Origin of the sequence: Pseudomonas sp. HY13-MNA-CIBAN-0226, assembly GCF_040310305.1 — a bacterium.
GTDB classification, from domain to species: Bacteria; Pseudomonadota; Gammaproteobacteria; order Pseudomonadales; family Pseudomonadaceae; genus Aquipseudomonas; species Aquipseudomonas gregormendelii.
This window is the reverse complement of the sequence record NZ_JBEOPS010000006.1, coordinates 169,504-226,385: the sequence shown is the minus strand read 5'-3', so window position 1 is coordinate 226,385 and position 56,882 is coordinate 169,504. Positions and strand designations below refer to the sequence as shown.

49 protein-coding genes, 3 tRNA genes, 1 other RNA gene and 2 pseudogenes (2 of these 55 only partly in view) are annotated in these 56,882 nt (G+C 59.5%); 40 read left to right on the top strand and 15 right to left on the bottom strand.

The window, feature by feature from the left end; all coding sequences use genetic code 11:
- The 4 genes from AAEZ05_RS09015 to AAEZ05_RS09000 form a co-directional block, all read left to right on the top strand.
- Positions 1-885 carry the 3' portion of an OprD family porin gene (locus AAEZ05_RS09015; protein WP_350646934.1) on the top strand. Its footprint begins 339 nt before the window's first position, so 885 of the gene's 1,224 nt are visible here — the last part of the coding sequence; the start codon falls outside the window, past its left edge; it ends in the stop codon at positions 883-885.
- A 408-nt stretch (positions 886-1,293) separates the two neighbouring features.
- Complete coding sequence (locus AAEZ05_RS09010; protein WP_350646933.1) at positions 1,294-2,136, top strand: hypothetical protein; 843 nt, start codon at positions 1,294-1,296, stop codon at positions 2,134-2,136.
- Complete coding sequence (locus AAEZ05_RS09005) at positions 2,133-3,782, top strand: hypothetical protein (RefSeq protein ID WP_350646932.1); 1,650 nt, start codon at positions 2,133-2,135, stop codon at positions 3,780-3,782. Before AAEZ05_RS09010 ends, AAEZ05_RS09005 begins: the two co-directional genes overlap by 4 nt.
- 32 nt (positions 3,783-3,814) lie before the next feature.
- Positions 3,815-4,456 (top strand): YMGG-like glycine zipper-containing protein, encoded by a 642-nt coding sequence (locus tag AAEZ05_RS09000; RefSeq protein ID WP_350646931.1) that lies wholly within the window; start codon positions 3,815-3,817, stop codon positions 4,454-4,456.
- Positions 4,457-4,873: 417 nt separating this feature from the next.
- Here AAEZ05_RS09000 and AAEZ05_RS08995 read toward each other — a convergent pair.
- Positions 4,874-5,008, bottom strand: a pseudogene (locus tag AAEZ05_RS08995) (integrase); the annotation flags it as partial.
- A 664-nt stretch (positions 5,009-5,672) separates the two neighbouring features.
- On the opposite strand from AAEZ05_RS08995, the gene AAEZ05_RS08990 reads away from it, so the two are divergent.
- A complete protein-coding gene (locus AAEZ05_RS08990) occupies positions 5,673-5,954 on the top strand; it encodes a DUF3077 domain-containing protein (RefSeq protein WP_045060068.1) in 282 nt (93 codons plus the stop codon).
- A 328-nt stretch (positions 5,955-6,282) separates the two neighbouring features.
- On the opposite strand, the gene ssrA is transcribed toward AAEZ05_RS08990, so the two are convergent.
- The 7 genes from ssrA to AAEZ05_RS08955 all read right to left on the bottom strand — a co-directional run bounded on the left by ssrA (position 6,283) and on the right by AAEZ05_RS08955 (position 14,784).
- Positions 6,283-6,679, bottom strand: a transfer-messenger RNA (tmRNA) gene (ssrA, locus tag AAEZ05_RS08985).
- Between the two features lie 98 nt (positions 6,680-6,777).
- Complete coding sequence (locus AAEZ05_RS08980; RefSeq protein WP_045060067.1) at positions 6,778-7,059, bottom strand: PA2433 domain-containing protein; 282 nt, start codon at positions 7,057-7,059, stop codon at positions 6,778-6,780.
- A 125-nt stretch (positions 7,060-7,184) separates the two neighbouring features.
- The gene (locus AAEZ05_RS08975) at positions 7,185-9,995 is read right to left on the bottom strand and encodes an FAD-binding and (Fe-S)-binding domain-containing protein (RefSeq protein WP_045060066.1); all 2,811 of its coding nucleotides are present in this window, start codon (positions 9,993-9,995) and stop codon (positions 7,185-7,187) included.
- A complete protein-coding gene (locus AAEZ05_RS08970; protein ID WP_045060065.1) occupies positions 9,992-10,663 on the bottom strand; it encodes a LutC/YkgG family protein in 672 nt (223 codons plus the stop codon). The genes AAEZ05_RS08975 and AAEZ05_RS08970 overlap by 4 nt, the downstream gene beginning before the upstream one ends.
- Positions 10,663-12,117: a LutB/LldF family L-lactate oxidation iron-sulfur protein gene (locus AAEZ05_RS08965; protein ID WP_045060064.1), complete on the bottom strand. Its 1,455-nt coding sequence runs from the start codon at positions 12,115-12,117 to the stop codon at positions 10,663-10,665. The genes AAEZ05_RS08970 and AAEZ05_RS08965 overlap by 1 nt, the downstream gene beginning before the upstream one ends.
- Positions 12,114-12,938 carry a (Fe-S)-binding protein gene (locus AAEZ05_RS08960; protein WP_350646930.1) on the bottom strand — a complete coding sequence of 275 codons (825 nt, stop codon included), beginning with the start codon at positions 12,936-12,938 and terminating at the stop codon, positions 12,114-12,116. Before AAEZ05_RS08960 ends, AAEZ05_RS08965 begins: the two co-directional genes overlap by 4 nt.
- Positions 12,939-13,089: 151 nt before the next feature.
- On the bottom strand, positions 13,090-14,784 hold the full coding sequence (locus AAEZ05_RS08955) for a lactate permease LctP family transporter (protein WP_350599121.1): 1,695 nt from the start codon (positions 14,782-14,784) through the stop codon (positions 13,090-13,092).
- 260 nt (positions 14,785-15,044) lie between these two features.
- Between AAEZ05_RS08955 and AAEZ05_RS08950 the strand changes: the two genes are divergently transcribed.
- Positions 15,045-15,812 carry a GntR family transcriptional regulator gene (locus tag AAEZ05_RS08950; protein WP_045060061.1) on the top strand — a complete coding sequence of 256 codons (768 nt, stop codon included), beginning with the start codon at positions 15,045-15,047 and terminating at the stop codon, positions 15,810-15,812.
- A 143-nt stretch (positions 15,813-15,955) separates the two neighbouring features.
- Here AAEZ05_RS08950 and smpB read toward each other — a convergent pair whose 3' ends face one another.
- Positions 15,956-16,438, bottom strand: a complete 483-nt coding sequence (smpB, locus tag AAEZ05_RS08945) for an SsrA-binding protein SmpB (RefSeq protein WP_028623113.1) — start codon at positions 16,436-16,438, stop codon at positions 15,956-15,958.
- A gap of 118 nt (positions 16,439-16,556) precedes the next feature.
- Between smpB and AAEZ05_RS08940 the strand changes: the two genes are divergently transcribed.
- From AAEZ05_RS08940 to AAEZ05_RS08930, 3 genes are read left to right on the top strand one after another with little or no spacing between them, the layout of a single operon-like run.
- Entirely contained in the window at positions 16,557-17,960 is a 1,404-nt protein-coding gene (locus tag AAEZ05_RS08940; protein ID WP_045060060.1) for a sodium-dependent transporter, read from the top strand.
- A 7-nt stretch (positions 17,961-17,967) separates the two neighbouring features.
- A complete protein-coding gene (locus tag AAEZ05_RS08935; protein ID WP_045060059.1) occupies positions 17,968-18,402 on the top strand; it encodes a type II toxin-antitoxin system RatA family toxin in 435 nt (144 codons plus the stop codon).
- A complete protein-coding gene (locus AAEZ05_RS08930) occupies positions 18,395-18,709 on the top strand; it encodes an RnfH family protein (RefSeq protein WP_045060058.1) in 315 nt (104 codons plus the stop codon). The genes AAEZ05_RS08935 and AAEZ05_RS08930 overlap by 8 nt, the downstream gene beginning before the upstream one ends.
- Before the next feature lie 58 nt (positions 18,710-18,767).
- On the opposite strand, the gene AAEZ05_RS08925 is transcribed toward AAEZ05_RS08930, so the two are convergent.
- Complete coding sequence (locus tag AAEZ05_RS08925) at positions 18,768-19,295, bottom strand: outer membrane protein assembly factor BamE (RefSeq protein ID WP_045060057.1); 528 nt, start codon at positions 19,293-19,295, stop codon at positions 18,768-18,770.
- A 97-nt stretch (positions 19,296-19,392) separates the two neighbouring features.
- Here AAEZ05_RS08925 and fur point away from each other — a divergent pair, with 97 nt between their 5' ends.
- The gene (gene fur / locus AAEZ05_RS08920) at positions 19,393-19,797 is read left to right on the top strand and encodes a ferric iron uptake transcriptional regulator (RefSeq protein ID WP_045060056.1); all 405 of its coding nucleotides are present in this window, start codon (positions 19,393-19,395) and stop codon (positions 19,795-19,797) included.
- Positions 19,798-20,004: 207 nt separating this feature from the next.
- Here fur and recN read toward each other — a convergent pair whose 3' ends face one another.
- Complete coding sequence (gene recN / locus AAEZ05_RS08915; RefSeq protein WP_045060055.1) at positions 20,005-21,678, bottom strand: DNA repair protein RecN; 1,674 nt, start codon at positions 21,676-21,678, stop codon at positions 20,005-20,007.
- 240 nt (positions 21,679-21,918) lie between these two features.
- On the opposite strand from recN, the gene grpE reads away from it, so the two are divergent.
- The 8 genes from grpE (at position 21,919) to AAEZ05_RS08875 (ending at position 32,383) form a co-directional block, all read left to right on the top strand.
- The gene (gene grpE, locus AAEZ05_RS08910; protein ID WP_122837458.1) at positions 21,919-22,485 is read left to right on the top strand and encodes a nucleotide exchange factor GrpE; all 567 of its coding nucleotides are present in this window, start codon (positions 21,919-21,921) and stop codon (positions 22,483-22,485) included.
- Positions 22,486-22,587: 102 nt separating this feature from the next.
- Positions 22,588-24,504 (top strand): molecular chaperone DnaK, encoded by a 1,917-nt coding sequence (gene dnaK, locus AAEZ05_RS08905; protein WP_045060053.1) that lies wholly within the window; start codon positions 22,588-22,590, stop codon positions 24,502-24,504.
- Between the two features lie 298 nt (positions 24,505-24,802).
- Positions 24,803-25,927, top strand: coding sequence for a molecular chaperone DnaJ (dnaJ, locus tag AAEZ05_RS08900; protein WP_045060052.1), 1,125 nt, complete (start codon positions 24,803-24,805; stop codon positions 25,925-25,927).
- A 10-nt stretch (positions 25,928-25,937) separates the two neighbouring features.
- The gene (dapB, locus tag AAEZ05_RS08895; protein ID WP_045060051.1) at positions 25,938-26,741 is read left to right on the top strand and encodes a 4-hydroxy-tetrahydrodipicolinate reductase; all 804 of its coding nucleotides are present in this window, start codon (positions 25,938-25,940) and stop codon (positions 26,739-26,741) included.
- 258 nt (positions 26,742-26,999) lie between these two features.
- Positions 27,000-28,136 carry a glutamine-hydrolyzing carbamoyl-phosphate synthase small subunit gene (gene carA, locus AAEZ05_RS08890; protein ID WP_045060050.1) on the top strand — a complete coding sequence of 379 codons (1,137 nt, stop codon included), beginning with the start codon at positions 27,000-27,002 and terminating at the stop codon, positions 28,134-28,136.
- Between the two features lie 116 nt (positions 28,137-28,252).
- Positions 28,253-31,474: a carbamoyl-phosphate synthase large subunit gene (gene carB, locus AAEZ05_RS08885; RefSeq protein WP_045060049.1), complete on the top strand. Its 3,222-nt coding sequence runs from the start codon at positions 28,253-28,255 to the stop codon at positions 31,472-31,474.
- Positions 31,471-31,947, top strand: a complete 477-nt coding sequence (gene greA / locus AAEZ05_RS08880) for a transcription elongation factor GreA (protein WP_008029775.1) — start codon at positions 31,471-31,473, stop codon at positions 31,945-31,947. The genes carB and greA overlap by 4 nt, the downstream gene beginning before the upstream one ends.
- A 31-nt stretch (positions 31,948-31,978) precedes the next feature.
- Complete coding sequence (locus AAEZ05_RS08875) at positions 31,979-32,383, top strand: hypothetical protein (protein WP_045060048.1); 405 nt, start codon at positions 31,979-31,981, stop codon at positions 32,381-32,383.
- A gap of 9 nt (positions 32,384-32,392) precedes the next feature.
- Here AAEZ05_RS08875 and AAEZ05_RS08870 read toward each other — a convergent pair whose 3' ends face one another.
- On the bottom strand, positions 32,393-32,701 hold the full coding sequence (locus tag AAEZ05_RS08870) for a YhbY family RNA-binding protein (protein ID WP_045060047.1): 309 nt from the start codon (positions 32,699-32,701) through the stop codon (positions 32,393-32,395).
- A 101-nt stretch (positions 32,702-32,802) separates the two neighbouring features.
- Here AAEZ05_RS08870 and rlmE point away from each other — a divergent pair, with 101 nt between their 5' ends.
- The 17 genes from rlmE to AAEZ05_RS08785 all read left to right on the top strand — a co-directional run bounded on the left by rlmE (position 32,803) and on the right by AAEZ05_RS08785 (position 48,827).
- Positions 32,803-33,432, top strand: coding sequence for a 23S rRNA (uridine(2552)-2'-O)-methyltransferase RlmE (gene rlmE / locus AAEZ05_RS08865; protein WP_045060046.1), 630 nt, complete (start codon positions 32,803-32,805; stop codon positions 33,430-33,432).
- A 197-nt stretch (positions 33,433-33,629) separates the two neighbouring features.
- Complete coding sequence (gene ftsH / locus AAEZ05_RS08860; protein WP_045060045.1) at positions 33,630-35,540, top strand: ATP-dependent zinc metalloprotease FtsH; 1,911 nt, start codon at positions 33,630-33,632, stop codon at positions 35,538-35,540.
- Positions 35,541-35,548: 8 nt separating this feature from the next.
- Complete coding sequence (gene folP, locus AAEZ05_RS08855) at positions 35,549-36,400, top strand: dihydropteroate synthase (RefSeq protein WP_045060044.1); 852 nt, start codon at positions 35,549-35,551, stop codon at positions 36,398-36,400.
- A gap of 17 nt (positions 36,401-36,417) precedes the next feature.
- Complete coding sequence (gene glmM / locus AAEZ05_RS08850) at positions 36,418-37,755, top strand: phosphoglucosamine mutase (protein ID WP_045060043.1); 1,338 nt, start codon at positions 36,418-36,420, stop codon at positions 37,753-37,755.
- Positions 37,756-37,821: 66 nt separating this feature from the next.
- The gene (gene tpiA, locus AAEZ05_RS08845; protein WP_045060042.1) at positions 37,822-38,577 is read left to right on the top strand and encodes a triose-phosphate isomerase; all 756 of its coding nucleotides are present in this window, start codon (positions 37,822-37,824) and stop codon (positions 38,575-38,577) included.
- Between the two features lie 4 nt (positions 38,578-38,581).
- Positions 38,582-38,965, top strand: a complete 384-nt coding sequence (gene secG, locus AAEZ05_RS08840) for a preprotein translocase subunit SecG (protein ID WP_017336473.1) — start codon at positions 38,582-38,584, stop codon at positions 38,963-38,965.
- 22 nt (positions 38,966-38,987) lie between these two features.
- Positions 38,988-39,073: transfer RNA gene (locus AAEZ05_RS08835), tRNA-Leu, on the top strand.
- Between the two features lie 96 nt (positions 39,074-39,169).
- Positions 39,170-39,246, top strand: a tRNA-Met gene (locus AAEZ05_RS08830).
- Between the two features lie 138 nt (positions 39,247-39,384).
- Positions 39,385-39,843 carry a ribosome maturation factor RimP gene (gene rimP, locus AAEZ05_RS08825; protein WP_010463487.1) on the top strand — a complete coding sequence of 153 codons (459 nt, stop codon included), beginning with the start codon at positions 39,385-39,387 and terminating at the stop codon, positions 39,841-39,843.
- A 47-nt stretch (positions 39,844-39,890) separates the two neighbouring features.
- Positions 39,891-41,372 carry a transcription termination factor NusA gene (gene nusA, locus AAEZ05_RS08820; protein WP_045060041.1) on the top strand — a complete coding sequence of 494 codons (1,482 nt, stop codon included), beginning with the start codon at positions 39,891-39,893 and terminating at the stop codon, positions 41,370-41,372.
- Between the two features lie 27 nt (positions 41,373-41,399).
- Positions 41,400-43,925: a translation initiation factor IF-2 gene (infB, locus tag AAEZ05_RS08815; RefSeq protein WP_205893409.1), complete on the top strand. Its 2,526-nt coding sequence runs from the start codon at positions 41,400-41,402 to the stop codon at positions 43,923-43,925.
- A gap of 159 nt (positions 43,926-44,084) precedes the next feature.
- Positions 44,085-44,486: a 30S ribosome-binding factor RbfA gene (rbfA, locus tag AAEZ05_RS08810; protein ID WP_045060039.1), complete on the top strand. Its 402-nt coding sequence runs from the start codon at positions 44,085-44,087 to the stop codon at positions 44,484-44,486.
- Between the two features lie 3 nt (positions 44,487-44,489).
- Entirely contained in the window at positions 44,490-45,407 is a 918-nt protein-coding gene (gene truB / locus AAEZ05_RS08805; RefSeq protein WP_045060038.1) for a tRNA pseudouridine(55) synthase TruB, read from the top strand.
- Positions 45,408-45,524: 117 nt separating this feature from the next.
- Positions 45,525-45,794 (top strand): 30S ribosomal protein S15, encoded by a 270-nt coding sequence (rpsO, locus tag AAEZ05_RS08800; protein WP_028623136.1) that lies wholly within the window; start codon positions 45,525-45,527, stop codon positions 45,792-45,794.
- Between the two features lie 195 nt (positions 45,795-45,989).
- On the top strand, positions 45,990-48,095 hold the full coding sequence (pnp, locus tag AAEZ05_RS08795) for a polyribonucleotide nucleotidyltransferase (protein ID WP_045060037.1): 2,106 nt from the start codon (positions 45,990-45,992) through the stop codon (positions 48,093-48,095).
- A 215-nt stretch (positions 48,096-48,310) separates the two neighbouring features.
- Positions 48,311-48,386: transfer RNA gene (locus AAEZ05_RS08790), tRNA-Thr, on the top strand.
- A gap of 135 nt (positions 48,387-48,521) precedes the next feature.
- Positions 48,522-48,827 (top strand): DUF6388 family protein, encoded by a 306-nt coding sequence (locus tag AAEZ05_RS08785; protein ID WP_045060036.1) that lies wholly within the window; start codon positions 48,522-48,524, stop codon positions 48,825-48,827.
- A gap of 113 nt (positions 48,828-48,940) precedes the next feature.
- Here AAEZ05_RS08785 and nadC read toward each other — a convergent pair whose 3' ends face one another.
- On the bottom strand, positions 48,941-49,789 hold the full coding sequence (gene nadC / locus AAEZ05_RS08780) for a carboxylating nicotinate-nucleotide diphosphorylase (protein ID WP_350599101.1): 849 nt from the start codon (positions 49,787-49,789) through the stop codon (positions 48,941-48,943).
- A gap of 195 nt (positions 49,790-49,984) precedes the next feature.
- On the opposite strand from nadC, the gene ampD reads away from it, so the two are divergent.
- The 4 genes and pseudogenes from ampD (at position 49,985) to AAEZ05_RS30675 (ending at position 53,576) form a co-directional block, all read left to right on the top strand.
- Positions 49,985-50,545: a 1,6-anhydro-N-acetylmuramyl-L-alanine amidase AmpD gene (ampD, locus tag AAEZ05_RS08775; protein WP_045060034.1), complete on the top strand. Its 561-nt coding sequence runs from the start codon at positions 49,985-49,987 to the stop codon at positions 50,543-50,545.
- The gene (ampE, locus tag AAEZ05_RS08770; RefSeq protein WP_045060033.1) at positions 50,542-51,378 is read left to right on the top strand and encodes a regulatory signaling modulator protein AmpE; all 837 of its coding nucleotides are present in this window, start codon (positions 50,542-50,544) and stop codon (positions 51,376-51,378) included. The genes ampD and ampE overlap by 4 nt, the downstream gene beginning before the upstream one ends.
- 200 nt (positions 51,379-51,578) lie before the next feature.
- Positions 51,579-52,670: pseudogene (locus AAEZ05_RS30680) on the top strand (methyl-accepting chemotaxis protein); the annotation flags it as partial.
- The gene (locus AAEZ05_RS30675) at positions 52,647-53,576 is read left to right on the top strand and encodes a methyl-accepting chemotaxis protein (protein ID WP_442963628.1); all 930 of its coding nucleotides are present in this window, start codon (positions 52,647-52,649) and stop codon (positions 53,574-53,576) included. The pseudogene AAEZ05_RS30680 and the gene AAEZ05_RS30675, both read left to right, overlap by 24 nt.
- Positions 53,577-53,741: 165 nt before the next feature.
- Here the strand turns inward: AAEZ05_RS30675 and AAEZ05_RS08760 are convergent, their stop codons facing one another.
- Together AAEZ05_RS08760 and cra are read right to left on the bottom strand one after the other, a co-directional pair.
- Entirely contained in the window at positions 53,742-54,542 is an 801-nt protein-coding gene (locus AAEZ05_RS08760) for a TatD family hydrolase (protein ID WP_350646928.1), read from the bottom strand.
- A gap of 3 nt (positions 54,543-54,545) precedes the next feature.
- On the bottom strand, positions 54,546-55,541 hold the full coding sequence (gene cra, locus AAEZ05_RS08755; protein ID WP_045060030.1) for a catabolite repressor/activator: 996 nt from the start codon (positions 55,539-55,541) through the stop codon (positions 54,546-54,548).
- 289 nt (positions 55,542-55,830) lie between these two features.
- Here cra and ptsP point away from each other — a divergent pair, with 289 nt between their 5' ends.
- A protein-coding gene (gene ptsP / locus AAEZ05_RS08750) for a phosphoenolpyruvate--protein phosphotransferase (RefSeq protein ID WP_045060029.1) crosses the window boundary here: on the top strand, positions 55,831-56,882 show its 5' end (the start). It continues 1,810 nt past the right edge of the window; 1,052 of the gene's 2,862 nt are visible here — the first part of the coding sequence; the start codon lies at positions 55,831-55,833; its stop codon lies beyond the right edge, outside the window.

Below are 56,882 nucleotides of genomic sequence, written 5' to 3'. Positions count from 1 at the left end.
AGCCTGGGAGTGACGGCGAAAATGCGCATTGGCGATGCCGTGGTAAAAACAGGCAACCTGCTGCCCAAGATTCCGGTGCTGGTCTACAACGACGGCCGTCTGCTGCCGCAAACCTTTCGTGGCACCCAGGTCGAATACACGGGCATCCGCGATCTGTATCTGCATACCGGGCACCTGGATAAATTCAAGCAGCGCAATTCGTCGGACAGCGTCGATATTTATCCTCAGGGCTACGCGGGTGATAAAGGCACTGATTTCGATTTTGCCGGCGCAAGTTACAAATTCACGCCAAACCTTAGCGGCACCTGGTACTACGGTGAAATGCGCGAGTTCTACCGCCAGCAATTCCTCGGCCTGGTGCACAAGCTGCCAGTGGGCAGCGGCAGCCTGACCAGCGACCTGCGGTACTTCATCAGCAACGACGCGGGCGAGGCACGCAACGGCGCGGTCGACGCCGACATGTTCAGCGGTCTGTTTACCTACAAGTTGGGAGCGCAGGCCATCGGGATGGGTTACCAGAAAGTGACCGGCGACACGGCGCTGCCTTACACCAGCGTTTCGACGGTCTACTCATTCACCAATGCCGGTGTAGGAAAGTTCATCCAGGGCGGTGAGCAAACCTGGATGCTGCGCTACGACTATGACTTCGCCGCTGTGCTTCCGGGCTTGAGCTTCATGACCCGCTACTACAAGGGCGAGAACGGGGACTATAAAGGCCGCGGAGCCCGCGAATGGGAGTCGGACACCAACCTGCGATATGTCATCCAGGACAGCGCCTTCAAGGGTGTGGGCATGGAGGTCCGCAAGGCGACTTACCGCTCCACTTACGCCAGCGATCGCGATAATTGGCGCCTGTACCTGACCTACGACATCGCGTTGTGGTGATGCAATCACGCGATTGCCGACAATCTCCCCGTAGAAGCTGCCAAGTGAAACGAGGCTGCGATCTTTTTTCCCGCAGACAAAAAAAAGCCCGCGGGAGGGCGGGCAAACCGTAGTTTCTTGAATGAGCGGGGCCAATGTACCGGTTGCCGCCGTGCAGTGGGGTGAAGAAAAATTCATCCGCACTGCACACTGCTCATCAAGTTTAGAAGTCGTCCTCAGGGCCTGGGCTGGATCAATTAGCAGTGACTCCACGCTTTCGCAGGCGTAGCGCCCATCGCAGATGCGCTCACGCAAGGGGCTCTGGGTCGTCCACCGGTAAGCCGGGTTATCGCGAATTTGTGGCTTTATGCTAGCATCCTGGCGCGTAGCGGAATGTCGGCGCGCCCAGGTACCCGGTTAAGGAAGACCATGTTGAGACCCATCAGAGCCCTGCGAACGCTGGGCCGCCTAATTACTCGCGGTGTGTTGCTTGTACTGCTGTGCAGCGCGTTCGGGGTGCAGGCCGACCAGGTGATCGGTCGCTTCAATTCGGTGGCCGGGCCTTTCAGTCACATGGAAACCCCCGCTGGCCAAGCGTACTTGAGCCTGCATGAGCGCAAGATGCAGGTGCAACTGCCGGACGACTGGCGTGAAAGCACCGTCGAAACCACGATGGAGCTGGACGGCGACACGGCGGTGGTCATGAGCTATCGCACCGCGCAGTGCGACTCCCAAACCGCCTTGATAGTGATCTCCGGGAAGACAGTCTGGGGCCCTTATCGACTGGGGAGCTGTGGCGACATGCTGGCTTTCCAGCGCAGTGAGGACGGCAAGAGTTTCGTCGCCATGCGGATGGATGACCGACGCTCCGAGGCCTGGACCTATTCCTCGAAGGACAAGAATTTCCGCGGGCCGATGAAGGTCGACCTGCCGGGGCTGCTGCAAGGCCTGTCCAAGGCCCGGCCGGCGGTTGCCGCTGCACCCGCACCCAGGCCACCAGTGGCCGCCAAGCCTGCGCCGGTGCCCACTACCGCAGCGACCCCCGTGGCCACTGCGCGCACCAAGCCTTCCGCGCCGCCTGCGCCCAACCCCAAGGTGACCGTGCCTGCCCCAGTACCCAAGCCTGCGCCCAAACCGCCGGCCAAAGTGCCGATTCCTTCCCAGCTACCGCAACCGGTGGCTGATGCGGTCGTCAAACATGCCCAGGCGACTACGCCACCGAGGCGCCGGGTAGAGATCAACCTGATCTCCAGGATGGAGACCGAATCGTGACCAGCCTGACACTGCTCCAGCGATTGGGTCACCGTGCGCGGCGCCGCTCGCTGGCCAGTGCGTTGATGCACTGGCTACGCAAAGACAAGAACCCCCTGCCACGGCGCCAGGAACGTGTGCTGGTCCTGGTGATGCTAACCCTGACGCTGCTGTACCTGATGGTCGAAATGGGCTTCAACGCTCGTTTGCTGGACGTAGTCGGCGGCCTGGCCAGTCAACATCAAGTGGAGTCCATCGAGGTCTACGGACGCTTGATCGCCGGCACAGCGGTGGCCCTGCTGGGGTTGGGCTCGGTGCTGAAGAAGAGTTTGCGCCTGGGCTGGAGCCGTCTTCGCACGACGATCTGGGCGGCCCTGGTGATCGTCGGCTGCGTGGGTACTACGTACTTTGCGCAGTTGGCGCTGGTCAATCACCTGGTGGATCGCTCGACGCCCGATGAGCGCGCGCGCGCGGCCTTGGGCGTGCCGATGACGTACTTGATGGTGCATCGCGATTTCGGCCTGACGGGTCTGGATCTCACGACCGAGGATTTGCAGCGCCCCGAGGGCAAGACCCTGCTGGCGACGCTCCCCATCATGCTGCTGTCGAAGGATCACCTGACGGAGCGCATCAAGCCGCAGGCGCAGCTGTTCTTCGAGTTGTTCGCCGAAACCGTGCGCGGCGATGCCGAGGTTAATTATCGCCGCTACCAGGAATCTCTCGCCGAGCTGGATAACAGCTTTCGCGAGTACCAGCAGGGCAGCCGGCGCTACCTGGAGGCGATCAGCGCGGCGTCCATCGCCCGGCACCAGCAGCAGGCCTGGAACGATTACGTGCAGAGCCTCAAGCAACGCAACCGCCGCCTGACCCCCAACAATGTGCCGAACCGCCATGCCAACACGGTCCGTCAGTCGCTGCGCGAGAAGGGCATCGCGGTGGCCGACGATTGGCGCCCCAACGACCGTGCGAGCTTCAACCGCGCCGTGGCCCGGCGCGTGCAACTGGACGCCCGTAGCGCCTATGCCGCCGGGTTGGAGTCGGTCGGCCGCTGGATCGAGCCGGGCTTGCCGCGCGGGCAGTTTTTTGCGCAGCTGCCGATCCAGAACAAGTGGCGCGACGCGTTGCACTTGCCGTACTTGATCACCTTGCAACCCGACCTGTCGCCCAGCGACTTCGAGCAAACCGTGTACCGGCCGACCATCAGCTTCGATGCCAGGCAGCTGATCGAAGATCGCTTGGTCGACCCGCAAAACTACCGCGACAGAGGCGAAAAGGCGCAGATCGGCCGTGACAGCTACCGAGCGCTGATTGTGCCGATGATCGCCCTGTTGTTTTCCTTGCTCGGCGCCTTCACCCACATCTTCAAGTGCCTGGGCTTTTTCACCCGGGCGCTGTGTTATGTCCCGCCAAGGCTCTACGCGGCCGCCTTTGTCGGTTATGCGCTGGTGGTGCTGACGGTGCCCATGCTCTGGACCAACAAGGTGACCGAGCAGCGGCTGTTTCTCGACCTCAAGCAGCAGAATGGCTCCACACTTGGGCCCATGGGCTGGATCATTGCCCACAGTGTGCAGTGGACGGCCCAGGTCCAGCCGGTGTTTTACCCGCTCAACGAACGGGTGCGCCTGCACCTGCTCGGGGGCTTGACCTACGGTTATCAGCCTCAATGAATGCTCATATTCAGTCTCGAAAGGAGTCGCCCTTGTCGCGCGCACTTGCTGTATCAACCCTGTTGCTCGCCTGTACCGGTTTGTTGTTGAGTGGTTGCCAGAACTCGCCCATGGGCAGCACGGCGGTCGGCGGCGTGCTCGGTTGCATTGGCGGTGCCGCGATTGCCGCCGGGACGGGTGGCAACCCTGGCGCCGGTTGCGCCATCGGCGCGGCCCTGGGCGCGCCGACAGGTTATTACGTGGGTCGTCAGAAGGACCTGGAAAACGCCCGGCAGGCCAAGGCGGCCATCGAGCGCCAGTCGGGTGATGTCGCGGTTGTGCAACTGACAACCCGCCAGGAAGCGGTACCGGCGGACAAGCGCAACGACGTCGGGGCCGCCAGTGTGGAAAGCATGGACTCGATGCAGGTCAACGTGCCGCAGACCCTGGTGAAAAAGCGCGACAAACGCATCAAGCAGCCGCTGTCGCAAGTGGGTAACTACGTGTCCAGCGCCAGCAGCAAGGCCAACATTGTGGTCACCACCCGCAGCAAGAGCGACTTCAACTACATCGTCGCCAACATCAAGAAGGGTTACACCGGAAAGGTCGCGCCAGACAAGGTGACCTACGAGTACCGCGAGCTGACACGTGGCACCCAATCGGCGATCCAGGTGATGCCGAGCGCCCAGGTGTAAATCTGATTCAAGGCTGTGTAGTGCGGGAATGACCTCATGCGTCAACCACTGCCGAAGATTTCGGTTTTCAGGGATGTGGTGATAGATCGTGAGCGCATACACGCCGGATTCGCTCACCATCAACGTATCCTGAATTTCACCGTGGTAGTTCAGCCGAATAAAACGATACTGGTCAGTGTCGAGCTTGCGAATGAGGCGCTCAACCTCCGGACGCCAATCAGGGTGGGCGGAACCGTATGGGTTGGCGTACCGGCTAGTTGGACCCCGGCGCATCCGAGGATGCCCACATACGGCCCGCCCATGACAGGCAGGTGAGACACAGACGCTGTTGCGGGTTGCCAGTCAGCACACGGAAGCGGTGCGAGACCTCCAGGTCCTCTGACGCCCAGTTGCATCACCACCAGGGACAGTTAACGATCAGTGTGTCGGTACGACTATCGCGCTTCTGTCTGCGAGGATAGTCGTCACCGACAAATTGCCTGTCGGCGCTTTTTGGATGTACTCGCTCCACCAAACCACCATCGGACGCCGGCGTTCGATGTTGTCCGCTCGAAGTACGCGCTTTTCTCTGAATTTCAGGAATGCATTTCTACCAGAAAAAAGACGGTCTGAACGTAATCCCTAACTAAGCCAGACCCAGGGGGGCGGTAGCGATTGGGATTAATGCCTGCGTGGTTTAACTGCTAAATCAATGTCTGCCCTTCCTGAGCGCGCCAGGGACTGATGCATACTTGCAAAGATCTGTTACGAAACAAACCGACTGTTAGCCCGCACGCCGCGAAGCGCTTCAGGCGTCATCTCGTGGGTTGCGGGATTCAGTCCAAGGCTGTCAGTGGTTGCAGGGGAGGAACGCTCGCGATACCCTTTCGCCGTCGCTGCAAACTCAGCGACCGGGTGTGGAAACCCGAGTAATTCAAGGCGCAACAGCGCTCCCATCATGTCTGCAGGTCTTTTTATGCCTGCGGCGTGAGTTATGGCGGCTGTGCGTGGGACGTCTTCGGGCGTGCCGGTTTCCTTGATTACCGGTTTTCCACCCTGCGCACAGCTGTCACCCATTCGTGTGGAAACGAACGTGGCAGCTCCTCATATCAATGAGTTGGATAATGCGCAGAATTAAACCGTACGAAGTTTGGCTTCCCCCTCTTCGCAGTTCCCAGTGGCGTAACGCCCCACCTTCCACCCTCGGCCACTGCATCTCCCTCTCTGGAGGTGGCAAATGACCGACAATCCCGAACTCAAAACCATCGGCTTCACCCCCGCGATCTACCTCGGTAATCAAGCAATGTTTCACGTCATTGGTGGCGTGCCCATTGGTGATGCGTTGTCGATGGCTTCCGATTTTCTTTGCCTTGCCAAATCGCTGACTGAGGATGCGGCTTATGCGAAGGACAATGGGCGCCATGCTTGGGCTGCGCATTATCTGGCGGCTATGGGTAAGGCGCTGGTTGATGATTCGTTGAAGGTTTTGATGCGGGAGCGGGAGGATTCTGGAGATTAGTCTGAAGGTGGGCTTGCGATGGTGCTGGGTCATTTGGATTTGTTTTGGATGATCTGGCGCTTTCGCGGGCAAGCCCGCTCCCACAGGAGGTGGTGTTTGGGGGTGGGCTTTTGTTCGCTGATAGCAATTGATGTGGGGTGAGGCTGGGGGCCTTGAAGGTCTTGGGGATTGGTGTGGCTGCTCGAATCTTCAGGCTCGGGATACCAACGGGACACCAAAGCGCCTGGAATTCAAAAAGCATCTGCGGAAGCCAATCGCCTGAAACCCATACTTGCACTGAATTCCACGCACAAAAAAAGACGTCCTAAGACGTCTTTTTTCGTTGATTTGGTGGAGCCGGGGGGATTTGAACCCCCGTCCGCCAGTACTCCGCTGTCGGTACTACATGCGTAGCCGTTTCTATTAAGTTAACCCGCAGCGACCCGAAGGGCAGGGTGCTTTGGGCGAGTTGTGTAAGTTTTAGCCGCTTCGTCCACAACGTACTGCACGGCGATTCTGTTCTATATGACAATCACTTCGGGTTTACAGACATCCCCTAGTGATTGCTGGGCCCGAAGGCACCAGGAGCTCAGGGCTAAGGCTGCTTACGCAGCGAGAGCGTAATCCTGGCTGTATTTTTCGTCATTGGCAACTATAAGAAGTTGCAACAGTGGATTTACGAGTTCTGTTACCAACTCGGCATGCACCTAAAGTTTCGCGACCGGCGTCGAATCCTAAACGGCCCCGAACTCATTGCTCGTGAATCTGGTGAGCAACAAGCCTGTACAGTGTACGGCAAACCAACCCGGAAGGCCAACCCGAAGGTTCGCCTTCCGGGAATGGGTCATTTATTGCTGCCGCTGCTGGCGTTCTGGATGTCCTGGATAGTCTGGGTGGTCTCAGCGATGCACTTCTCGGTGCCTTCCTTGGTGTTCATGGCCTGGTGCGCCTTGGCTTGCTGGACGCTGGCCTCGACACGGGTCTGGATTTCCGGCGCCTGGATCTGCGACTTGGCATTGGCGATGGTCTGCAGATTCACTTCGCACAGGTCTTCAGTCGCGGCGAAGGAGGTGGAGGCCATCATGGAAGCAGTAACGAACAGACCTAACAGTACAGAACGTTTCATGTGTATCTCCTTGAACTGAGGCGCCGGGCTTGGCCGGCGTCAGGACGGGCTGCCGAGTTTGGGTGAGCCCGGCAGGGCCGGGTTACTTGGTTGACTACAACCAGGCGCAAGGGTTCTATTTTTCTTCAGGTCGCTCGCGTTCGGGTGACGCGGTCCACGAGGTAGACCAGCCCGTGGTAGTCGATTCCACCGTGTTGGCTGAGGCCGATTTCACAGGTGCGGCTGGTGGATATGCCTTCGCTGCAGTGCTGCACGGCGTCCTTGAGCGAGCGCAGCGAGTGCGCGTTAAGTTCCGGGGTGGTGAAGCCCTTGTCGCCGGCAAAACCGCAGCAGTGAATGCCTTCCGGAATGACCACGTTGGTGCTGCATTTGCGCGCCAGGTCGATCAGCGCCTGGCTCTCGCCCAGGTGCTGGGTGCTGCAGGTGACGTGGACGGCGATGGGCGCTTGCTGCGGGGTGAAGTCGAGACGATCCATCAGGTGGGTGCGGATGAATCGAACCGGGTCGTACAGGTCCAGGCGCACTTCGCCCAGGTCCTGGACCAGGCGCAAGGTGCAGGGGCTGGTGTCGCAGTAGATCGGGTCGAGCCCGCCGCGGCTGGCGTGCAACAGTGCGCCGATGAGTTCCTGGCGCTTGTGTTCGGCCTGCTCGGCGTAACCCTTGGAAGCGAAAGGCTGTCCGCAGCAGAGGCTGTCCAGGTTGTCTGGGAACACGACCTGGTAGCCGGCCTTTTCCAGCAGGCCGCGGGTTTTGTCGTAGAGCGACATTTGCTCGTTATCACCGGCTGCCGGGCCCATCACACGCGAGACGCAGGCGGCCAGATAGACCACCCGGGGGCGGTCGTCCGAGAGGGTCGGGCTGAAGCGAATGGCTTTTTCCGGCTGGGGCATGGCGTTGGACCACTGCGGGACCTGGCCTCTGGATAATTTGCTGAGTGCCGCTGACACCTTCGCCAGTCGCGGCGCACCCAGGAGCATCCGGGCGCCGTTGGCCACGTGCAGGGTGAAGCGCGCGCCTTGCAGGGCGGTGGCGAAATTGCCTTCCAGCCAGTCGGCGGTTTTCTTACTGGTTGCTTTGCGGCTACGCAGCTTCTTCACCAGTTCGCCGGTATTGATGCCTACCGGGCAGCGCTGTGCGCACAACCCGGTGGCGGCGCAGGTGTCGATGCCCTGGTATTCGTAAGCGGCTTCCAGCTCTGTGGTGTCGACACCGGCGCGTTTTTTCGCCTGGATATCGCGCCAGATCACGATGCGCTGGCGCGGGCTCAGGGTCAGGCCCTTGGACGGGCACACGGGTTCGCAAAAGCCGCACTCGATGCACTTGTCCACAATCTCGTCGGCGGCGGGCAAGGGCTTGAGGTGCTTGAGATGGATCTGCGGGTCTTCGCTGAGTACCACGTCCGGGTTGAGGACGCCGGCGGGATCCAGCAGGCGCTTGAGCTGCCACATCAACTGGTAGGCATCGCTGCCCCATTCCAGTTCAACGAAGGGGGCCATGTTGCGGCCGGTGCCGTGTTCGGCCTTGAGCGAACCGCCAAATTCCACGGCGACCAGTTGCGCCACGTCGTCCATGAACGCCTGGTAGCGCGCGACTTCTTGCGGGTTGTTGAAGCCTTGGGTGAAGACGAAGTGCAGGTTGCCTTCCAGGGCGTGGCCGAAGAGGATCGCTTCGTCGTAATGATGTTTGTCGAACAGCTCGATCAGGCGGTTTACGCCGCTGGCCAGCTGTTCCACGGGGAAGGTGACGTCTTCGATGATGACCGTGGTGCCGGTTTTACGCACGGCGCCGACGGCGGGGAAGGTGTCCTTGCGGATCGCCCAGAGGCGGGCGTTCTCGACCGGGTCTTCAGTGAAATCGACTTGTTTTTCCACGGGGAAGGAAGTCAACGACGCCATGATCAGCGCCAGTTGTTCCTGCAGCAAACTCGATGACGCGGCGCGGGATTCGATCAGCAGGGCGCAGGCATTGTTCGACAGCTGCTGTACGAAAGCCGGCATGCCGGGTTTGTCCTGCACCGAACGCAGGCTGCGGCGGTCGAGCAGTTCCACGGCGGACACCGGCTGGCTTTTCAGCACGCTGACCGCGTTGCAGCAGGTTTCAACGTCCGGGAAGACGATCAGTGCCGAGGCCTTGTTGGGGTGGTCGATCACGGTGTCGTAGGTCACGGCGCTGATAAAGCCCAGCGTGCCTTCGGAGCCCACCAGCAGGTGGCTCAAGATATCCACAGGCTCGTCGAAATCCACCAGGGCGTTGAGTGACAGGCCGGTGGTATTTTTCAGACGGTATTTGTGGCGAATTCTTGCCGCCAGTTCGGTATTGGCGCGGGTTTCACGGCCCAGCGTGGCCAGGCGCTCCAACAGGGCTGCGTGGCTCTGGCGGAATGCCGCGACACTGGCCGCGTCTTCGGTGTCGAGGCGGCTGCCGTCAGCCAGCACCAGGCGAATGCCGGCCAGGGTGTGATAGGTGTTTTGCGCAGTGCCGCAACACATGCCGCTGGCGTTGTTGGCGACGATGCCGCCGATTTTGCAGGCGTTGATCGACGCCGGGTCCGGGCCGATCTTGCGTCCGAACGGCGCCAGCCATGCGTTGGCCTGTGCGCCGATTACGCCCGGTTGCAGGCGGATTTGTGTGCCCTGGCCGCGAATCTCGCGGCCGTTCCAGTTATCCCCAAGTACGATCAGCACCGAGTCGCTGATTGCCTGGCCGGACAGGCTGGTGCCCGCCGCGCGGAAGGTCACCGAAACCTGGTCCCGTTGCGCCAGCTTCAGCAGTGCGACCACTTCGTCTTCGGACTCGACCCGAATCACCAGCTGGGGAATCAGCCGGTAGAAGCTGGCGTCGGTACCGAAGGCCAGCGTCGACAGCGGGTCGTCGAAGCGCCGCTTCTGGGGGATCAGTTGTTGCGCGTCTCGCAGGAAAGCCGCCGGTAAAGTCATTGGTCCTCCAGAATCAAAACCACCAGGTCTTTCGGACCGTGGGCGCCGTAGGCCAGCACTTGTTCGATGTCAGCAGTCTTCGACGGGCCGGACACCAGCAAGGCGTTGGTCGGCATGCCTTGGGCCCACTCGAATTCCTGTTGCACCTGGTAGAAGTTGTCGCGGATTTCGCTCGCCTTCAGCAGGGCGAAATGCACCGGCGGCACCAGGCTCATCAATCGCGGCTCTTCCCGGGTTGGCCAGAGGATCAGGCTGCCGGTGGCGGCGATGGCACCCAGGGTCGTGGTCAGGCTGGCCGGCGTGTCGTGGAACAGCTCGGCTTTCCATTCCTCGATCGGACGATTGTAGGATTTGAGTGTTGGCAGCTGCGGATTGTTCGCCCAATGCTGAGTGACGCGTTGGCCGTGTGCAGTGGTCGGTGCGATCAGCAAGCTGGGTAGCTGGCGATCCTTGACCAGTTGCGCGAGCAGTGCCGGCCACTGTTCATCGCACGTCAGGTGGATCTCGGTGTGCACCGCTTCCATCAGCTTGCGCAGTTGCGGGATGCGTTGTTCGGGCGCGTAGGTGTAGGGCGCTGTCAGCAGTTCGACGTCGAAGTCGTCAGGCACCGGCGTGGTTCCCGTCAGACTGTTGCGTAACTTGCCGAGGATATTGTGCTTGGCACTCATCAGCGATCTCCCTGTCTGGCCAGATGTTCGCGGGCCATGTCGTGCAATGAACGGGCTGCCGGCTTTGGCGCGCTGTGGTTTTGTGTCCACGGGCCCAGGCGGGTCGGTGTGAGGGCGCGCAGGCGGGTGGCGAAGAAGCCGAACAGGCGATAGAGCGCCGGTGAACTGTTGAGCCTGGCCCAGGCATTCCAGATGAAGCGTTCCTTGCGCGAATACTTGCTGCCCTGGCCGCGCATGACCGGGTTCGGGCTGTCGGGGGCCTTGACGTTCTCTTCGCGCAGGCGACGCAGCAACGCGGGGATAGGAATTTTGACCGGGCAGACTTCACCGCACGCCCCGCACAGCGACGATGCGCTGGGGTGGTCCGGAACCTTCGCCAGGCCCACCAGGTGCGGGGTGATGATTTTGCCGATGGGCCCTGGGTACACCTCGCCGTAGGCGTGGCCGCCGATTCGGGTGTAGACCGGGCAATGATTCATGCAGGCGCCGCAGCGGATGCAGTTGAGGGTCTGGCGCAGCTCGCTGTCGGCGAAAGCCTGGCTGCGGCCGTTGTCCAGCAGCACCAGGTGCACTTCCTGCGGGCCGTCGAGTTCATGTTCCTGGCGCGGGCCGGAGATCATGTTGACGTAGGTGGTGATCGGCTGGCCGAGGGCGGAACGGGTCAGCAGCGACAGCAGCGGCACCACGTCGCGCAGGTTCTCGACCACTTTTTCGATGCCGGTGACGGCAATGTGCACCGGCGGCACCGTGGTGGTCATGCGCCCGTTGCCTTCGTTTTCCACCAGCAGCAGGGTGCCGGTTTCGGCCACGGCGAAGTTGACACCGGAGACGCCGATGTCTGCCTCGAAGAATTTCTGCCGCAGGACTTTGCGACCGATCTGAATGAGTTGGTCAACGTCCTTGGTGTACTCCACGCCAAGTTTGTCGTGGAACAAGGACGCGACCTGACCGGCATTCTTGTGGATTGCCGGCATAATGATGTGTGAAGGCTTCTCGTGGTCGAGCTGGACGATGTACTCGCCCATGTCCGATTCCAGGCATTCAATGCCCCGATCAGCAAGGAAATGATTCATCTCCATTTCTTCGCTGACCATCGATTTGCCCTTGATCACTTGCCGCCCCTCGTGAGCGCGGATGATCGAGAGGACGATGCCATTGGCCTCGTCCACCGTTTCCGCCCAGTGCACTGTCACACCGTTGCGGGTCAGGTTCTGTTCAAGCTGCTCGAGCAGGTCGGGCAGCTTGGATAAAGCACGGGCGCGGACGGCATTGCCGAGCGCTCGCAGGTGTTCTCTTTCGTGGGCATCGCTGAAAGACGCTGCCCTTTTTGTCATCAGTGAATCCATCGCCGTGCGAAAGTTGTTTCGCAACTGCGGGTCACCCAGTGCCGTGTGGGCTCGGGTGCGAAAATCTTCTTCTACGGCAACCGTAGGAATAATCGCGGAAGCGTTCATAGAACACCTCCGGTTCGCTGCCAGAGGAAACTGGCCAGGTGTTGGCCGCGCAACGCTTCCTTCTGTTTCTCCAGCGAGCCGTTGATGTTCATCAGGCAACCGCAATCGGCACTGAGTACCTGGTGCGCGCCCGACTCTTTCAGCGACCGGGTCTTGTCAGCCACCATCGCGCCGGAAATGTCTGGCATACGGACGCTGAAAGTCCCACCGAAGCCACAGCATTCACTTTCGTGGCTGTGGTCGACTCGCTCCACGTTGCTCAGTTGCGACAACAACTCGCGACCGTGCAGGTGGGTGTTCATCTCACGACGCGCCGAACACGAGGTGTGCAACGCCACTTTTACCGGCTCGCCGCTGTCCTTGAGCTGCACCTTGCAGACAAACAGCAGGAACTCGGCCAGTTCATACGTCCGGGCCGCCAGGGCCTGAACCTGTTTCAGCGTTTGCGGCTCGTCCTTGAACAAGTCGGCATAGTGTTCGCGCAACATCCCGGCACAGGATCCCGACGGCACTACCACCGGGTAATCTGCGGCGAACAGCGCCAGTTGCGAGCGCGCGACGGTCCTTGCCTGCTCGGTGTAACCCGAGGTGTAGGCCGGTTGTCCGCAGCAGCTCTGCCCCTGCGGGTACTCGACCCGAATGCCTTCGCGTTCCAGCAAGCGGATCGCATCCATCCCTGCTTCGGGATAGAACAGATCCACCACGCAGGTCCCGAACAGGTAGACCCGTGACGGTTTCTCGCTGGGGTATTGCCGAGGCTCAGGCAGTGGCGGGGCCACGCGGGTGGCGTTCGGCACGGCGTTGTAAAAAAGCTCGCTCATCAGGCGTGTCTCCGGGTGGGCCCGGTTATCCGTCCGCTGAGGCTGCTGAATATAGAGAGGGAAGCTTTCAGCAGCCTTACAGACCGGGTTGTGAATAGCTGACGCCGGAGTCGTGGTCCGGCGTCGGTTTTTTCGATGCTGCTTCTAGGTCTTAGTGCACCAGCATGCCGGTGAGCCAGTAGGCCTGGATGTAGGTGATCAGGCCGACGATCGTTGCAAAGAACAGGCTGTGCTTGAGGGTGAAGCGGAACAGATCCGACTCCTTGCCCACCAGGCCGGTCGCGGCGCAGGCCACGGCGATCGATTGCGGCGAGATCATCTTGCCGGTCACGCCGCCACTGGTGTTTGCCGCTACCAGCAGCACATCACTGACGCCGATCTGGTGCGCGGTGGTCGCTTGCAACGAGCTGAACAGCGCGTTGGACGACGTGTCGGAACCGGTCAGGAACACGCCCAGCCAGCCGAGGAACGGCGAGAAGAACGGGAAGGCCGCGCCGGTGCCTGCCAATACCAGCGCCATGGTCGAAGACATGCCCGAGTAGTTGGTGACGAAGGCAAAGGCCAGGACCATACCGATGGACAGAATCGGCCAGCGCAGTTCGTAGAAGGTCTCTCTCAAAGTGGTAAGACCAGTTTTGAAATTGATCTTCAGTACCAGCATCGAGATCAGAGCGGAGAAGAAAATCGCGGTGCCGGTGGCGGAAATCGGGTCGAGCTTGAATACCGCTGGAATGGCGGTCGGCGCAGTCACGATCGGTGCGACTTTAATCACCATCTGATCCAGGTGCGGAATCGCGAAGTTGAACACCCAGCTGTACATCGAGCCGCCGGCAGCAAACATTGCCTTGAACGGTTTGAGGGTCCAGATGGTGACCAGCACGGTGAGAATCAGGAACGGCGACCAGGCTTTGATGATTTCGAACAGGCTGTAAGGGGATGCCACGCTGGTGCGCGGTTGGCCGAAACCACCGGCGCTGGCGGTCACCACCGAGGCCGAGACGGCGCCGGCGATGTGTTGGCCGGCGGCGCGTTTTGGCTGCCAGACTTTCAGGAACAGCGTCAGGGAAATCAGGCTGACCAGGGCCGAGGTGATGTCCGGCAGCTCAGGACCGATGAAGTTCGACGTGAAGTATTGAGTGATGGCAAAGCTCAAACCGGCGACCAGCGCAGCAGGCCAGGTCTCACGAACGCCGCGCAGGCCATCCATCATGAACACCAGCCAGAACGGCACGAACAGCGACAGCAGCGGCAGTTGGCGACCGGTCATGGCGCCGATCTTGAACGCGTCGATGCCGGTCACTTGCCCGGCCACGATGATCGGAATCCCCAAGGCGCCGAAGGCCACTGGCGCGGTGTTGGCGATCAGGCACAGGCCCGCGGCGTACAGTGGGTTGAAGCCGAGTCCTACCAGCAATGCGGCGGTAATCGCTACCGGCGCACCGAAACCGGCAGCACCTTCCAGGAACGCACCGAAGCAGAAACCGATCAGCAGAACCTGCAAACGCTGGTCGTCGGTGATCGACAACACCGAGCTGCGGATGACCTCGAACTGACCACTCTTGACCGTCAGTTTGTAGAGGAACACAGCGGCGACAATGATCCACGCAATCGGCCACAGACCGTAGGCGAAGCCATAGCCTGCGGCGGCGAACGCCATGTCCACGGGCATCTGGAAAGCGAAGATTGCGACGGCGATGGACAACGCCAGCGTGATACTGCCGGCCACGTGCCCTTTGAGGCGGAACACCGCCAACGCCAGGAAGAAAAACACGATGGGGATAACGGCGGCGAGCGCGGAGAAGCCTAGGCTGCCGAGCGGGGTATAGAGCTGTTGCCAGGTTTGCATATGGGGTGGCCCCTAATTGTTGTTGGTCAGGCACTGGTCAGCGTGCTTGGATAATTGGTAATACCAATTTACAATCGCTGTTGGCTAGAGTAAAAGCCTTCTAGGGGTGTGTCAATTTGCCGCCCGCAAACTTTCGTCTTAGGTGCGCCTGGCGGGTCGATTTTTCGTTCGACTAAACAGTGTCCGGCAGGTGCCTGCGCAGCGCCGATAGGCCAGAATAGAGAGCCCGGCGAGTGGTCGGGATCGTGGAGAAATGAGTCATGGGGTTTGATCAGATTCGGCAGCGCCGTTTGTCTGACGATATTGTCGAGCAGCTCGAGGGGATGATTCTCGAGGGCACGCTGAAGGCCGGAGAGCGCTTGCCTGCCGAGCGTGCGCTGGCCGAGCAGTTCGGCGTTTCGCGGCCGTCTTTACGCGAAGCGATCCAGAAACTGGCGGCCAAGGGCTTGCTGGTCAGCCGTCAGGGCGGTGGCAACTATGTGGTCGAATCCCTGGGCACGACGTTCAGTGATCCGTTGCTGCATCTGCTGGAAAGCAATCCCGAGGCCCAGCGCGATTTGCTGGAGTTTCGCCACACCCTGGAAGCGTCATGCGCCTATTACGCAGCGCTGCGCGCTACCGATGTTGATCGCGAGCGCCTGACTGCGGCATTCACTCAATTGCAGGACTGCTACACGCGACACGATGAAATCAGTCGCGCGGAAGAAGGCGCCGCTGACGCGAAATTTCACCTGGCGATTGCCGAAGCCAGCCACAACGCCGTGTTGTTGCACACGATTCGCGGGCTGTTCGATCTGCTCAAGCGTAATGTCGTGACCAACATCGGCGGGATGTACAAACAGCGCACGGAAACCCGCGACATGCTGATCACTCAGCATCGGGAGCTGTACCTGGCGATTATCGAGGGGCGTGCCGAGCAGGCGCGAGAGGTGTCCAGCAGGCATATCCTGTATGTGCAGGAGGTGCTGGAGGAAGTGCGTCAGGAAGTGCAGCGCATGGCTCGGGCGGAGCGGCGCAAAGGGATGTGAACGATTTTGAGTGCAAAAGATCGCAGCCTTCGGCAGCTCCTACATGGATTTTGTTTCAACCCGATTCATCGGGCTCGCACAAAACTGTAGGAGCTGCCGCAGGCTGCGATCTTTTCGCAGGCGCCGCATTTCAGGCAGAAGAATTAATCTTCCTTGCCCTTGTTCCGCACCGCACGCTGCAGCTCACGACCGGCGTCGCGTTCGCGTTCGGTGTCGCGCTTGTCGTATTCCTTCTTGCCCTTGCCCAGAGCGATCTCGCACTTGACCATGTGCTTGCTCCAGTACCAGGACAGGCATACGCAGGCGTAACCCTTCTGCTGCACGGCGGCGGCCAGCTTTTCCAGCTCGCGCCGATTCAGCAGCAGCTTGCGCGTGCGGGTCGGGTCAGCAATGACGTGGGTGCTTGCGGTCATCAGTGGCGTGATATGGCTGCCAAGCAGCCAGGCTTCGCCATCCTTGAGCAGTACATAACTGTCAACCAGTTGTAGCTTGCTCGCCCGCAAACTCTTTACTTCCCAGCCGGCCAGGACCAGACCAGCCTCGAACCGATGTTCGATGAAGTAATCGTGTCGCGCCTTTTTATTTTGCGCGATGGTCCCTGTGGGGTGTTTCTTCTGTTTAGCCATAGGGGCGGCATTATAGGGAGTTGCAAGCGAGTCGGCTACGGTATCGCTACGTGCTTGAGCAGGTTGATTGAATCCCGGACAATGCGCGCTCTTTTTTGAACGCTTGGGCGTGATAACGATGTCGACAGACAAGGTTTCTGTCCACGGCAGTTGGGCTAGCCGCTGGGTCTTCATACTCGCCGCGACCGGTTCGGCCGTGGGCCTGGGTAGTATCTGGAAATTCCCCTACATGGTCGGCGTCTATGGCGGCGGCGCCTTTGTGCTGATGTTCCTGGCCTGCATCGCGCTGATCGGGGTGCCGGTCATGCTGGCCGAAACCCTGATCGGCCGCCGTGCCCGGCAAAGCCCGGCGAATGCCTTGAAGGTGCTGGCCATCGAGGCCGGGCATTCGGGCAAGTGGTCCTGGGGGGCCTTCGCCGGCATGATCACGGCGTTGCTCATCCTGTCTTTCTACAGTGTGGTGGGCGGCTGGTCGCTGGATTACATCATCGACATGGGGCGTGGCGATTTCCAGGGCGTGACACCTGATCAGGTCGGCGCGTATTTCGGTAATGTCATCGCCGACCCCTGGCGCCTGACACTTTGGCACACAATATTCATGCTGCTGTCGGCCGTGGTGATCGCCAAGGGCGTCGTCGCCGGGCTCGAGCGCAGCCTGCGTATCATGATGCCACTGCTGTTCGTGATGATCCTGGTGTTGCTGGGTTACAGCATGACCACGGGCCACTTCATGGAAGGCGTGCATTTCATGTTCGACTTCCATCCGGAAAAAGTCCTTGATGGCCTGCTGCCCGCGATGGGCCATGCGTTCTTCTCCCTCAGTGTCGGCGTTGGTTCGATCATGATCTACGGCGCCTACATGCCCAAGGATTCATCGATTTCCGGTACGGTTGTCGGCGTGGCGCTGCTGGATACCTTCGTGTCCCTGGTCGCCGGATTGGCCCTGTTCCCGATCGTGTTCGCGGCCGGCCTGAACCCGAGCGAAGGTCCAGGGCTGATGTTTGTCAGCCTGCCTTTCGCCTTCGGCAACGTAGCCTTCGGCCAACTGATGGGCGTAGTGTTCTTCGTGCTGGTAGCCGTTGCGGCCTGGAGTTCGGCGATTTCCCTGCTCGAACCGATGGTGGCCTACCTGGTTGAACGGACCAAGGTCAGCCGCGCCTGGGTGACGTTCTGGCTGGCTTTCACCTGCTGGTTCGTGGGGCTGGGCACGGTGTTTTCCTTCAATATCTGGAAGCAAGCCAAGTTTTTCGTGAACGAAGGCGGGATGTTTCACCTCTATCAATGGGGTGCGGCCGGGGGATTGGACTTCTTCGGCGTGATCGATTTCTTCACCTCGCGAATCATGTTGCCCCTTGGCGGGTTATGTTTCGTGGTGTTTGCAGGCTGGGTAATGGGCCGTGAGGCGGTGCGCGACGAATTGTCGATCCGCCGTCCGGCACTGTTCGCCCTGTCCCTGTTTTTGATGCGCTATGTGGCGCCCATCGGCATTCTTGTAGTGTTTGCCGCCCAGCTGTGGAAGTGACGCTGACATGACGACACATATTCAACGTTCGGCCCTGCTGCCGTATCCGGCGCAAGCGCTGTATGACCTGGTCAACGACGTGGCGCGCTATCCGGAATTCCTGCCCTGGTGTTCGTCTGCCGAGGTCCTGGAGAGTTCTGCCGAGCATATGCGCGCCAGTGTCGGCGTGGCGAAGGGTGGCCTCAGCCAGCATTTCGTGACGCGCAATACGCTGGTGCCCGGTCAGTCCATCGAGATGAACCTGGAAGAAGGTCCGTTCAATCAGCTGCATGGCGTCTGGGTGTTCAAGGCGTTGGGCGAGAAGGCCTGCAAGATCAGCCTCGATCTGTCGTTTGATTATGCCGGCCCGATCGTTCGCGCCACCTTGGGGCCGCTGTTCAACCAGGCCGCCAACACCCTGGTGGATGCGTTCTGCCAGCGTGCCAAGCAAATGCATGGTTGAGGTCATGATCGACGTTGAGGTGATGTACGCCGCCGTTGATCGCCAGCTGTTGTTGGCGGTGAGCGTGCCGCCGGGGCTGACCGTGCGCGAGGTTGTGCGGCGCTCCGGGGTTGGCGAAGCGTTTCCCGAGCTTAATCTTGACGAGTGCCCGCTTGGGATCTTCGGCAAGGTGGTGGCCGATCCGCAAAGCCGGCTGGCCCAGGCCGGCGACCGGATCGAGATTTACCGGCCATTGCTGGCGGACCCCAAGGAAGTTCGGCGGCTGCGCGCAGCAAAAGCGGCTGAAGCCAGGGCGCGTAATCAGTAATCGCTGAACCGCAGATAATAAAAAACCCGGCATGCCGGGTTTTTTAATGCGTCGCAAATTATTGCGGCGAAGTGTCCAGAGGCTCTGGAGTCGGGACCGGAACGGTCTCTACGCCGTCCACGTCCTTCTGGATCTGGTCCAGCAACGAGCCTGGCTTGACCGGTTTTTCCGGTTTCGGCTTCTCGACGTTCTCTGCAGGTGCGGTCACATTAGTGCCGCCATCCTGGCCGAGAATGGCTTCGTCACGGCTGACTCCCGGCATGAAATCACCGGAAAGGCTGACAAGCTGGTCATTTGGGTTGAAGATAACGCTAATGCGTTCCTGTTGGCGTTCACCGCCACCGGGTTGCAGGCTGTACAGGTAATCCCAGCGATCGGCATGGAACGTGTCAGTCAGCAGGGGGTTGCCCATGATAAACCGTACTTGCCGACGGGTCATTCCCGGGCGTAACTGGTCTATCATGTCCTGCGTGACGACATTGCCCTGCTGGATGTCGATTTTGTAAACCCCGGGGAATGAACAACCGGCGAGTGCGAGCAGTCCCACAAAGGTGAAACTGGTTAGCAAGAGCTTGGTGTTTTGCATCGGTGGGCGACTTCCACTATCTTGGCTGGGACAACGTAAACGCCGATCATACCCGCATTAAGAGAAGCTGCGAAGCAGCATCGCGAGAAAGCTGACCATGGTTGAAAATAGCGAACTACGCAAAGCCGGCCTCAAAGTGACCCTTCCGCGGGTCAAAATTCTGCAAATGCTCGATTCCGCCGAGCAACGCCACATGAGTGCCGAGGACGTTTACAAGGCGCTGATGGAGGCTGGTGAGGACGTCGGTCTGGCCACGGTTTACCGTGTACTGACCCAGTTCGAGGCAGCTGGCCTTGTGGTGCGGCACAACTTCGACGGAGGCCATGCGGTCTTCGAGCTGGACGACGGCAAGCATCACGACCATATGGTCGACGTCGAAACCAGCGAAGTGATCGAATTCTTCGACGAAGAAATCGAGCGTCTGCAGAAAGCCATCGTCGACAAGTATGGCTTTGAGATGGTTGATCACAATCTTGTGCTGTACGTACGCAAGAAAAAGTAAGTATGTCGCGCGAACCTTCGGTTCGCGAAACGAGCGAAGGCGACCCCAGGGTCGCCTTCGTGCTTTCTGCTGCTTGTATGGGTTTGCAAGCGGTTCCTGTAGGAGCTGCCGCAGGCTGCGATCCTTTGATCTTTGCATTACAAGGGGCAAAGTCAAAAGGTCGTCCGAACGCGGCCCGAGCATGCGGCAGCTCCTACAGGGTTCGCTTTAGTTTTTTGCGGTAACCACCATTTTTTTTGCGTGAGCGAGAGATTCCTTGGTGAGGTCGATGCCGCCCAGCATGCGCGCCACTTCTTCCACTCGTTCATTCTTGCTGAGCTTGGACACGGCGGTACGCGTCGCGTCCTCCCCGCGCACCTTGTGCACAAACAGATGTTGATGACCTTGGGCGGCCACCTGCGGCAAGTGGGTCACCGTCAGCACCTGGCCGCGTTCGCCTAGGCGACGCAGCAACTGGCCGACAATTTCCGCGGTGGGGCCACCGATACCCACGTCCACTTCGTCGAATACCAGGGTTGGCACCCGAGAGGTTTGGGCCGTGATCACCTGAATGGCCAGGCTGATCCGCGACAACTCGCCGCCCGACGCCACTTTCGCCAGGGCTTTGAGCGGCTGGCCGGGGTTGGCGCTGACCAGCAATTCAACCTGCTCCAGCCCGTTAGGCAGCAGTTCATCACTGGTGTTGGGGCGCAATTCGATACTGAAGCGCCCGCCGGGCATGCCCAGGCGCTGGATTTCCTGTTCAACCGCGCTGGCCAGGCTGCCTGCGGCCTGGTGGCGCAGGTCGCTGAGGTCACGGGCCTTCTCGTGATAATGACGGGCGTAAGACGCCAGCTCATCACTCAAGCGCTCGATGGATTCGTCGTTGGCATTGAGTGTCTCGATTTCATCCAGCAGTTTCTGCTGCATTTCCGCGACTTCGGTCGGCTGGATGCGGTGCTTGCGTGCCATGGTGTAGATCGCATCCAGGCGCTCCTCCAGGTACTGCAGGCGTGCGGGGTCGGCATCGAAGTTGTCGAGGAAACGATTTAGCTCGCCAACGGCTTCTTCGACCTGGATCTGTGCGCTGGTCAGCAGGCTGCTGGCTTCGCCCAGGGCGCCGATGGAGTTGTTCACGCTCGACAGGCGATTGAGGCTGGCCGTCAGGGCGTTCAAGACATTTCCCGAATCACTTTCGCTGCATTGCTCGACCACTTGGCGGCAAATGCCCAGGAGTGTCTCGGCATTGGTCAGGTTCTTGTGCTCCTGCTCCAGCTGTTCCAGCTCGTTTTCGCCAAGGCCGAGGTTTTCCAGTTCTTCGAGCTGGTAGCTGAGCAGTTGATGGCGGGCACGCTGTTCGTCGCCGGAGTTGGAGAGGCGGTCCAGCTCGTGGCGGGTCTGGCGCCAGCGCTGGGCGGCCAGTTGAACATGGCGGGCCAGGTCGGTTGCGCCGGCATACTCGTCCAGCAGGCGGCGGTGAGTGTCGGTTTTCAGCAGGGACTGGTGTTCGTGCTGGCTGTGGATGTCGATCAGCAGTTCGCCCAGGGACTTGAGGTCGCCAAGGGGGCAGGGGGTGCCATTGATGTACCCGCGGGAACGGCCCTCGGCGGTGATCACCCGGCGCAGGATGCATGGCCCGTCGCTGTCGAGATCGCGCTCGGCCAGCCAGGCGCTGGCTTCCGGAATGTCGACCAGGTCGAAGGTGGCCAGGATGTCGGCCTTGTCTGCGCCTGGTCGCACCACGCCGCTGTCGGCGCGATCGCCCAGGGTCAGGCCCAGGGCGTCGAGCATGATCGACTTGCCGGCGCCGGTTTCCCCTGTGATCACGCTCATCCCGCGATCAAGTTCCAGATCGAGATGTTCAACGATGGCGTAGTTATGTACAGACAGGTGCACCAGCATAAGGGCCGCTCCCAGGTGTTAGGTCTGGTTATTTATACAGTGTTTTCATTCTGGCTGACAATGCCCTCGCTTAGCTCGATTTGCTTGATCCGACGAAACCCTTAGTGCTGGGTGGAATCACAATGCAGCTCTTTTTTGTAGGGTTAATCCGGTCGAGCCCTTGAAGCTGATTTTTGCGGCCCCATATAGCTGGGCAGAAGCGCGAGTTGAGCTCGCGGACGTAATTGAAAGGAGAAATCTATGGCTGACGAACAGACAGTGGATACGCAAAATCCAGACGCCAATCAGGCGCCCGAGACTTCGGGTGACGACCTGGCGACCCGTGTACAAGTGCTCGAAGAGCAACTGGCAGGCGCTCAGGATCAGGCTTTGCGTGTAGCCGCCGATCTGCAGAACGTCCGCCGTCGCGCCGAGCAGGATGTAGAAAAGGCTCACAAATTTGCGCTGGAAAAATTCGCCGGCGACCTGCTGCCGATCATCGACAGCCTGGAGCGTGGCCTGGAGTTGTCCAACCCGGATGACGAAAGCATCCGCCCAATGCGTGAAGGCATCGAGCTGACCCTGAAAATGTTCCAGGACACCCTGAAGCGTTATCAGCTGGAAGCGATCGACCCGCATGGCGAACCGTTCAACGCCGTTCTGCACCAGGCGATGGCCATGCAGGAAAGCGCCGATGTCGAGCCAAACAGCGTGCTCAAGGTGTTCCAGAAGGGCTACCAGCTCAATGGTCGCCTGCTGCGCCCGGCCATGGTCGTGGTCAGCAAGGCCCCAGCGCCAGTTTCGCCTTCTATTGACGAGCAGGCTTGAAATTAGCCGCAAGGCCCCCATTTAGAAGTCAAGCGTTTAAGTGCTACCGCAGTTAGCCACCACTGCTGCGGCAACCAAATCCAAAGTTTCGGGAGAGTTAACATGGGCAAAATTATCGGTATCGACCTGGGGACTACCAACTCCTGCGTCTCCGTGATGGAAAACGGCAAAGCCAAAGTTATTGAAAACGCTGAAGGCGCGCGTACCACGCCGTCGATCATCGCTTACGCCAACGATGGTGAAATCCTGGTTGGCCAGTCGGCCAAGCGTCAGGCAGTGACCAATCCGCACAACACCCTGTACGCGGTGAAGCGTCTGATCGGTCGCAAGTTCGACGAAGAAGTCGTACAAAAAGACATCAAGATGGTCCCTTACAAAATCGCCAAGGCTGACAACGGCGACGCATGGGTAGAAGTGAACGGCCAGAAAATGTCGCCGCCACAAATCTCGGCTGAAATTCTGAAGAAAATGAAGAAGACCGCCGAAGACTACCTCGGCGAGCCAGTGACCGAAGCGGTGATCACCGTTCCGGCCTACTTCAACGACAGCCAGCGTCAAGCCACTAAAGACGCCGGCCGTATCGCGGGCCTGGACGTTAAACGTATCATCAACGAACCAACCGCAGCGGCTCTGGCTTACGGTATGGACAAGGCCAAGGGCGATCACACCGTGATCGTTTACGACCTGGGCGGCGGTACTTTTGACGTTTCCGTGATCGAAATCGCTGAAGTTGATGGCGAGCACCAGTTCGAAGTACTGGCCACCAACGGTGACACGTTCCTGGGCGGTGAAGACTTTGACATTCGTCTGATCGACTACCTCGTTGACGAATTCAAGAAAGAAAGCGGCATGAACCTCAAGGGTGACCCGCTGGCGATGCAGCGCCTGAAAGAAGCCGCTGAAAAAGCCAAGATCGAACTGTCTTCGAGCAATTCGACCGATGTGAACCTGCCGTACATCACTGCAGACGCTACCGGTCCGAAGCACTTGAACGTGAAAATCTCCCGCGCCAAGCTCGAAGCGCTGGTTGAAGACCTGGTTCAACGCACCATCGAACCATGCCGCATCGCTCTGAAAGACTCCGGTATCGACGTTGGCGCTATCAACGACGTGATCCTGGTTGGCGGTCAGACCCGTATGCCACTGGTTCAGAAGCTGGTAACCGAGTTCTTCGGTAAAGAAGCTCGTAAAGACGTGAACCCGGACGAAGCCGTTGCCATGGGTGCTGCTATCCAGGGCGCAGTATTGGCCGGTGACGTGAAAGACGTCCTGCTGCTCGACGTCAGCCCGCTGACCCTGGGTATCGAAACCATGGGTGGCGTGATGACTGCGCTGATCGAGAAAAACACCACGATTCCTACCAAGAAATCGCAAGTGTTCTCGACTGCCGACGACAACCAGGGCGCTGTGACCATTCACGTGCTGCAAGGTGAGCGTAAGCAAGCCGCTCAGAACAAGTCTTTGGGCAAGTTCGACCTGGCCGAGATTCCACCAGCACCACGTGGCGTGCCACAAATTGAAGTGACCTTCGACATCGACGCCAACGGCATCCTGCACGTAGGCGCCAAGGACAAGGCTACTGGCAAGACTCAGTCGATCGTGATCAAGGCCAACTCCGGTCTGTCCGAGGAAGAGATTCAGCAGATGATTCGCGATGCTGAAACCAACGCCGACGAAGATCGCAAGTTCGAAGAGCTGGCTGCTGCCCGTAACCAGGGTGATGCGCTGGTGCACTCGACTCGCAAAATGATCGCTGATGCTGGCGACAAGGTGAGCGCTGAAGAGAAGACTGCAATCGAAGCGGCTGTAGTAGCCCTGGAAGCCGCTGTCAAAGGCGACGACAAGGCTGCGATCGAAGCCAAGGTTGAAGAGCTGTCGAAAGTCTCCGCTCCAGTGGCACAGAAGATGTACGCCGAACAGGCCCAGCCTGCTGAAGGCGCTGCACCGCAGGACGAAAAGGCAGAGAAGGCCGATGACGTCGTCGACGCTGAGTTCGAAGAAGTCAAAGACAACAAGTAAGTTGTTGGTCGCCCGGTTGACTGCCTTCAGGCGGTGACTGGTAGGATGTCGCCGCGCGGGAGCCTGCTCCCGCGTTGGCGTGTCTGGAGTACGAGAATTTTTTACAGCATGCGGCAGCGTTCGTATGTTGCTGGTATGGCCGGGAATGCTCCTGCTTTTCGCGCCGCAAGTACCGCAATGAATCAAAGACCAGGATCGTTGAATTGACGTGAGTTGGGTCCGGGCCTGTATTGGGGCTCAACGAGTTTGGCAAGGCTCAGGAGAGGTTTGCCGGACGTCCTCAAGAGTGCAAAGACTTATGGCAAAGCGTGACTATTACGAAGTGTTGGGTGTTGAGCGTGGCTCAAGCGAAGCAGACCTGAAGAAGGCCTACCGCCGCCTGGCAATGAAGCATCACCCGGACCGTAATCCCGATGACAAAGCGTCGGAAGAGATGTTCAAGGAGGCCAACGAGGCCTACGAAGTGCTGTCCGATTCGAGCAAGCGCGCCGCTTACGACCAGTACGGTCATGCTGGCGTCGACCCGAGCATGGGCGGCGGTGGGCCAGGTTTCGGTGGTCAGAATTTCTCCGACATCTTTGGCGATGTGTTCAGCGATTTCTTCGGTGGCGGTCGCGGCGGTGCTCGTGGCGGCGCCCAGCGCGGCAGCGACCTGCGCTACACGCTGGAGCTGAACCTGGAAGAGGCGGTGCGCGGTACTACCGTGAATATCCGCGTTCCGACATTGGTCAACTGCAAGCCGTGCGATGGCTCGGGTGCCAAGAAGGGCTCGGCGCCTGTTACCTGCCCGACCTGTGGCGGCATCGGCCAGGTTCGCATGCAGCAAGGCTTCTTCTCGGTACAGCAAACCTGCCCGCGCTGCCATGGCCAGGGCAAGATCATTTCCGACCCGTGCGATTCCTGCAACGGTGACGGTCGTATCGAAGAGTACAAGACCCTGTCGGTGAAAGTGCCGGCCGGTGTCGATACCGGTGATCGCATCCGCCTGTCCGGCGAAGGCGAGGCGGGCGCCCAGGGCGGCCCGACTGGCGACCTCTATGTGGTGATCAACGTGCGCGAGCACGCGATCTTCCAGCGCGACGGCAAGCATCTGTTCTGTGAAGTGCCGATCAGCTTTGTCGATGCGGCGCTGGGCGGCGAGCTGGAGATTCCGACCCTGGATGGTCGAGTCAAGCTGAAGATCCCCGAGGGCACCCAGACCGGCAAGCAGTTCCGGGTCCGTGGCAAAGGCGTTGCGCCGGTGCGCGGTGGCGGTGCTGGCGACCTGATGTGCCGGGTGGCGGTCGAAACCCCGGTAAACCTGGGTCGTCGTCAGCGCGAATTGCTGGAAGAGTTCCGCAGCTCGCTGGCGGACGATAACAGCCATTCGCCGAAAACCACTGGCTGGTTCGAAGGCGTGAAGCGCTTCTTCGGCGATTTGTAAGGAGAAGGGCATGCGACGTATTGCAGTGATGGGCGCCGCCGGGCGCATGGGTAAAACCCTGATTGAAGCCGTGCAGCAAACCCCGGGCGCCGGCCTGACGGCGGCTGTGGATCGTCCCGACAGCACGCTGGTCGGTGCGGATGCCGGTGAGCTGGCGGCGCTGGGTCGCATTGGCGTTCCGCTGTCTGGTGACCTGGCTCGGGTGGCCGACGAGTTCGACGTGCTGATCGACTTCACTCACCCGACAGTGACCCTGAAGAACCTCGCCTTCTGCCGCAAGCACGGCAAGGCGATGATCATCGGCACAACGGGTTTCAGTGTCGAAGAGAAGCAGCTGCTGGCCGAGGCGGGCAAGGACATTCCAATTGTCTTCGCTGCCAACTTCAGCGTCGGCGTCAACCTGTGCCTGAAACTGCTCGATACGGCGGCGCGGGTGCTGGGTGATGATGTCGATATCGAAATCACCGAGGCTCACCATCGGCATAAAGTCGATGCGCCGTCAGGCACTGCCGTGCGCATGGGTGAGGTGATTGCCGATGCCCTCGGTCGTGATCTGAAGAAGGTTGCGGTGTACGGTCGTGAGGGTCAGACCGGCGCTCGCGAGCGCGAGACCATCGGTTTTGCCACCGTGCGTGCCGGCGACATCGTTGGCGATCACACGGTGCTGTTCGCCGCCGACGGTGAGCGCGTAGAGATCACCCACAAGGCGTCCAGTCGCATGACCTTCGCCAAGGGTGCGGTGCGTGCGGCATTGTGGCTGGACGGGCGTGAGCCTGGTCTGTACGACATGCAAGACGTGCTCGACCTGCGTTAAGATGCACCCGAGATCGGGCTCGCGCGCAGCGTTTGAGCCCGGTTTTACTCCGCCAAGCGACGACCTGTCGCATTCTCCGGCCTTTAAGGCTCATTGACGGTAGACCAAAAAGGCCTTTTTCTGTAAGCTACAGCTTTAGTGTGTTCACTAAAAGCGCGCAGAATAATTCAGTGAATGAGCGGGGTGACGTGTCCATACGTCACTCCGCTTTTTTACACCTGCGATCGCCCTTTCAGGCTTTATTTACGGGAGGTCTTCTTGACTAAGCCAGCCATACTCGCCCTTGCTGATGGCAGCATTTTTCGCGGCGAAGCAATTGGAGCCGACGGTCAAACCGTTGGTGAGGTGGTGTTCAATACCGCCATGACCGGCTATCAGGAAATCCTTACCGATCCTTCCTACGCCCAACAGATCGTTACCCTGACCTATCCGCATATCGGCAACACCGGCACCACGCCGGAAGACGCCGAGTCTGACCGCGTCTGGTCTGCTGGCCTGGTCATCCGTGACTTGCCACTGGTTGCGAGCAACTGGCGCAACACGATGTCCCTGTCCGATTACCTGAAAGCCAACAATGTCGTGGCCATCGCCGGTATCGATACCCGTCGCCTGACCCGCATCCTGCGTGAGAAAGGTGCACAGAACGGCTGCATCATGGCCGGCGACAACATCTCAGAAGAAGCCGCCATTGCCGCCGCCCAGGGTTTTCCTGGCCTCAAGGGCATGGACCTGGCGAAAGTCGTCAGCACCAAAGAGCAGTACGAGTGGCGCTCGACGGTCTGGGACCTGAAAACCGACAGCCACGCGACCATCGACGCCTCTGAGCTGCCGTACCATGTGGTCGCCTACGACTACGGCGTGAAGCTGAACATCCTGCGCATGCTGGTCGAGCGCGGTTGCCGCGTCACTGTGGTTCCGGCCCAGACGCCAGCGGCCGACGTGCTGGCGATGAAGCCCGATGGCGTGTTCCTGTCCAACGGCCCGGGTGATCCGGAGCCATGCGACTACGCGATCCAGGCGATCAAGGACGTACTGGAAACCGAGATCCCGGTATTCGGTATCTGCCTCGGTCACCAGCTGCTGGCCCTGGCCTCCGGCGCCAAGACCCTGAAAATGGGCCACGGCCACCACGGTGCCAACCACCCGGTGCAGGACCTGGACAGCGGTGTAGTCATGATCACCAGCCAGAACCACGGTTTTGCGGTGGACGAAGCGACCCTGCCGGCCAACGTGCGCGCGATCCACAAATCGCTGTTCGACGGCACCCTGCAAGGCATCGAGCGTACCGACAAGAGCGCCTTCAGCTTCCAGGGTCACCCGGAAGCCAGCCCTGGCCCGAACGACGTAGCGCCATTGTTCGATCGCTTCATCAACGAGATGGCCAAGCGACGCTGATCGCTCGCCCTGATGCAGCAAAGCTTGAGGGCGGCCCCCATCGGCGGCCCCCTCAAGGCTTCACAGATTGAACAAGACGGCTTGCCGACTGACCTGCGGATTTGAGTGACAAACCCATGCCAAAACGTACAGACATAAAAAGCATCCTGATTCTCGGCGCTGGCCCGATCGTGATCGGCCAGGCCTGCGAATTCGACTACTCCGGCGCCCAGGCCTGCAAAGCCCTGCGCGAGGAGGGCTACCGCGTCATCCTGGTGAACTCCAACCCGGCGACCATCATGACCGACCCGGACATGGCCGACGCCACCTACATCGAGCCGATCAAGTGGCAGACCGTTGCCAAGATCATCGAGAAAGAGCGTCCGGACGCGCTGCTGCCAACCATGGGTGGCCAGACCGCCCTGAACTGCGCCCTGGACCTGGAGCGCGAAGGCGTCCTGGAAAAATTCGGCGTAGAGATGATCGGCGCCAATGCCGACACCATCGACAAGGCTGAAGACCGCTCGCGCTTTGACAAGGCGATGAAATCCATCGGCCTGGACTGCCCGCGCTCGGGTATCGCCCACAGCATGGAAGAAGCCAACGCAGTGCTCGAGAAGCTTGGCTTCCCGTGCATCATCCGTCCGTCCTTCACCATGGGCGGCACCGGTGGCGGTATCGCGTACAACCGTGAAGAGTTCGAAGAAATCTGCGCCCGTGGTCTGGACCTGTCGCCAACCAAAGAGCTGCTGATCGACGAATCCCTGATCGGCTGGAAAGAATACGAGATGGAGGTTGTCCGCGATAAGAAGGACAACTGCATCATCGTCTGCTCCATTGAAAACTTTGACCCGATGGGCGTGCACACCGGTGACTCGATCACCGTTGCGCCGGCACAGACCCTGACGGACAAGGAATACCAGATCATGCGTAACGCCTCCCTGGCGGTACTGCGCGAGATCGGCGTGGAAACCGGCGGCTCCAACGTCCAGTTCGGCATTTGCCCGGACACCGGTCGCATGGTGGTCATCGAGATGAACCCGCGGGTATCCCGTTCGTCGGCACTGGCCTCCAAAGCCACCGGTTTCCCGATTGCGCGCATCGCTGCCAAGCTGGCGATCGGCTACACCCTGGATGAACTGCAGAACGAAATCACCGGCGGTGCTACGCCTGCGTCCTTCGAGCCGTCCATCGACTACGTCGTGACCAAGCTGCCTCGCTTCGCCTTCGAGAAATTCCCGAAAGCCGACGCGCGCCTGACCACGCAAATGAAGTCGGTAGGTGAGGTCATGGCCATCGGCCGGACTTTCCAGGAATCCCTGCAGAAAGCTTTGCGCGGCCTGGAAGTGGGCGTTTGCGGCCTGGACGAGAAGCTCGACCTGAGCAATCCGGAAAGCATGAGCATCCTCAAGCGCGAACTGACCGTGCCGGGTGCCGAGCGTATCTGGTACGTGGCTGACGCCTTCCGCGCCGGCCTGTCGGTCGAAGACATCTTCGGCATGAACATGATCGACCCGTGGTTCCTGGTACAGATCGAAGATCTGATCAAGGAAGAAGAGAAGGTCAAGACCCTGGGTCTGGCCAGCATCGACCGCGACCTGATGTTCAAGCTCAAGCGCAAAGGCTTCTCCGACATGCGTCTGGCCAAGCTGCTGGGTGTGACCGAGAAGGCGCTGCGTCGTCACCGCCACAAGCTGGAGATCTTCCCGGTCTACAAGCGCGTTGACACCTGCGCGGCCGAGTTCGCCACCGACACCGCGTACATGTACTCGACTTACGAGGAAGAGTGCGAAGCTGCACCTTCGGGCCGCGACAAGATCATGATCCTCGGCGGCGGTCCTAACCGTATCGGCCAGGGCATCGAGTTCGACTACTGCTGCGTGCACGCGGCATTGGCCCTGCGCGAAGACGGTTACGAGACCATCATGGTCAACTGCAACCCGGAAACCGTTTCCACCGACTACGACACCTCCGATCGCCTGTACTTCGAGCCAGTGACCCTGGAAGACGTGTTGGAAATCTGCCGCGTCGAGAAGCCAAAAGGCGTGATCGTCCAGTACGGCGGTCAGACCCCGCTGAAACTGGCACGAGCCCTGGAAGAAGCCGGCGTGCCGATCATCGGCACCAGCCCTGACGCCATTGACCGCGCCGAAGACCGTGAGCGCTTCCAGCAGATGGTCGAGCGCCTGAACCTGCGCCAGCCGCCAAACGCCACCGTGCGCAGCGAAGACGAAGCGATTCGCGCTGCCAGCAAGATCGGCTACCCGCTGGTGGTTCGTCCGTCCTACGTGTTGGGCGGTCGTGCGATGGAAATCGTCTACGAAGAAGAAGAGCTCAAGCGCTACCTGCGTGACGCGGTGAAAGTGTCCAACGACAGCCCGGTGCTGCTCGACCACTTCCTCAACTGCGCCATCGAGATGGACGTGGATGCGGTCTGCGACGGCACCGACGTGGTGATCGGCGCGATCATGCAGCACATCGAGCAGGCCGGCGTTCACTCCGGTGACTCCGCTTGCTCCCTGCCGCCTTACTCGCTGCCTGCGCACATCCAGGACGAGATGCGCGAACAGGTCAAGAAAATGGCCCTGGAGCTGGGCGTTGTCGGCCTGATGAACGTGCAGTTGGCGCTGCAAGGCGAAGACATCTACGTCATCGAAGTCAACCCGCGCGCTTCCCGTACCGTACCTTTCGTGTCCAAGTGCATCGGTGTTTCCCTGGCAATGATCGCGGCTCGCGTCATGGCCGGCAAAACCCTGAAGGAAATCGGCTTCACCAAGGAAATCATTCCTAACTTCTACAGCGTGAAAGAGGCGGTGTTCCCATTCGCCAAATTCCCTGGTGTGGACCCGATCCTGGGCCCTGAGATGAAGTCCACCGGTGAAGTGATGGGCGTGGGCGACACCTTCGGCGAAGCATTCGCCAAGGCCCAGATGGGCGCCAGCGAAGTGCTGCCGACCGGCGGTACCGCGTTCATCAGCGTGCGCGACGATGACAAACCACTGGTTGCAGGCGTGGCCCGTGATCTGATCAACTTGGGCTTCGAAGTGGTTGCCACTGCCGGTACTGCCAAGCTGATCGAGGCCGCAGGCCTGAAAGTGCGCCGTGTGAACAAGGTGACCGAAGGTCGTCCGCACGTGGTCGACATGATCAAAAATGACGAAGTCACCCTGATCATCAACACCACCGAAGGTCGTCAGTCGATCGCCGACTCGTACTCCATTCGTCGTAACGCGCTGCAGCACAAGATCTACTGCACCACGACTATTGCTGCTGGCGAAGCCATCTGCGAAGCGCTGAAGTTCGGTCCCGAGAAGACCGTGCGCCGCTTGCAGGATCTACACGCAGGATTAAAGGCATGATCAAGTACCCAATGACCGTCCAGGGCGCCAAAGCCCTGGAAGAAGAACACGCTCACCTGACCAAGGTCGTCCGTCCGAAGCTCAGCCAGGACATCGGGACGGCCCGCGAGTTGGGTGACCTGAAGGAAAACGCCGAGTACCACGCTGCCCGCGAGCAGCAAGGGATGGTCGAGGCGCGGATTCGTGACATCGAAGGCCGGATTCAGAACCAGGTCATCATCGACGTCACTTCCATTCCTCATACCGGTAAAGTGATTTTCGGCACCACCGTTGAGATCGCCAACGTCGAGACGGATGAGCGCGTCACTTACCACATCGTGGGTGAGGACGAAGCTGACTTCAAACTCGGCAAGATTTCGGTGGGTTCACCACTGGCCCGCGCCTTGATCGCCAAGGAGGAGGGTGACGTGGTTGCCGTGAAGACGCCGGGTGGCGTTATCGAGTATGAGATTGTCGAAGTTCGCCACATCTGATAAGCCATGGCGCCCGCTTCGTGCGGGCGCGATGCTCTGGCAGCTGACCCAGATGTTATGGGTAGGCGGCCTGTGGCTGTTGCATATCGGTCTGCTGCCGGTGCTGGGCTGGATTGGCCTGGCACCGCTGCTGATCGACGAAATTGCAGGCATGCTGAATGCGCTGATGGTGGGGTTTGCCGCAGCGTGTGTGATTTTTCAGGCTTTGGTGCTGATTCAGGCCGAGGGCCTTGCCAGTCTATGGCGCGATATTCGCGGGCAACTGCTGTTGATGGCGCTGTATGCGTGCGGGATGTTTGTCGCTGTGCGCCTGGGATGGCCGGATGCCGTGAGCTGGCAGGTTTTCAGCTATCTCGTCCTGGGGTTTTCCGGGCTGGTGCTGGTGTTGCAGCCGGTACCTGGATGGAGTGGCAGGGTGCGCGAAGCACACCCTTGACCCTTGTCATCACTTGAAGCGATGGACGTTCGACAGTTGCTTGTTGACGCTGAAGTTCTTGCGGTGAATCAGTGCCATCTTGCCAATGACCTGGACCAGGTCCGCTTTACCGACCTTGCACAGCTCTGCAATGGACGCCAGGCGCGATTCGCGATCGAGGATGTTGAGCTTGATCTTGATCAGCTCGTGATCCGCCAAAGCGCGTTCAAGTTCGGCTAACACACCCTCAGTCAAACCGTTGTCCGCCACGATCAAAACCGGTTTCAGATGGTGGCCAATGGATTTGTACTGTTTCTTCTGCTCTTGAGTGAGCGGCATAATCTGACCCTTTCGTCTGGATTCTGTAAAATGGCGGCCATTTTACCCGAGGGCTCGTGGATCCGCCCAATTAATCACGACCCTTATCATCGAGGTGCCCAATGGCGCGTTCCAAGACAAGCCTTGGCTGGCTGAAAAGACATGTCAATGATCCCTATGTGAAGCAGGCGCAGAAGGATGGTTACCGCTCGCGTGCGAGCTACAAGCTTCTGGAAGTCCAGGAGAAATACAAGCTGATCCGTCCGGGTATGAGCGTTGTCGACCTGGGTGCTGCGCCCGGCGGCTGGTCGCAGGTCACCAGTCGGCTGATCGGCGGTCAGGGGCGTCTGATCGCTTCGGACATCCTGGAAATGGACAGTATTCCGGACGTGACTTTCATCCAGGGTGACTTCACCCAGGACGAAGTGCTCGCCCAGATCCTTGAAGCCGTGGGTAATTCGCAGGTGGACCTTGTGATTTCCGATATGGCCCCCAATATGAGTGGTACGCCTGAAGTAGACATGCCAAAAGCCATGTTTCTATGTGAGCTGGCGCTTGATCTGGCGGCCCGGATACTCAAGCCGGGTGGTAATTTCGTGATCAAGGTGTTTCAGGGCGAAGGGTTTGATGCTTACGTGAAGGACGCTCGTCAGAAATTCGACAAGGTCCAGATGATCAAGCCGGACTCTTCCCGTGGCAGTTCCCGCGAGCAATACATGCTGGCTTGGGGCTATCGCCGTCCTGCCGAATAAGGTTTTTTAGCGGGTCGATAGGATTTTCGTATTTCGCCCCGCGGGCAATAGCGAATATTGTGTAGAAAGTGTTTCACAAAGGGTTACAGACGGCGCCTGCCACCGCCGTTCGTAATGTAGTAAGTTAGGCCGGTGAATATCATGCGAAGCGCGCGCCATTAGCGGAGCTTGCTTCAGAGGGTAGTTAATTGAACGATATGGCAAAGAATCTGATCCTGTGGTTGATCATCGCGGCAGTCCTGGTGACGGTGATGAACAACTTCTCCAGCCCTAACGAGCCGCAGACCCTCAACTATTCCGACTTCATCCAGCAGGTCAAGGATGGCAAGGTCGAGCGCGTAGCCGTTGATGGTTATGTCATCACCGGCAAGCGCAGCGATGGCGACAGCTTCAAGACCATCCGTCCGGCAATCCAGGACAATGGTCTGATCGGTGACCTCGTGGATAACCACGTCGTTGTCGAGGGCAAGCAGCCTGAGCAGCAAAGCATCTGGACTCAACTCCTGGTGGCCAGCTTCCCGATCCTGGTGATCATCGCCGTGTTCATGTTCTTCATGCGCCAGATGCAGGGCGGTGCAGGGGGCAAGGGTGGGCCGATGAGCTTTGGCAAGAGCAAGGCACGCCTGCTCTCCGAAGATCAGGTCAAGACCACATTGGCTGACGTTGCCGGTTGCGACGAAGCCAAGGAAGAAGTTGGCGAGCTCGTCGAGTTCCTCCGCGATCCGGGCAAGTTCCAGCGCCTGGGCGGTCGCATCCCTCGCGGCGTGCTGATGGTCGGCCCTCCGGGTACCGGTAAAACCTTGCTGGCCAAGGCGATTGCCGGCGAAGCCAAGGTGCCGTTCTTCACTATTTCCGGTTCCGACTTCGTCGAGATGTTCGTCGGCGTGGGTGCGAGCCGTGTTCGTGACATGTTCGAGCAGGCCAAGAAGCACGCGCCTTGCATCATCTTCATCGATGAAATCGACGCCGTCGGTCGCCACCGTGGCGCCGGCATGGGTGGCGGTCACGACGAGCGCGAACAGACTCTCAACCAGTTGCTGGTAGAGATGGACGGCTTCGAAATGAATGACGGCATCATCGTCATCGCCGCGACCAACCGTCCGGACGTACTGGACCCTGCGTTGCTGCGTCCGGGCCGTTTCGACCGTCAGGTTGTGGTCGGTCTGCCGGATATCCGTGGTCGCGAGCAGATTCTCAAGGTGCACATGCGCAAAGTGCCAATGGGTGACGATGTCGCTCCTGCGGTGATTGCCCGTGGTACCCCGGGTTTCTCCGGTGCCGACTTGGCCAACCTGGTGAACGAAGCGTCGCTGTTCGCTGCCCGTACCGGCAAGCGCGTCGTCGAAATGAAAGAATTCGAGCTGGCCAAGGACAAGATCATGATGGGCGCCGAGCGCAAATCCATGGTCATGTCGGAAAAAGAGAAGCAGAACACCGCTTATCACGAAGCCGGCCACGCCATTGTGGGTCGCGTAGTGCCTGAGCATGATCCGGTCTACAAGGTCTCCATCATTCCGCGCGGTCGTGCGCTGGGTGTGACCATGTTCCTGCCGGAAGAAGATCGCTACAGCCTGTCCAAGCGTGCGCTGATCAGCCAGATCTGCTCGCTCTACGGTGGCCGTATCGCTGAAGAGATGACCCTGGGCTTCGACGGTGTCACCACCGGCGCTTCCAACGACATCATGCGTGCCAGCCAGATTGCGCGGAACATGGTGACCAAGTGGGGCCTGTCGGAAAAGCTCGGTCCGTTGATGTACGCCGAAGACGAGGGCGAAGTATTCCTTGGTCGTGGCGGCGGTGGTCAGAGTGCAAGCTTCTCCGGTGAGACAGCCAAGCTGATCGACTCCGAAGTGCGCAGCATCATTGATCAGTGCTACGGCACCGCCAAGCAGATCCTCACGGACAACCGCGACAAGCTTGATGCGATGGCCGATGCGCTGATGAAGTACGAGACGATCGATGCTGAGCAGATCGACGACATCATGGCGGGTCGTACTCCTCGCGAACCTCGCGACTGGTCGGGTGGTACAGGGACTTCCGGTACTCCTCCGGCAGTACAGGATCCGCGTCCGGAAACACCGATCGGCGGTCCTGCTGCTGACGTTTAAGGTTTGAAATGACTTCTGTTCAGTCCTCAACCCGGTTGCCTTGCGGCAACCGGGTTCTTGATTTGGCCCATACGCATGTCATGGGCATTCTCAATGTAACTCCCGACTCTTTCTCCGATGGTGGCCGATACAGCCAGCTCGATGCGGCCTTGCGCCATGCCGAAGCGATGGTGGCCGCCGGCGCGACCCTGATCGATGTCGGCGGTGAGTCGACCCGGCCGGGTGCCAGGGCGGTTTCTCCGCTGGAGGAGATCGAGCGCGTAGCGCCTATCGTCGAGCGCATCAGCCGCGAACTCGATGTGATCATCTCGGTGGATACCTCCACCCCGGCAGTCATGCGCGAAGCCGCGCGGCTGGGGGCCGGGTTGATCAATGATGTGCGCTCCCTGCGTCGTGAGGGTGCCCTGGATGCCGCGGCAGCCACCGGCTTGCCCGTGTGCCTCATGCATATGCTGGGCGAGCCTGGCGACATGCAGGATGATCCGCATTATCAGGACGTGACCAAAGAAGTTGGTGAGTTTCTCGCCGAGCGCATGGCCCAGTGTGCGCTGGCTGGAATTCCAGCCGAGCGGATCATCCTGGATCCGGGCTTCGGCTTCGCCAAAACCCTGCAGCACAATCTAAGCTTGTTCAGGCACATGGAAGCTTTGCATGCCCTGGGGCGCCCCCTGCTGGTCGGGGTTTCGCGCAAGAGCATGATTGGTCATGCGTTGAATCGCCCGGTCGGGGAGCGCCTGTATGGCGGCCTGGCACTGGCGGCACTGGCGTGCGCCAAGGGAGCGCGTATATTGCGCGTCCATGATGTAGCCGAAACAGTTGATGTAGTGCGGATGATTACCGCAGTTGAAACAGCCGAATAAGAGTGATGGAGCAACTTATGACTAAGAAATATTTTGGTACCGACGGCATTCGCGGTCGTGTCGGCGAATACCCTATTACCCCTGACTTCATGCTCAAGCTCGGCTGGGCGGCAGGCATGGCCTTTCGCAAGATGGGTGCATGCAAGGTGCTGGTGGGCAAGGACACGCGCATTTCCGGATACATGTTTGAGTCGGCGCTGGAAGCTGGCCTGACGTCGGCCGGTGCCGATGTGATGCTGCTGGGGCCGATGCCGACGCCTGCCATTGCCTATCTGACCCGTACGTTCCATGCGCAAGCCGGGATCGTGATCAGTGCCTCGCACAATCCCCACGACGACAACGGCATCAAGTTCTTCTCCGGCAAGGGCACCAAGCTGCCGGATGAAGTCGAACTGATGATTGAAGAGCTGCTCGACACCCCGATGACCGTGGTTGAATCGAGCAAGATCGGCAAGGTTTCGCGCATCAACGATGCCTCGGGTCGTTACATTGAGTTCTGCAAGAGCAGCGTCCCGACCGGCACCAGCTTTACTGGCTTGAAGATCGTGCTCGACTGCGCCCACGGTGCCACCTACAAGGTGGCGCCGAGCGTATTCCGTGAGTTGGGGGCTGAAGTCGTAGTGCTCTCCGCCCAGCCCAACGGCCTGAACATCAATGACAATTGCGGTTCGACCCACATGGGCCAGTTGCAGGCTGCCGTACTGGCCGAGCATGCGGACCTGGGTATCGCCTTTGATGGCGATGGCGATCGGGTGTTGATGGTCGATCACACCGGGGCCATCGTTGATGGCGACGAGTTGCTCTACATCATTGCCCGCGACCTGCATGAGCGCGACAAGCTGCAGGGCGGCGTGGTCGGTACCCTGATGAGTAACCTGGGGCTGGAACTGGCACTGGCTGAGCTGTCGATTCCTTTTGTGCGCGCCAATGTCGGCGACCGGTATGTGATTGCTGACCTGCTCGAGCGCAACTGGCTGGTGGGTGGCGAAAACTCCGGGCATATCGTGTGCTTCAGCCACACCACTACGGGCGATGCGATCATTGCGGCGCTGCAAGTGCTGATGGCGCTCAAGACTCGCGCCGAAGGCCTAGCCCAGGCACGCCAGGCGCTGCGCAAGTGCCCTCAGGTGCTGATCAATGTGCGTTTTGGCGGCGGCGCCAACCCGCTTGAACATCCGGCAGTCAAGGAGGCCAGCCAGCGCGTTACTGACGCCATGGCGGGTCGTGGACGCGTGCTGTTGCGCAAGTCCGGTACCGAGCCGCTGGTGCGTGTCATGGTCGAAGGCGAGGACGAAACACAGGTTCGCGGCTACGCCGAAGAGCTGGCAAAGCTGGTTACTGAAGTTTCTGCCTGAATTCGGCTTGCCAGCCTTGATTGTGTTGGGTAACATCTGCGCCCACTTTGACCGACGAGGTACAGCATGCGTCGCCCTATGGTAGCTGGTAACTGGAAGATGCACGGTACCCGCGCCAGCGTCGCTGAGCTGATCAACGGCCTGGGTCAACTGGCCTTGCCAAGCGGTGTTGATGTAGCGGTATTCCCGCCTTGCCTGCATATCAATCAAGTGATTGATGGCTTGAAAGGCCTGCCGATCCAGGTCGGTGCGCAGAATGCTGCGGTGCAAGCCCAGCAAGGTGCGTTGACCGGTGAGATTGCGCCGAGTCAGTTGGTGGATGCAGGTTGTACACTGGTTCTTGTTGGACACTCCGAGCGCCGCCAGATCATGGGTGAGCAGGACGGAACACTGATCCGCAAGTTCGCAGCGGCACAGGCATGTGGCTTGATTCCGGTGTTGTGTGTAGGGGAAACCCTCGAGCAGCGCGAAGCCGGAAAAACTCTTGAAGTGGTCGGGCGTCAGCTGGGCTGCATCATCGAGGAGCTGGGTGTTGGTGTCTTTGCCCAGGCAGTCATTGCTTACGAGCCGGTCTGGGCCATTGGCACAGGGCTAACGGCTTCGCCGCAACAGGCGCAGGATGTGCATGCAGCCATCCGCGCTCAGTTGGCGGCAGAAAATTCTGAGGTCGCACAAGGTGTGCGGCTTCTATACGGCGGCAGCGTGAAGGCGGCCAATGCGGTCGAACTGTTCGGCATGCCGGATATCGATGGGGGGCTCATTGGTGGAGCTTCCCTGAATGCAGATGAGTTCGGTGCGATCATTCGCGCCGCGGGAAACTGAAAAAATGCTGGAAACAGTCGTAGTCGTTTTTCATCTGCTGGGTGCATTGGGCGTAGTTGCTCTGGTTTTGCTTCAGCAGGGTAAAGGTGCGGATGCTGGTGCGTCTTTCGGAGCAGGTGCTTCAAATACTGTGTTCGGAAGCCAAGGTTCCTCTACCTTTCTTAGTAAGTTTACTGCTATACTTGCCGCAGGTTTCTTCATAACCAGCTTAGGGTTAGGTTACTTTGCTAAAGAGAAAGCTCACCAGCTGACTCAAGTAGGTTTGCCAAATCCAGCAGTGTTGGAAGTGCCAAAGCAACAACCGGCTTCTGATGATGTTCCGGTGCTTCAAGAGCAAAAGTCGGCTACTCCAGCGACTGACGTGCCTCCAGCTCAAGAGCAGAAGTAAGAAGGGTTTCAAACGTAGTATTGCCGAGGTGGTGGAATTGGTAGACACGCAACCTTGAGGTGGTTGTGCCCATAGGGTGTAGGGGTTCGAGTCCCCTTCTCGGTACCAATTATCAGGAGAGCCCGCTGTTGCGGGCTTTCTTGTAGGTGGAAGGTTACATTGACCCTGGAAGGGATCGGTCGTATACTTCCGCCCCAGCTTTGTCGCGGGGTGGAGCAGTCTGGTAGCTCGTCGGGCTCATAACCCGAAGGTCGTCGGTTCAAATCCGGCCCCCGCAACCAGTTTAAAGAGCCCCTTTTAAGGGGCTTTTTGTTAGCTGGACACTTTCAACGCCGCTGTTCGACGGCGTTTCAAGGATGGGCGTTTCGCCCATTTTTTTATTTTGCACAGCATGCACATACATGCACGAGGGGGTTCAGGTGTCGAGCAAGCTAGAAGAGTTGCAGGCCTTGCTGGCCCCGGTGGTCGTGGCCCTAGGCTATGAATGCTGGGGTATTGAGTTTTCGGCTCAAGGTCGCCACTCAATGTTGCGCGTTTATATTGATAAAGAGGGCGGTGTGCTGGTGGACGACTGCGCCATTGTCAGCCGTCAGATCAGTGGTGTCCTGGACGTTGAAGATCCAATCGCCGTTGAATACACCCTCGAAGTTTCCTCGCCTGGCATGGAACGCCCGCTGTTCACTATTGAGCAGTTTGCAAAATTTGCCGGTGAACAAGTGAAGATCAAGCTGCGCTCGCCTTTTGAAGGACGACGCAACTTTCAGGGCCTTCTGCGCGGTGTAGAAGAGCAGGACGTCGTGGTGCAGGTAGAAGACCATGAGTTCCTGTTGCCGATCGATATGATCGACAAGGCCAACATTATTCCCAGTTTTGACTGAGACGCGGATCCCGCGGATCCAATGGCTTGCGAAAGGCGAGGCGTACGATGAGCAAAGAAGTACTGCTGGTTGTTGAGTCGGTATCCAATGAAAAGGGCGTACCGGCAAACGTAATTTTTGAAGCGCTGGAGCTGGCTCTGGCCACTGCTACCAAGAAGCGTTTCGAGGACGAAGTCGATCTGCGTGTGGAAATCAATCGCCACACCGGTGCCTATGAGACTTTCCGTCGCTGGACGGTAGTCGAAGAAGCGGACCTGGACGATCCGGCTATCGAAACCTGGCCAAGCAAGGTTGCTGAAACGCATCCTGGTGCTCAGGTCGGTGACGTAGTCGAAGAAAAGATCGAGTCCATCGAGTTCGGCCGTATCGCTGCACAGACCGCCAAGCAGGTCATTGTGCAAAAAGTTCGCGAAGCCGAGCGCGCTCAAGTCGTTGATGCTTATCGCGAGCGCCTGGGAGAAATCATCTCCGGCACCGTGAAGAAAGTGACCCGCGACAACGTGATCGTCGACCTGGGCAACAACGCAGAAGCGTTGCTGGCTCGTGAAGACATCATCTCCCGCGAAACTTTCCGGGTTGGCGTGCGCTTGCGTGCGCTGCTCAAGGAAATCCGCACCGAGAACCGCGGCCCGCAGTTGATCCTGTCGCGTACCGCGCCGGAAATGCTGATCGAGTTGTTCCGCATCGAAGTGCCGGAAATCGCTGAAGGCCTGATCGAAGTAATGGCTGCATCCCGTGACCCGGGTTCGCGTGCCAAGATCGCGGTCCGTTCCAAGGACAAACGCATCGACCCGCAGGGCGCTTGCATTGGTATGCGCGGTTCGCGCGTCCAGGCAGTGTCGGGCGAGTTGGGCGGCGAGCGTGTGGATATCGTCCTGTGGGACGACAACCCGGCTCAGTTCGTGATCAACGCCATGTCCCCGGCTGAGGTTGCGGCAATTATCGTTGACGAAGATGCCCATGCAATGGACATCGCCGTTGGCGCAGACAATCTGGCTCAGGCCATCGGTCGCGGAGGTCAGAACGTGCGTCTGGCCAGCCAGTTGACTGGCTGGACCCTGAACGTGATGACCGAATCGGACATCCAGGCTAAGCAGCAAGCAGAAACCGGCGACATCCTGCGCAACTTCATCGACGAGCTGGAAGTCGACGAAGACCTGGCACAGGTGCTGGTAGATGAAGGCTTCACCAGCCTGGAAGAGATTGCCTACGTACCGGTGGAGGAAATGCTCAACATCGATGGCTTTGACGAAGAAACCGTCAACGAGCTTCGCGCTCGTGCCAAGGATCGTTTGTTGACCAAAGCCATCGCTACTGAGGAAAAGCTGGCAGACGCCCATCCGGCCGAAGACCTGCTCTCGCTTGAGGGTATGGACAAGGATTTGGCGATGGAACTGGCGGTGCGCGGCGTAATTACCCGCGAAGACCTGGCCGAGCAGTCTATTGACGATCTGCTCGACATCGACGGCATTGACGATGATCGTGCCGGCAAGTTGATCATGGCCGCCCGAGCCCATTGGTTCGAGTAATTAGGCGCGGCCTGAGGAGAGAAGTGCATGACGCAAGTCACGGTGAAACAACTGGCCGATGAGGTCAAAACACCGGTAGAGCGCCTGTTGCAGCAGATGCGTGAGGCAGGTCTGCCGCACACCGCCGCCGAAGAACATGTGACTGACAGTGAGAAGCAATCTTTGCTGACTCACTTGAAAAGCAGCCACAAGGCGAAAGTGGAAGAACCACGTAAGATCACGCTGCAGCGTAAAACCACCAGCACCCTGCGTGTTGCTGGCAGCAAAAGCATCAGCGTTGAAGTACGCAAGAAGAAAGTTTTCGTACAACGCAGCCCGGAAGAAATCGAAGCCGAGCGCAAACGCGAACTGGATGAACGTCGCGCAGTAGATAATGCTGCTCGTCAGAAGGCTGAAGAAGAAACCAAGCGTCGCGCCGAAGAAGAAGCGCGTCGCCAGCCTGCGCAAACCGGTACCAACGACGCAGTCGCGGCTCCTGCTGCGGCCGCCGAACCTGTGCGTGAAAGCGCTCCGGTTGTGGCTGCTGCTCCAGCACCGTCTGCAGACGTTCGTAACAAGCAGAACGAACAGCGCCGTCCGGACAAACCACGTGCAGACGATAACAATCGTCGCAGCGGTGGTGGCGATGGCGAGCGCAAAAACGCTCCGCATCGTGCCTCGGTCAAAGAGAAAGCGCCTGCTCCACGGGTTGCTCCACGTACTACCGACGAAGAAAGCGATAGCTTCCGTCGTGGTGGTCGCGGCAAGGCCAAGCTGAAAAAACGCAACGCCCACGGTTTCCAGAGCCCAACCGGCCCTGTCGTGCGTGATGTGCAGATCGGCGAGACCATCACTGTTGGCGATCTCGCCAATCAGATGTCGGTCAAGGCTGCTGAAATCATCAAGTTCATGTTCAAACTGGGTACTCCAGCGACCATCAACCAGGTGCTTGATCAGGAAACTGCTCAGCTGGTAGCCGAAGAACTGGGCCACAAAGTGACCCTGGTCAGCGACACCGCCCTGGAAGATTCCCTGGCCGAGTCCCTGAAGTTTGAAGGTGAGACGTTCTCCCGTGCGCCAGTTGTGACCGTAATGGGCCACGTTGACCATGGTAAGACTTCGCTGCTCGACTACATCCGTCGTGCCAAGGTAGCTGCTGGCGAAGCCGGCGGTATCACCCAGCACATCGGTGCGTACCACGTTGAAACCGAACGCGGCATGGTCACCTTCCTCGACACCCCGGGTCACGCCGCGTTTACCGCCATGCGTGCTCGTGGTGCCAAGGCGACTGACATCGTGATCCTGGTAGTTGCAGCGGACGACGGCGTGATGCCGCAGACCATTGAAGCTGTCCAGCACGCCAAGGCTGCCGGTGTTCCACTGGTGGTTGCAGTGAACAAGATCGACAAGCCGGGCGCTGATCTCGATCGCATCCGTAGCGAACTGTCGGTTCACGGCGTGACTTCGGAAGAGTGGGGCGGCGACACCCCGTTCGTATCGGTTTCGGCGAAAGTCGGTACCGGCGTGGACGAGTTGCTCGAAGCTGTCCTGCTGCAAGCTGAAGTTCTTGAATTGAAAGCGACTCCGTCGGCTCCTGGCCGTGGCGTCGTGGTTGAATCGCGTCTCGACAAAGGTCGTGGCCCGGTTGCAACCGTTCTGGTTCAAGACGGTACCCTGCGCCAAGGCGACATGGTGCTGGTCGGTTCGAACTATGGCCGTGTACGTGCCATGCTCGACGAGAACGGCAAGCCAATCAAGGAAGCCGGTCCTTCCATCCCTGTCGAGATCCTCGGCCTGGACGGTACCCCGGACGCTGGCGACGAGATGAGCGTGCTGTCGGACGAGAAGAAAGCCCGTGAAGTGGCTCTGTTCCGTCAAGGCAAGTTCCGCGAAGTCAAACTGGCTCGTGCTCACGCCGGCAAGCTGGAAAACATCTTCGAAAACATGGGCCAGGCAGAGAAGAAGACGCTTAACATCGTCCTCAAATCCGACGTCCGTGGTTCGCTGGAAGCGTTGAACGGTGCCTTGAACGGCCTGGGTAACGACGAAGTGCAAGTGCGTGTTGTCGGTGGCGGTGTCGGTGGTATCACCGAGTCCGACGCCAACCTGGCACTGGCCTCCAACGCTGTACTGTTCGGCTTCAACGTGCGTGCCGATGCTGGCGCTCGCAAGATCGTTGAGCAGGAAGGTCTGGATATGCGTTACTACAACGTGATCTACGACATCATCGAAGACGTCAAGAAAGCCCTCACCGGTATGCTGGGCAGCGATGTTCGCGAGAACATCCTGGGTATCGCTGAAGTGCGTGACGTGTTCCGCTCGCCGAAGTTTGGCGCGATCGCCGGTTGCATGGTGCTCGAAGGTGTCGTTCACCGTAACCGTCCAATCCGTGTACTGCGTGAAGACATCGTTATCTTCGAAGGCGAGCTGGAATCCCTGCGCCGCTTCAAGGATGACGCTGCCGAAGTACGTGCCGGCATGGAATGCGGTATCGGCGTGAAGAGCTACAACGACGTCAAGGTCGGTGACAAGATCGAAGTCTTCGAGAAGGTTCAGGTTGCTCGCAGCCTCTAACTCGCGCACTTCAAGGGCCACGCCAGGCCGCCGCATGCAGATGCGCGGCCAGGTGTCAGGACTCTAAACGCAACGCCCGGTCTGGCTTCTGTCAGGCCGGGCGTTTGCCGCTTTCAGACCACACGGGTTTCACCGTGGGGCAGTAACAGGTAACAAGACATGGCAAAAGAATACAGCCGTACCCAACGTATCGGCGATCAGATGCAGCGTGAGCTGGCACAGCTGATCCGTCGTGAAGTCAAAGACCCGCGCGTCGGCCTGGTCACCATTACTGCTGTTGAAGTCAGCCGTGACGTCGGTCACGCCAAGATCTTCATCACCGTGATGGGTCAGGACAACGCCGAAGACATCGCGCAAAGCATCAAGGTGCTCAACTCCGCCGCAGGTTTCCTGCGCATGCAGCTGGCCCGTGAAATGAAATTGCGCAGCGTTCCGCAGCTGCACTTCCACTACGACGAAAGTGTCGTGCGTGGCGCGCACCTGTCGGCCCTGATCGAACGTGCGGTGGCTGAAGACAGTCAGCGCCCGGTAGCGGCTGAACCCGAAGACGCCAAGGAGTAATCGGTGGCTCAGGTCAAACGTATCCGTCGTAACGTCAGCGGCATCATCCTGCTCGACAAGCCGCTGGGGTTCACCTCCAACGCGGCGTTGCAGAAGGTTCGCTGGTTGCTGAACGCCGAGAAGGCCGGTCACACCGGCAGTCTCGATCCGCTGGCCACCGGTGTATTGCCGTTGTGCTTCGGGGAGGCGACCAAGTTTTCGCAATACCTGCTCGATTCCGACAAGGCCTATGAAACCCTGGCGCAGCTGGGCAAGACCACCACCACGGCGGATGCCGAAGGTGAGGTTTTGCAGGAGCGCCCGGTGACCGTTGGTCGCGTCGATATCGAAGCGGCTTTGCCAAAATTCCGTGGGCAAATCAGTCAGATACCGCCTATGTACTCGGCGCTCAAGCGTGACGGGCAGCCGCTGTACAAGCTGGCTCGTGCAGGCGAAGTAGTGGAGCGCGAACCGCGTTCTGTTACTATTGCGCGCTTGGAATTGCTGGCCTTCGAAGGCGATACTGCGCGGCTGGCGGTGGATTGCAGCAAAGGCACCTATATTCGTACCCTCGTGGAGGATATCGGTGAGCAACTCGGTTGTGGCGCTTACGTTGCAGAATTGCGACGTACCCAGGCCGGGCCTTTCACGCTGGCGCAGACTGTCACGCTTGAAGAGCTGGAAGCGGTACATGCCGAGGGCGGTAACGAAGCGGTCGATCGCTTCCTGATGCCATCGGACAGCGGCCTGCTGGATTGGCCACTGCTGCAGTTTTCGGAGCACAGCTCGTTCTACTGGCTTAACGGCCAGCCGGTACGAGCCCCGGACGCGCCGAAGTTCGGCATGGTACGGGTACAGGATCACAATGGTCGCTTCATCGGAATCGGTGAAGTGAGCGAAGACGGGCGCATCGCGCCGCGTCGACTGATTCGGTCAGAATGACCGGACGAGGGTGGCTGTTAATAGGCACGGTCACTACTCATTTTTAGATACAGGGATTTGTCCCTGGCCTATTGAGACTGTTTTTCTGAAACAGTTTCCTGATAAAAGGATTGCCTCATGGCTCTCGACGTTCAAGAAAAAGCTCAAATTGTTGCCGACTACCAGCAAGCTGTTGGTGATACTGGTTCTCCAGAAGTGCAAGTTGCACTGCTGACCCACAACATCAACAAACTGCAAGGTCACTTCAAGGCCAACGGTAAAGATCACCACTCCCGTCGTGGTCTGATCCGCATGGTAAACCAGCGTCGTAAGCTGCTGGACTACCTGAAAGGCAAAGACGTGAGCCGTTACAGCGCTCTGATCGGTCGCCTGGGTCTGCGTCGCTAATAAGCGATTGCGCTATGAGGTTGGTTGTTTGCTGTGCGTCAGCGGGTTTCCCGCTGGCGCATGGCAGGCTCCCAGCCTCAAGTTTTATCTGGATACACGTTTTACCCTGGACAGGCGTTGGGCCGATTCCCGACATTGCCCAAGAATTTCGCAAGAAGACAAGTTCCCCAAGAGCCACAAAGAAGGTAGGACACCGTGAACCCGGTTATCAAAAAATTCCAGTTCGGTCAGTCGACCGTTACCCTCGAGACAGGCCGTATCGCCCGTCAAGCCTCCGGCGCAGTGCTGGTTACCGTTGACGACGACGTTACCGTATTGGTGACCGTTGTTGGCGCCAAGACCGCTGACCCGAGCAAAGGCTTCTTCCCTCTTTCCGTTCACTACCAGGAAAAGACTTACGCTGCCGGTAAGATCCCTGGCGGTTTCTTCAAGCGCGAAGGCCGTCCTTCCGAGAAAGAAACCCTGACTTCACGACTGATCGACCGTCCGATCCGTCCGCTGTTCCCAGAAGGCTTCATGAACGAAGTGCAGGTTGTCTGCACCGTCGTCTCCACCAGCAAGAAGACCGATCCGGACATCGCTGCGATGATCGGTACCTCGGCGGCCCTGGCCATCTCCGGCATTCCTTTCGATGGCCCAATCGGCGCTGCCCGTGTTGCGTTCCACGAAAGCACCGGCTACCTGCTGAACCCGACTTACGAGCAACAGAAAGCTTCGAGCCTGGACATGGTCGTTGCCGGTACCTCGGAAGCCGTACTGATGGTTGAATCGGAAGCCAAAGAGCTGACCGAAGATCAGATGCTGGGCGCTGTACTGTTTGCTCACGACGAGTTCCAGGTTGTGATCAACGCCGTTAAAGAACTGGCTGCCGAAGCGGCCAAGCCAACTTGGGCCTGGGCTCCACAGCCTGAAGCTACCGCTCTGCTGGGCGCTATCCGTGCCGAGTTCGGCGACGCTATCTCCCAGGCCTACACCATCACCATCAAGGCCGACCGTTACGCTCGCCTGGGTGAGTTGAAAGACCAGGTGGTTGCCAAGCTGTCCGGTGAAGAAGGCCAGCCTTCTTCCAGCGAAGTGAAAGCTGCCTTCGGTGAAATCGAATACCGCACCGTTCGCGAAAACATCGTAAACGGCAAGCCACGTATCGATGGTCGCGACACCAAGACCGTACGTCCTCTGAACATCGAAGTCGGTGTTCTGCCAAAGACCCACGGTTCGGCCCTGTTCACCCGTGGTGAAACCCAGGCCCTGGTTGTTGCAACTCTGGGCACCGCCCGTGACGCGCAGCTGCTGGACACCCTGGAAGGCGAGAAAAAAGACCCGTTCATGCTGCACTACAACTTCCCGCCGTTCTCGGTAGGTGAGTGTGGTCGCATGGGTGGCGCTGGTCGTCGCGAAATCGGTCACGGCCGTCTGGCCCGCCGTTCGGTTCAGGCGATGCTGCCAGCCGCCGACGTGTTCCCGTACACCATCCGCGTTGTATCGGAAATCACCGAATCCAACGGTTCGAGCTCGATGGCTTCGGTCTGCGGCGCTTCCCTGGCCCTGATGGACGCTGGCGTGCCAATGAAGGCACCGGTTGCCGGTATCGCCATGGGTCTGGTTAAAGAAGGCGAGAAGTTCGCCATCCTGACCGACATCCTGGGTGACGAAGACCACTTGGGCGACATGGACTTCAAGGTAGCCGGTACCGCCAAAGGTGTTACCGCGCTGCAGATGGACATCAAGATCAAGGGCATCACCGAAGAGATCATGGAAATCGCCCTGGGCCAAGCCCTGGAAGCGCGCCTGAACATCCTCGGCCAGATGAACCAGATCATTGGCCAGTCGCGTACCGAACTGTCGGAAAACGCTCCGACCATGATCGCGATGAAAATCGACACCGACAAAATCCGTGATGTCATCGGTAAAGGCGGCGCGACCATTCGTGCGATCTGTGAAGAGACCAAGGCTTCGATCGACATCGAAGACGACGGCTCGATCAAGATCTTCGGCGAAACCAAGGAAGCGGCTGAGGCAGCACGCCAACGCGTTCTGGGCATCACCGCTGAAGCTGAAATCGGCAAGATCTACGTGGGTAAGGTTGAGCGCATCGTCGACTTCGGCGCATTCGTCAACATCTTGCCTGGCAAGGACGGTCTGGTTCACATCTCGATGCTGAGCGACGCTCGCGTTGAGAAAGTGACCGACATTCTGAAAGAAGGCCAGGAAGTGGAAGTGCTGGTACTGGACGTGGACAACCGCGGCCGTATCAAGCTCTCCATCAAAGACGTGGCAGCTGCCAAGGCTTCGGGCGTTTAATTACCCCCTTCGCTTGAAAGCTTTGACGTTGTAAAAAATGCCCCGCAGTGAACGCTGCGGGGCATTTTTTTGCTCTGTACAGAAAGATCAAAAGATCGCAGCCTGCGGCAGCTCCTACTCGGTTTCAATGTAGGAGCTGCCGCAGGCTGCGATCTTTTGTTTTTAGGGCGTATGAAGTTGCCTGACTCTATAGTCAGTGCTAGGTTTAGCCCACTGCCCGTGTAGCTCAGCCGGTAGAGCAGCGCACTCGTAACGCGAAGGTCGCAGGTTCGATTCCTGTCTCGGGCACCAGCGACACGTTGTTTTCAGATGATCCACGAATGGTTCTGAAGGCCAGACAAATCGGGCTTCAATCGGTTTATTTGCGTCAGAGAGATCCTTGATGATCCAGATCCATCTTCCATTCCCCCGATCAAAGAGAACGCCATGACCGTTAAAGAAGTGTCCCAGGAAGCTCGTCACGAAGAAGCGCTGAAGAAGTATTTGCTTGAGTCCCCCCAGCTGGCTGACGAGATCAAGGACCTGCCCGCTGACGATCAGAAAGACCAGATCCAGTGGGCGTTCGAGGACGAAGCAGAATCCCAGGGCCTGCAACCCTGGGAGCTGACGCTCAAGTACACCTCGACACCGGAAGAGTTCGAAGCTGCGCGCCTGGTTTTGCACAAGGAAGCAGCCGAAGTCCTGGGCGTGGAGTGGGACGAGTACTGCGAGATGAATAATCTCGTCGTCTGACCCTTGCAGGAGCAATCCTGCTCGCGATGGGCGCTTACGATAACCCGTGTTTACCGGGTAAACACGGTGTTTTCAGGCTCATCGCGAGCAGGCTCGCTCCCACAGTATTGAAATCAGATACTCAAGCGCATCGACAGATCAACCGCCTTCACATCCTTGGTCATCGCACCGATCGAAATATAATCCACACCGGTTTCAGCAATCGGCAGCAGCGTGCTTTCGTTGACCCCGCCGCTGGCCTCCAGCTTCGCCTTGCCACCGTTCAGGCGCACTGCTTCGCGCATGTCATCCAGGCTCAGCTCGTCGAGCATGATGATGTCGGCACCCGCTGCCAGCGCTTCCTTCAGCTCACCCAGGCTTTCCACCTCGATCTCCACCGGCTTGCCCGGGGCAATCTTGTGCGCGGCGTTGATGGCTTCTGGAATGCCGCCGCAGGCCGCGATGTGGTTTTCCTTGATCAGGAACGCGTCATACAGGCCAATGCGGTGGTTGTGGCAACCGCCGCAGGTGACCGCGTACTTTTGTGCCAGGCGCAGGCCGGGGAGGGTTTTACGGGTGTCGAGCAGCTTGACCTCGGTGTGTGCAACGAAATCCGCCAGGTACCGGGCGCGAGTGGCAACGCCCGACAGCAGTTGCAGGAAATTCAGTGCGCAGCGCTCGCCCGTCAGCAGCGAGCGCGCCGGGCCTTCGAGGTGAAACAGCGCCTGATTGGGTTGCACCCGGTCGCCGTCACTCACCTGCCAGTGCACGGCGACTCGCGGGTCCAGCTGCCGGAACACGGCATCGACCCAGGCGGTACCGGCGATGACGGCGGCGTCACGGGTAATGATGGTGGCTTTGGCCAGGCGTTCTGCCGGGATCAACTGTGCAGTGATGTCGCCGCTGCCGATATCTTCAAGCAACGCACGGCGCACGTTGGCTTCGATTTCGGCAGTCAAATCGGCGAGACGTAGATTCGGCATAAAGGGCTCCACAAACAAAGTGCTCCGATTATAGGGCCATGGCACGCGGCAACCCAAGGCATCAGAAGCCCTGCGCGCTGGTGAAACCTGCATTTGGTCGCCTGGGCGGGGAGATCAATCGTGGCAAGTGATCGCGCATGGAGGGTCTATCGCGGCATACTGGGGGCCAATACAGTCGACCCTGAAGGAGCCGGTATGCAGTTGGACCCCGCGAGTGGTTGGTGTGAAGGTGCCCAGGTCTGTCCTTCGCCCAACTTCAATGCGCGCCCTACGGATGAAATTTCCCTGCTGGTGATCCACAACATCAGCCTGCCGCCAGCGCAATTCGCCACCGGCAAGGTGCAGGCGTTTTTCCAGAATCGCCTGGATGTCACGGAGCATCCGTATTTTGCAGGGATTGCCGATCTGCGGGTGTCCGCGCACTTTCTGATTGAACGAGATGGCACCCTGACTCAATTTGTCTCTTGCCTTGAGCGTGCCTGGCACGCTGGGGTCTCGGTTTTCGAAGGGCGGGAAACTTGTAACGATTTTTCCGTGGGCATTGAGCTTGAAGGCACCGATGATCAGCCTTTCACTGACGCTCAATACGAGGCGCTGACGGGGCTGACCCGACAATTGCAGAGGGCTTTCCCGGCCATCACGCCACAGCGTATTTGCGGTCATAGTGACATCGCACCCGGTCGCAAGACCGATCCGGGGCCAGCGTTCGACTGGGCACGCTATCGCGCAGCCCTGGCAAAAGAGGAACAACAATGAGTTTTCTGGTGTTGCTGTTGGCGGTCTGGATCGAGAAGTTCTCGGCCCTGCGTCATCGGGTCCAGCGCGACGGCGGATGGTTGCGCGAACTGCACAAGCTTGAAGCCAGCCCCCGCCTGGCGAGCCACCCATGGCTGGTGCTGGTGATTCTGGTGTTGCTGCCTGTTGCGCTGCTGGGCCTGCTGTTGGTCGTCCTCGATCCAGTGGCCTACGGCTTGTTGGCCTTGCCTGTGCATTTGCTGGTGGTGATCTACAGCCTGGGCCGCGGCGATCTGCTCGCCGGCCTCGGCCCCTTCCGCGACGCCTGGCGCCGGGAGGACTTGCAAGCGGCCGGGCATGTGGCGAACCGTGATCTGGCTATCTGCGCAGACAGTGGCGAACAGTTGCTCGAACGCGTCCAGGCGCACTTGCTGTGGGAGGCCTACCAGAGTTTCTTCGCGGTGATCTTCTGGTACTTCCTGCTGGGCCCGGTCGCTGCACTGAGCTATCGCCTGCTGGCACTGGCCGAAGTCCACTCCCAGAACCCCGCAGTCGCCGAGCGTGCCGCGCAATTGCGCCATGCCTTCGACTGGATACCGGTACGCCTGTTGGCGGCGAGCTTTGCATTGGTCGGCAACTTTGTTGCGGTCAGCCGGGTCATGCTCCACGAACTGCTGAACTGGGACATCAGCGCGGCCCAGCTGATCGAAAAAGTCGGCCTGGTGGCCGGCGAGATCCCCGCACCGGTGGTCGGCCCGGACGGCATCAACAGCCTCGACCGGATCTGGGAGCTGCTGCTGCGCGCAGCCGTGCTCTGGTACGCCGGTTTCGCCCTGTGGACAGTCCTTCCCTGAATCCTGCCCCCTGACGACGAAGATCGATGCACACGATCTTCGTCGTTAACCTTAAGTTACAAAAACTCCCGCCGATTTAAGCTATACAGAGACAGCGCTCAATAGTGGCTATCTGCTTTCTCTGTGCGCCTGCCAATAACAATAAGAAATCCAAGGGAGACTTCACAGTGAAGAGCTTGCTCTATCCCGCCGTCGCGCTAATGAATCGCCTGAGCTTTGGCATGAAGTTCAGCCTGATCAGCGTGCTGTTCCTCATACCGATGCTGGTGACCAACTTTTATCTGGTGCGCGATTCCTATCGCGAATTCCAGGGCACGCGGGTCGAACTGCAAAGCATCGACCTGCTGGGCAGCAGTCTGGCGCTGCGCCGGGATCTGGAAACGCTCAACAACCTGGTGCAGATCAACGTCACCTTGGGGCAGTCGGGCAAGGCCGGCAACGTCGAGTCGACAATCAGCGCTTTGGAACAAAGCCTGTTGGCACGCCTGCAGGGGTTGAGCGCCATGTCGTCGGACCCGGAACAGATTGCGGTGTTCGAGGCCAAGCGCGATGAAATGATCGCTGCCTTCAAGGCCCAGCAGGCCGAGAGCTCCGTGCAGAGTAAAAGTGGCATGATCGGCAAGCTGCTTGGCAGCGCGCAGATTTTCAGCCAGATCATTGCCAGTCAGGCCGGCCTGAGCCGCGATACGCAAAGCGACATGCGCCAACTGACGGAACTCATTACCACCGTTACCCCTGCGGTCACCCAGTTGCTGGGTGAAGGGCGGGCCATGGGTGCGTTTTCCCTGGGGCAGGGCTTTCTCAATTCGGCGTCGAGCACCCGCTTCGACGAGCTGTTGGCGCAAATCGAAAAGCTCCAGGGCGAGTATGGGCTGAAGCTGCAGGACGCACTCGGTTCAAGCAAGGCGGCCAGGGAAAGCCTGGCGGCTCAAGCCGATGTCAGCCAGTCGACCTTGAAAAAAGCCAGCGAGCTGTTTGAAGAGGAGGTGGTCATGGCTGATACGCTGGACGCGCCGTGGCAGGGTTTCTACGACCAGGTCACGGGCCTGATGGGCCAGACCTACCAGCTCAATGAAGCCACCCTGAAATTCCTCGAGACCCAGCTGCAGCAACGCCTTGAGCAGAACCGCACGCACATGGTGCTGCAGGCTGTGGCGTTATCGGTTGTGTTCATCCTGATTTTCTATCTGTATGGCGGTTTCTACGCGTCCACCCGCACCACCTTGAAGAACCTGGGCGCGATGATGGACAAGGTCGCGGCCGGCGACATGACAGTAACCTTCAACGCCAATAGCCGCGATGAACTGGGTGAGTTGGGCGAGGTGTTCAACGCAACCGTGAAGAAAATCCACGACTTGATCGAGCGCGTGGGGCACACCGTAGGTGAAGTCGAGCGCCAGGCCGGCCAGGTCGAAAACGTCTCCGCGCGCAGCAACCAGGCCGTGGCGGGGCAGCGCCTGCAGATCGAGCAGGTGGCGACCGCCATGAACCAGATGTCGGCGACTTCCCTGGAAGTGGCGCGCAGTGCCGCCGCAGCGGTCAGTAGCGCCCACAGCGTCAATGACGAGACGCTTAGCGGGCGCGGGCTCGTGCAATCGCAACAGGGCAGCATTGCCGCTCTGGCCGGGGAAATCGACCAGTCGGTGCTGGTGATCAATCAACTGGCCACCGACAGCCAGGCCATCAGCCGCGTGCTTGAAGTGATCAAGAGCATTGCCGAGCAAACCAACCTGCTGGCGCTCAACGCGGCCATCGAGGCCGCGCGGGCGGGTGAGCAGGGGCGTGGATTTGCGGTAGTGGCCGATGAGGTCAGGACCCTGGCCAAGCGCACCCAGCAATCGACTGAAGAAATCGAGCAAATGATCAGCAAGCTGCACAGTGGCGTAGGCGCCGCGGTGAAGGCCATGGGCAGCAGTCATCAGATGGCCAGCGGTACCGTGGGGCAGTCGGAGAAAGTCCAGCAGGCGCTGGAAAACATCCTCGACGCAGTCGGCATGATCGTCGACCAGAACCAGCAGATCGCGGCTGCCGTCGAGCAGCAGACGGCCGTGGCGCATGACATCGACCAGAACATCGTCGAGATCAACCGTGCGGGCGAAAGGACGGCCGAAGGGGCGCACCAGACCGAAGACGCGAGCAGGGCACTGTCGCTCCAGGTGGTGGAGTTGAAGCAGCTGATCAGCGCATTCCGGGTGTGACACCCCGGCTGGCCCTGCAGATGCAAACTCAGCGCAAGCAAGGCTTTGTGAAAGCAAACTTTTGTATGAGCCAACCTCTGTAGGAGCAAAGCTTGCTCGCGGTGACGGACTGACATTCAGCACCTATGTCGACTGTCATGCCGCAGTCGCGAGCAAGCTTTGCTCCTACAGGCCGCTCTGAGCTGGAATAGTCCAATCGAACACTGCGCACGCATTGGCACTGCTGGCAGCCGCCAACTGCTCTGCACTGACGCCCATGATCGCCGCCAACGCCACACAGATAGCCGGCAAATGCGCCGGGCTGTTGCGCTCGCCGGGGTACATCGCCGGTGCCATGTCCGGCGAGTCGGTTTCCAGCACCACGGCGTCCAGGGGCAACTCGGCCAGCACCCGGTGCATGCGCAGGGCCTGGGGCCAGGTCGCGGCGCCGCCCAGGCCGAGCTTGAACCCCAGCTTGATGTACTCGCGAGCCTCTTCCTTGCTGCCGGCAAACGCGTGGATGATGCCCGCGCGTTTCAGGCGCAGGCGTTTGAGCGTGGCGATCACGGCCGCATGGCTGCGACGCACATGGATCAGCGCCGGCAAGTTGAAATCCGCTGCCAGTTGCAATTGCGCTTCGAACAACGCCTGCTGGCGCTCGCGGTCCAGGGTTTCTATGAAGTAATCCAGGCCGATCTCGCCCACCGCGCACACCTGTCGATGGCCGGCCAAGCGCTCAAGCCAGGCACCCAGTTCAGATAGATCCTCAGGCTGGTGCTGGTCCAGATAAACCGGGTGCAAGCCGAACGCCGCGTACAAGTCAGAATCGCTTTGCACCAGGTCCCACACCCGCTGCCAGTTATCCTGGTAAACCCCCAGCACCACCATCCGCCGCACACCTAGTGCGCGGGTTTCAGCCAGCAGCGCCGTGCGATCAGCGTCGAAATCGGCAAAGTCCAGGTGGGTGTGGGTATCGATCAGCTCCACGATTCAGTCCTGGCGAATACGCTGCTTGAAGGTCCGGGCGATGGCTTGCACGCCAGGTTGATAGTCCGACTGCTCGATGGCCGCCAATGCCAATTGCAGGGCCTTGTCGGCGATCAGCTGATGTTGCTGGGCCATGGCATTCACCGGCAGTGGCAGGAAATCCAGCAACTGGGTGTCGCCAAATGTGCCAAGGCGCAACGGCCGGGATTTCAGTGGGAAATCGTGCAAGGCATCGAACACGCCCTGCAACAACACATAGGAGGTGGTAACCAGTGCATCGGGCAGGTGACCCAGGCGTTGCAGCATTTGCTCCATCAACTGCTTGCCACATTCGCGGCTGAAGGACTCGCCGTGCTCTATCAGCACCTCGCCATCAAACCCGGCCAACGCCTGCTTGAAGCCTGCAGCACGCTCCTGGCTGATGCTCAGTTCAGGGCGCGCGCCGATCAGGGCAATCTGCGTAGGCAAGGGCTGCAACAGACTGCGGGTCAATTGCAGACTGGCTTCGCGGTCGTCACTGATCACCGAACAGAAATGCTCGGGTTCCATGACCCGGTCGATCGCGATGATGGGAATTCCCTTGGCTTGCAGCTGGCGATAACTGTCGTCGCCACTGGGCAGGCAACTGGCGACGATCAGCGCATCGCAGCGCCGGGCGCGAAACAGCTGCAACAGTTGCCGCTCGCTCTCGGGTGCGTCGTCCGAACTGGCGATCAGCAGCTGATAGCCACGGGCCCGCGCGCCTTGTTCGAGCAATTTGGCGATTCGCGCGTAACTGGGGTTTTCCAGATCCGGCAGAATGAACCCCAGGGTGCGGGTGTGCCGACTGCGCAAACCTGCCGCTTGTGGATTGGGGGTGAAGCCATGCTGTTCGACTACCGCGCGCACGCGCTCGACCGTGGCGCTGCTGATGCGCTGCTGTGCAGCCTTGCCATTGATGACGTAACTGGCGGTAGTCACGGAGACCCCAGCCAACTGGGCGATATCACTGAGTTTCAACTCGGATTTTCCTTGTTTTTTCGAGCTTGCCCGACATTTTCGCCAATCCTACCCGATTCAGGCAGGCGACCATTGTGGCAGCGCATCCGACAATCTGGACTTCAAGGATGGGACATTATCGAGTAACGTGCCAATCTTTCTAGATTAAACGTTTCAGCAGGCGTATTTTCTACGTTTAAGGCGCCTTGGCCAGTTCTGCCGTGAAACTGCCAAATTTGCTGAACAAGCGCCTAAGCTGAACTATCCAAAACAATACCTGGCACCTTGTCGGCGCCAAAAAGGAGAAAGCATGCTCGAGCTCACTATTGAGCAGATATCCATGGGCCAATCGGCCGTGGATAAGTCCGCAGCGTTGCATTTACTGGCCCAGCACCTGGTTGCCGATGGACTGGTCGCCGAGGGGTATCTCGCCGGCTTGCAAGCCCGGGAAGCCCAGGGCTCGACTTTTCTCGGTCAAGGTATTGCCATCCCCCACGGTACCCCGGATACCCGCGACCAGGTGTTTTCCACCGGCGTGCGCCTGATGCAGTTCCCCGAAGGGGTGGACTGGGGCGACGGGCAGATTGTCTACCTGGCGATCGGCATCGCGGCCAAATCCGATGAACACCTGCGCCTGCTGCAACTGCTGACCCGCGCCTTGGGCGAGACCGACCTGGGCCAGGCCCTGCGTCGTGCCAGCAGCGCCGAAGCCTTGCTCAAACTCCTGCAGGGCGCACCGCAGGAACTGGCGCTGGATGCCCAGATGATTGGCCTGGGTGTGTCCGCCGACGACTTCGAAGAGCTGGTGTGGCGCGGTGCCCGTCTACTGCGCCAGGCGGATTGTGTGAGTAATGGTTTCGCTGCGGTACTGCAGCAGGTTGAAGCGCTGCCGCTGGGCGATGGTTTGTGGTGGCTGCACAGCGAACAGACAGTCAAGCGTCCTGGCCTGGCCTTCGTCACGCCGGACAAGCCGATGCGCTACCTCGGCCAGCCGCTGAGTGGCCTGTTCTGTCTGGCCAGCCTCGGCGAGGCGCATCAGGCCCTGCTCGAGCGTCTGTGCGCATTGTTGATCGAAGGGCGTGGCCATGAGCTGGGCCGTGCAACGAGCAGCCGCAAAGTCCTCGAAGTGCTGGGCGGGGAATTGCCTGCCGACTGGCCAAGCGCACGGATCGCCCTGGCCAACGCCCATGGCCTGCACGCACGCCCGGCGAAGATCCTCGCTCAACTGGCCAAGGGTTTTGACGGCGAGATCCGAGTCCGCATCGTCGATGGCCAGGACAGCGCGGTGTCGGTGAAGAGTTTGAGCAAGCTGCTGAGCCTTGGCGCGCGCCGTGGTCAGGTGCTGGAATTTGTCGCCGAGCC

Excerpts from the sequence above, each read along its gene's own strand:
- AAEZ05_RS09010 (WP_350646933.1), top strand. The coding sequence starts at position 1,294 with ATGTTGAGACCCATCAGAGCCCTGCGAACGCTGGGCCGCCTAATTACT.
- AAEZ05_RS08990 (WP_045060068.1), top strand. The coding sequence starts at position 5,673 with ATGACCGACAATCCCGAACTCAAAACCATCGGCTTCACCCCCGCGATC.
- AAEZ05_RS08980 (WP_045060067.1), bottom strand. The coding sequence starts at position 7,059 with ATGAAACGTTCTGTACTGTTAGGTCTGTTCGTTACTGCTTCCATGATG.
- AAEZ05_RS08975 (WP_045060066.1), bottom strand. The coding sequence starts at position 9,995 with ATGACTTTACCGGCGGCTTTCCTGCGAGACGCGCAACAACTGATCCCC.
- AAEZ05_RS08970 (WP_045060065.1), bottom strand. The coding sequence starts at position 10,663 with ATGAGTGCCAAGCACAATATCCTCGGCAAGTTACGCAACAGTCTGACG.
- AAEZ05_RS08965 (WP_045060064.1), bottom strand. The coding sequence starts at position 12,117 with ATGAACGCTTCCGCGATTATTCCTACGGTTGCCGTAGAAGAAGATTTT.
- AAEZ05_RS08960 (WP_350646930.1), bottom strand. The coding sequence starts at position 12,938 with ATGAGCGAGCTTTTTTACAACGCCGTGCCGAACGCCACCCGCGTGGCC.
- AAEZ05_RS08955 (WP_350599121.1), bottom strand. The coding sequence starts at position 14,784 with ATGCAAACCTGGCAACAGCTCTATACCCCGCTCGGCAGCCTAGGCTTC.
- AAEZ05_RS08950 (WP_045060061.1), top strand. The coding sequence starts at position 15,045 with ATGGGGTTTGATCAGATTCGGCAGCGCCGTTTGTCTGACGATATTGTC.
- smpB (WP_028623113.1), bottom strand. The coding sequence starts at position 16,438 with ATGGCTAAACAGAAGAAACACCCCACAGGGACCATCGCGCAAAATAAA.
- AAEZ05_RS08940 (WP_045060060.1), top strand. The coding sequence starts at position 16,557 with ATGTCGACAGACAAGGTTTCTGTCCACGGCAGTTGGGCTAGCCGCTGG.
- AAEZ05_RS08935 (WP_045060059.1), top strand. The coding sequence starts at position 17,968 with ATGACGACACATATTCAACGTTCGGCCCTGCTGCCGTATCCGGCGCAA.
- AAEZ05_RS08930 (WP_045060058.1), top strand. The coding sequence starts at position 18,395 with ATGGTTGAGGTCATGATCGACGTTGAGGTGATGTACGCCGCCGTTGAT.
- AAEZ05_RS08925 (WP_045060057.1), bottom strand. The coding sequence starts at position 19,295 with ATGCAAAACACCAAGCTCTTGCTAACCAGTTTCACCTTTGTGGGACTG.
- fur (WP_045060056.1), top strand. The coding sequence starts at position 19,393 with ATGGTTGAAAATAGCGAACTACGCAAAGCCGGCCTCAAAGTGACCCTT.
- recN (WP_045060055.1), bottom strand. The coding sequence starts at position 21,678 with ATGCTGGTGCACCTGTCTGTACATAACTACGCCATCGTTGAACATCTC.
- grpE (WP_122837458.1), top strand. The coding sequence starts at position 21,919 with ATGGCTGACGAACAGACAGTGGATACGCAAAATCCAGACGCCAATCAG.
- dnaK (WP_045060053.1), top strand. The coding sequence starts at position 22,588 with ATGGGCAAAATTATCGGTATCGACCTGGGGACTACCAACTCCTGCGTC.
- dnaJ (WP_045060052.1), top strand. The coding sequence starts at position 24,803 with ATGGCAAAGCGTGACTATTACGAAGTGTTGGGTGTTGAGCGTGGCTCA.
- dapB (WP_045060051.1), top strand. The coding sequence starts at position 25,938 with ATGCGACGTATTGCAGTGATGGGCGCCGCCGGGCGCATGGGTAAAACC.
- carB (WP_045060049.1), top strand. The coding sequence starts at position 28,253 with ATGCCAAAACGTACAGACATAAAAAGCATCCTGATTCTCGGCGCTGGC.
- greA (WP_008029775.1), top strand. The coding sequence starts at position 31,471 with ATGATCAAGTACCCAATGACCGTCCAGGGCGCCAAAGCCCTGGAAGAA.
- AAEZ05_RS08875 (WP_045060048.1), top strand. The coding sequence starts at position 31,979 with ATGCTCTGGCAGCTGACCCAGATGTTATGGGTAGGCGGCCTGTGGCTG.
- AAEZ05_RS08870 (WP_045060047.1), bottom strand. The coding sequence starts at position 32,701 with ATGCCGCTCACTCAAGAGCAGAAGAAACAGTACAAATCCATTGGCCAC.
- rlmE (WP_045060046.1), top strand. The coding sequence starts at position 32,803 with ATGGCGCGTTCCAAGACAAGCCTTGGCTGGCTGAAAAGACATGTCAAT.
- ftsH (WP_045060045.1), top strand. The coding sequence starts at position 33,630 with ATGGCAAAGAATCTGATCCTGTGGTTGATCATCGCGGCAGTCCTGGTG.
- folP (WP_045060044.1), top strand. The coding sequence starts at position 35,549 with ATGACTTCTGTTCAGTCCTCAACCCGGTTGCCTTGCGGCAACCGGGTT.
- glmM (WP_045060043.1), top strand. The coding sequence starts at position 36,418 with ATGACTAAGAAATATTTTGGTACCGACGGCATTCGCGGTCGTGTCGGC.
- tpiA (WP_045060042.1), top strand. The coding sequence starts at position 37,822 with ATGCGTCGCCCTATGGTAGCTGGTAACTGGAAGATGCACGGTACCCGC.
- secG (WP_017336473.1), top strand. The coding sequence starts at position 38,582 with ATGCTGGAAACAGTCGTAGTCGTTTTTCATCTGCTGGGTGCATTGGGC.
- nusA (WP_045060041.1), top strand. The coding sequence starts at position 39,891 with ATGAGCAAAGAAGTACTGCTGGTTGTTGAGTCGGTATCCAATGAAAAG.
- infB (WP_205893409.1), top strand. The coding sequence starts at position 41,400 with ATGACGCAAGTCACGGTGAAACAACTGGCCGATGAGGTCAAAACACCG.
- rbfA (WP_045060039.1), top strand. The coding sequence starts at position 44,085 with ATGGCAAAAGAATACAGCCGTACCCAACGTATCGGCGATCAGATGCAG.
- rpsO (WP_028623136.1), top strand. The coding sequence starts at position 45,525 with ATGGCTCTCGACGTTCAAGAAAAAGCTCAAATTGTTGCCGACTACCAG.
- AAEZ05_RS08785 (WP_045060036.1), top strand. The coding sequence starts at position 48,522 with ATGACCGTTAAAGAAGTGTCCCAGGAAGCTCGTCACGAAGAAGCGCTG.
- nadC (WP_350599101.1), bottom strand. The coding sequence starts at position 49,789 with ATGCCGAATCTACGTCTCGCCGATTTGACTGCCGAAATCGAAGCCAAC.
- ampD (WP_045060034.1), top strand. The coding sequence starts at position 49,985 with ATGCAGTTGGACCCCGCGAGTGGTTGGTGTGAAGGTGCCCAGGTCTGT.
- ampE (WP_045060033.1), top strand. The coding sequence starts at position 50,542 with ATGAGTTTTCTGGTGTTGCTGTTGGCGGTCTGGATCGAGAAGTTCTCG.
- AAEZ05_RS30675 (WP_442963628.1), top strand. The coding sequence starts at position 52,647 with ATGACAGTAACCTTCAACGCCAATAGCCGCGATGAACTGGGTGAGTTG.